The sequence below is a fragment of the Bacillus sp. MSP13 genome, from assembly GCF_000815295.1.
GTDB classification, from domain to species: Bacteria; Bacillota; Bacilli; order Bacillales; family Bacillaceae; genus Bacillus; species Bacillus vallismortis.
Genome location: NZ_JXAQ01000017.1, coordinates 1 through 55157 on the forward strand (window position 1 = coordinate 1; position 55157 = coordinate 55157).

At 42.8% G+C, this 55157-nt stretch carries 59 protein-coding genes and 2 tRNA genes; 1 reads left to right on the forward strand and 60 read right to left on the reverse strand.

Annotation, left to right across the window (positions count from 1 at the left end; translation table 11 throughout):
• Positions 1-314 precede the first annotated feature (314 nt).
• From lysS to metG, 47 genes are all read right to left on the reverse strand, one after another.
• Complete coding sequence (gene lysS / locus SC79_RS19045) at positions 315-1814, reverse strand: lysine--tRNA ligase (RefSeq protein ID WP_039076419.1); 1500 nt, start codon at positions 1812-1814, stop codon at positions 315-317.
• A 91-nt stretch (positions 1815-1905) separates the two neighbouring features.
• Positions 1906-2907 (reverse strand): tRNA dihydrouridine synthase DusB, encoded by a 1002-nt coding sequence (dusB, locus tag SC79_RS19050; protein WP_039076420.1) that lies wholly within the window; start codon positions 2905-2907, stop codon positions 1906-1908.
• 16 nt (positions 2908-2923) lie between these two features.
• Positions 2924-3142, reverse strand: a complete 219-nt coding sequence (locus tag SC79_RS19055) for a helix-turn-helix domain-containing protein (protein ID WP_039076421.1) — start codon at positions 3140-3142, stop codon at positions 2924-2926.
• The gene (gene folK / locus SC79_RS19060) at positions 3094-3597 is read right to left on the reverse strand and encodes a 2-amino-4-hydroxy-6-hydroxymethyldihydropteridine diphosphokinase (RefSeq protein ID WP_039076422.1); all 504 of its coding nucleotides are present in this window, start codon (positions 3595-3597) and stop codon (positions 3094-3096) included. Before folK ends, SC79_RS19055 begins: the two co-directional genes overlap by 49 nt.
• Complete coding sequence (gene folB, locus SC79_RS19065) at positions 3594-3956, reverse strand: dihydroneopterin aldolase (protein WP_039076423.1); 363 nt, start codon at positions 3954-3956, stop codon at positions 3594-3596. Before folB ends, folK begins: the two co-directional genes overlap by 4 nt.
• Entirely contained in the window at positions 3949-4806 is an 858-nt protein-coding gene (gene folP / locus SC79_RS19070; protein WP_039076424.1) for a dihydropteroate synthase, read from the reverse strand. The genes folB and folP overlap by 8 nt, the downstream gene beginning before the upstream one ends.
• Entirely contained in the window at positions 4788-5669 is an 882-nt protein-coding gene (gene pabC / locus SC79_RS19075) for an aminodeoxychorismate lyase (RefSeq protein ID WP_039076425.1), read from the reverse strand. The genes folP and pabC overlap by 19 nt, the downstream gene beginning before the upstream one ends.
• Positions 5669-6253, reverse strand: coding sequence for an aminodeoxychorismate/anthranilate synthase component II (pabA, locus tag SC79_RS19080; protein WP_039076426.1), 585 nt, complete (start codon positions 6251-6253; stop codon positions 5669-5671). Before pabA ends, pabC begins: the two co-directional genes overlap by 1 nt.
• The gene (locus SC79_RS19085; RefSeq protein ID WP_039076427.1) at positions 6250-7680 is read right to left on the reverse strand and encodes an anthranilate synthase component I family protein; all 1431 of its coding nucleotides are present in this window, start codon (positions 7678-7680) and stop codon (positions 6250-6252) included. Before SC79_RS19085 ends, pabA begins: the two co-directional genes overlap by 4 nt.
• 162 nt (positions 7681-7842) lie before the next feature.
• Complete coding sequence (gene cysK, locus SC79_RS19090) at positions 7843-8769, reverse strand: cysteine synthase A (RefSeq protein WP_039076428.1); 927 nt, start codon at positions 8767-8769, stop codon at positions 7843-7845.
• 75 nt (positions 8770-8844) lie between these two features.
• Complete coding sequence (locus SC79_RS19095) at positions 8845-9738, reverse strand: peptidyl-prolyl cis-trans isomerase (protein ID WP_039076429.1); 894 nt, start codon at positions 9736-9738, stop codon at positions 8845-8847.
• A gap of 48 nt (positions 9739-9786) precedes the next feature.
• Entirely contained in the window at positions 9787-10662 is an 876-nt protein-coding gene (gene hslO / locus SC79_RS19100; RefSeq protein ID WP_039076430.1) for a redox-regulated molecular chaperone HslO, read from the reverse strand.
• A gap of 11 nt (positions 10663-10673) precedes the next feature.
• Entirely contained in the window at positions 10674-11450 is a 777-nt protein-coding gene (locus tag SC79_RS19105) for a type III pantothenate kinase (RefSeq protein WP_039076431.1), read from the reverse strand.
• Between the two features lie 192 nt (positions 11451-11642).
• Positions 11643-13556 carry an ATP-dependent zinc metalloprotease FtsH gene (ftsH, locus tag SC79_RS19110; protein WP_039076432.1) on the reverse strand — a complete coding sequence of 638 codons (1914 nt, stop codon included), beginning with the start codon at positions 13554-13556 and terminating at the stop codon, positions 11643-11645.
• 97 nt (positions 13557-13653) lie between these two features.
• Positions 13654-14196 (reverse strand): hypoxanthine phosphoribosyltransferase, encoded by a 543-nt coding sequence (hpt, locus tag SC79_RS19115; protein WP_019713025.1) that lies wholly within the window; start codon positions 14194-14196, stop codon positions 13654-13656.
• Positions 14193-15611, reverse strand: coding sequence for a tRNA lysidine(34) synthetase TilS (gene tilS / locus SC79_RS19120; RefSeq protein WP_039076433.1), 1419 nt, complete (start codon positions 15609-15611; stop codon positions 14193-14195). Before tilS ends, hpt begins: the two co-directional genes overlap by 4 nt.
• 103 nt (positions 15612-15714) lie before the next feature.
• Positions 15715-16731 (reverse strand): protein kinase domain-containing protein, encoded by a 1017-nt coding sequence (locus SC79_RS19125; protein ID WP_039076434.1) that lies wholly within the window; start codon positions 16729-16731, stop codon positions 15715-15717.
• Positions 16697-17434, reverse strand: coding sequence for a VWA domain-containing protein (locus tag SC79_RS19130; protein ID WP_082022849.1), 738 nt, complete (start codon positions 17432-17434; stop codon positions 16697-16699). The genes SC79_RS19125 and SC79_RS19130 overlap by 35 nt, the downstream gene beginning before the upstream one ends.
• Positions 17435-17518: 84 nt before the next feature.
• On the reverse strand, positions 17519-20002 hold the full coding sequence (spoIIE, locus tag SC79_RS19135; RefSeq protein WP_039076436.1) for a stage II sporulation protein E: 2484 nt from the start codon (positions 20000-20002) through the stop codon (positions 17519-17521).
• A 200-nt stretch (positions 20003-20202) separates the two neighbouring features.
• Positions 20203-20274 (reverse strand) — tRNA-Glu (locus SC79_RS19140).
• Positions 20275-20283: 9 nt separating this feature from the next.
• Positions 20284-20360 (reverse strand) — tRNA-Met (locus SC79_RS19145).
• 167 nt (positions 20361-20527) lie between these two features.
• Positions 20528-20914 carry a S1 domain-containing RNA-binding protein gene (locus SC79_RS19150; protein WP_003218379.1) on the reverse strand — a complete coding sequence of 129 codons (387 nt, stop codon included), beginning with the start codon at positions 20912-20914 and terminating at the stop codon, positions 20528-20530.
• Between the two features lie 80 nt (positions 20915-20994).
• The gene (gene divIC / locus SC79_RS19155; protein ID WP_082022851.1) at positions 20995-21372 is read right to left on the reverse strand and encodes a cell division protein DivIC; all 378 of its coding nucleotides are present in this window, start codon (positions 21370-21372) and stop codon (positions 20995-20997) included.
• Between the two features lie 17 nt (positions 21373-21389).
• Positions 21390-22025 (reverse strand): spore cortex biosynthesis protein YabQ, encoded by a 636-nt coding sequence (yabQ, locus tag SC79_RS19160; RefSeq protein ID WP_039076438.1) that lies wholly within the window; start codon positions 22023-22025, stop codon positions 21390-21392.
• Positions 22022-22324, reverse strand: coding sequence for a sporulation protein YabP (yabP, locus tag SC79_RS19165; protein WP_039076439.1), 303 nt, complete (start codon positions 22322-22324; stop codon positions 22022-22024). Before yabP ends, yabQ begins: the two co-directional genes overlap by 4 nt.
• 78 nt (positions 22325-22402) lie before the next feature.
• A complete protein-coding gene (locus SC79_RS19170) occupies positions 22403-22663 on the reverse strand; it encodes an RNA-binding S4 domain-containing protein (protein WP_039076440.1) in 261 nt (86 codons plus the stop codon).
• A 2-nt stretch (positions 22664-22665) separates the two neighbouring features.
• Complete coding sequence (gene mazG / locus SC79_RS19175) at positions 22666-24135, reverse strand: nucleoside triphosphate pyrophosphohydrolase (RefSeq protein WP_039076441.1); 1470 nt, start codon at positions 24133-24135, stop codon at positions 22666-22668.
• On the reverse strand, positions 24125-25723 hold the full coding sequence (locus SC79_RS19180) for a putative polysaccharide biosynthesis protein (RefSeq protein WP_039076442.1): 1599 nt from the start codon (positions 25721-25723) through the stop codon (positions 24125-24127). The genes mazG and SC79_RS19180 overlap by 11 nt, the downstream gene beginning before the upstream one ends.
• A 183-nt stretch (positions 25724-25906) precedes the next feature.
• Positions 25907-26443: a stage V sporulation protein T gene (gene spoVT, locus SC79_RS19185; RefSeq protein ID WP_039076443.1), complete on the reverse strand. Its 537-nt coding sequence runs from the start codon at positions 26441-26443 to the stop codon at positions 25907-25909.
• Positions 26444-26578: 135 nt separating this feature from the next.
• Entirely contained in the window at positions 26579-30112 is a 3534-nt protein-coding gene (mfd, locus tag SC79_RS19190) for a transcription-repair coupling factor (RefSeq protein WP_039076444.1), read from the reverse strand.
• A gap of 69 nt (positions 30113-30181) precedes the next feature.
• Positions 30182-30412 carry an anti-sigma-F factor Fin gene (gene fin, locus SC79_RS19195; protein ID WP_039076445.1) on the reverse strand — a complete coding sequence of 77 codons (231 nt, stop codon included), beginning with the start codon at positions 30410-30412 and terminating at the stop codon, positions 30182-30184.
• A 59-nt stretch (positions 30413-30471) separates the two neighbouring features.
• Positions 30472-31038: an aminoacyl-tRNA hydrolase gene (pth, locus tag SC79_RS19200; RefSeq protein WP_039076446.1), complete on the reverse strand. Its 567-nt coding sequence runs from the start codon at positions 31036-31038 to the stop codon at positions 30472-30474.
• Between the two features lie 107 nt (positions 31039-31145).
• Positions 31146-31763 (reverse strand): 50S ribosomal protein L25/general stress protein Ctc, encoded by a 618-nt coding sequence (locus SC79_RS19205; RefSeq protein ID WP_039076447.1) that lies wholly within the window; start codon positions 31761-31763, stop codon positions 31146-31148.
• An 84-nt stretch (positions 31764-31847) separates the two neighbouring features.
• Positions 31848-32801, reverse strand: coding sequence for a ribose-phosphate diphosphokinase (locus SC79_RS19210; RefSeq protein ID WP_039076448.1), 954 nt, complete (start codon positions 32799-32801; stop codon positions 31848-31850).
• 21 nt (positions 32802-32822) lie between these two features.
• Positions 32823-34193: a bifunctional UDP-N-acetylglucosamine diphosphorylase/glucosamine-1-phosphate N-acetyltransferase GlmU gene (gene glmU / locus SC79_RS19215; protein WP_039076449.1), complete on the reverse strand. Its 1371-nt coding sequence runs from the start codon at positions 34191-34193 to the stop codon at positions 32823-32825.
• A gap of 191 nt (positions 34194-34384) precedes the next feature.
• The gene (gene spoVG, locus SC79_RS19220) at positions 34385-34678 is read right to left on the reverse strand and encodes a septation regulator SpoVG (protein ID WP_003218346.1); all 294 of its coding nucleotides are present in this window, start codon (positions 34676-34678) and stop codon (positions 34385-34387) included.
• A 196-nt stretch (positions 34679-34874) separates the two neighbouring features.
• On the reverse strand, positions 34875-35252 hold the full coding sequence (gene ridA, locus SC79_RS19225) for a 2-iminobutanoate/2-iminopropanoate deaminase (protein ID WP_039076450.1): 378 nt from the start codon (positions 35250-35252) through the stop codon (positions 34875-34877).
• Complete coding sequence (purR, locus tag SC79_RS19230; RefSeq protein WP_039076451.1) at positions 35249-36106, reverse strand: pur operon repressor; 858 nt, start codon at positions 36104-36106, stop codon at positions 35249-35251. Before purR ends, ridA begins: the two co-directional genes overlap by 4 nt.
• A gap of 55 nt (positions 36107-36161) precedes the next feature.
• On the reverse strand, positions 36162-37031 hold the full coding sequence (ispE, locus tag SC79_RS19235) for a 4-(cytidine 5'-diphospho)-2-C-methyl-D-erythritol kinase (protein WP_039076452.1): 870 nt from the start codon (positions 37029-37031) through the stop codon (positions 36162-36164).
• Positions 37032-37177: 146 nt separating this feature from the next.
• Positions 37178-37363, reverse strand: a complete 186-nt coding sequence (locus SC79_RS19240) for a small, acid-soluble spore protein, alpha/beta type (RefSeq protein WP_003218333.1) — start codon at positions 37361-37363, stop codon at positions 37178-37180.
• A gap of 160 nt (positions 37364-37523) precedes the next feature.
• Positions 37524-37784, reverse strand: coding sequence for a biofilm formation stimulator Veg (gene veg / locus SC79_RS19245; protein WP_003218330.1), 261 nt, complete (start codon positions 37782-37784; stop codon positions 37524-37526).
• A 209-nt stretch (positions 37785-37993) separates the two neighbouring features.
• A complete protein-coding gene (prtG, locus tag SC79_RS19250; protein WP_039076453.1) occupies positions 37994-38866 on the reverse strand; it encodes a sporulation-specific protease PrtG in 873 nt (290 codons plus the stop codon).
• Between the two features lie 160 nt (positions 38867-39026).
• On the reverse strand, positions 39027-39905 hold the full coding sequence (gene rsmA, locus SC79_RS19255) for a 16S rRNA (adenine(1518)-N(6)/adenine(1519)-N(6))-dimethyltransferase RsmA (protein WP_039076454.1): 879 nt from the start codon (positions 39903-39905) through the stop codon (positions 39027-39029).
• Positions 39898-40458: a ribonuclease M5 gene (gene rnmV / locus SC79_RS19260; protein ID WP_039076455.1), complete on the reverse strand. Its 561-nt coding sequence runs from the start codon at positions 40456-40458 to the stop codon at positions 39898-39900. The genes rsmA and rnmV overlap by 8 nt, the downstream gene beginning before the upstream one ends.
• Positions 40459-40602: 144 nt before the next feature.
• Positions 40603-41916, reverse strand: coding sequence for a ubiquitin-like domain-containing protein (locus SC79_RS19265; protein WP_039076456.1), 1314 nt, complete (start codon positions 41914-41916; stop codon positions 40603-40605).
• A 155-nt stretch (positions 41917-42071) separates the two neighbouring features.
• Positions 42072-42839, reverse strand: a complete 768-nt coding sequence (locus tag SC79_RS19270) for a TatD family hydrolase (protein WP_039076457.1) — start codon at positions 42837-42839, stop codon at positions 42072-42074.
• 78 nt (positions 42840-42917) lie between these two features.
• Positions 42918-44912 carry a methionine--tRNA ligase gene (gene metG, locus SC79_RS19275; RefSeq protein WP_039076458.1) on the reverse strand — a complete coding sequence of 665 codons (1995 nt, stop codon included), beginning with the start codon at positions 44910-44912 and terminating at the stop codon, positions 42918-42920.
• Between the two features lie 501 nt (positions 44913-45413).
• Between metG and abrB the strand changes: the two genes are divergently transcribed.
• Entirely contained in the window at positions 45414-45698 is a 285-nt protein-coding gene (gene abrB, locus SC79_RS19280; RefSeq protein ID WP_039076459.1) for a transition state genes transcriptional regulator AbrB, read from the forward strand.
• A gap of 48 nt (positions 45699-45746) precedes the next feature.
• Here abrB and rsmI read toward each other — a convergent pair whose 3' ends face one another.
• From rsmI to csfB, 13 genes are all read right to left on the reverse strand, one after another.
• Positions 45747-46625, reverse strand: coding sequence for a 16S rRNA (cytidine(1402)-2'-O)-methyltransferase (rsmI, locus tag SC79_RS19285; protein ID WP_039076460.1), 879 nt, complete (start codon positions 46623-46625; stop codon positions 45747-45749).
• Positions 46600-46899 (reverse strand): GIY-YIG nuclease family protein, encoded by a 300-nt coding sequence (locus SC79_RS19290; RefSeq protein ID WP_039076461.1) that lies wholly within the window; start codon positions 46897-46899, stop codon positions 46600-46602. The genes rsmI and SC79_RS19290 overlap by 26 nt, the downstream gene beginning before the upstream one ends.
• Positions 46886-47629, reverse strand: coding sequence for a tRNA1(Val) (adenine(37)-N6)-methyltransferase (locus tag SC79_RS19295; protein WP_039076462.1), 744 nt, complete (start codon positions 47627-47629; stop codon positions 46886-46888). The genes SC79_RS19290 and SC79_RS19295 overlap by 14 nt, the downstream gene beginning before the upstream one ends.
• A 58-nt stretch (positions 47630-47687) precedes the next feature.
• Positions 47688-48047, reverse strand: a complete 360-nt coding sequence (gene yabA / locus SC79_RS19300) for a replication initiation-control protein YabA (RefSeq protein WP_039076463.1) — start codon at positions 48045-48047, stop codon at positions 47688-47690.
• 14 nt (positions 48048-48061) lie between these two features.
• Entirely contained in the window at positions 48062-48889 is an 828-nt protein-coding gene (gene ricT, locus SC79_RS19305) for a competence/sporulation regulator complex protein RicT (protein WP_003242158.1), read from the reverse strand.
• Between the two features lie 2 nt (positions 48890-48891).
• On the reverse strand, positions 48892-49881 hold the full coding sequence (gene holB, locus SC79_RS19310) for a DNA polymerase III subunit delta' (protein WP_039076464.1): 990 nt from the start codon (positions 49879-49881) through the stop codon (positions 48892-48894).
• A gap of 11 nt (positions 49882-49892) precedes the next feature.
• Positions 49893-50333 (reverse strand): YaaR family protein, encoded by a 441-nt coding sequence (locus tag SC79_RS19315; RefSeq protein WP_039076465.1) that lies wholly within the window; start codon positions 50331-50333, stop codon positions 49893-49895.
• Between the two features lie 12 nt (positions 50334-50345).
• Positions 50346-50675, reverse strand: coding sequence for a cyclic di-AMP receptor DarA (darA, locus tag SC79_RS19320; RefSeq protein WP_003218295.1), 330 nt, complete (start codon positions 50673-50675; stop codon positions 50346-50348).
• A 74-nt stretch (positions 50676-50749) separates the two neighbouring features.
• On the reverse strand, positions 50750-51388 hold the full coding sequence (tmk, locus tag SC79_RS19325; protein ID WP_039076466.1) for a dTMP kinase: 639 nt from the start codon (positions 51386-51388) through the stop codon (positions 50750-50752).
• Complete coding sequence (locus SC79_RS19330; RefSeq protein WP_039076467.1) at positions 51385-52824, reverse strand: aminotransferase class I/II-fold pyridoxal phosphate-dependent enzyme; 1440 nt, start codon at positions 52822-52824, stop codon at positions 51385-51387. Before SC79_RS19330 ends, tmk begins: the two co-directional genes overlap by 4 nt.
• A gap of 81 nt (positions 52825-52905) precedes the next feature.
• Positions 52906-54054: a toxic anion resistance protein gene (locus SC79_RS19335; protein WP_039076468.1), complete on the reverse strand. Its 1149-nt coding sequence runs from the start codon at positions 54052-54054 to the stop codon at positions 52906-52908.
• Between the two features lie 18 nt (positions 54055-54072).
• Positions 54073-54687 carry a 5-bromo-4-chloroindolyl phosphate hydrolysis family protein gene (locus tag SC79_RS19340; RefSeq protein ID WP_039076469.1) on the reverse strand — a complete coding sequence of 205 codons (615 nt, stop codon included), beginning with the start codon at positions 54685-54687 and terminating at the stop codon, positions 54073-54075.
• Positions 54688-54819: 132 nt separating this feature from the next.
• Complete coding sequence (gene csfB, locus SC79_RS19345) at positions 54820-55014, reverse strand: anti-sigma-G factor (protein ID WP_039076470.1); 195 nt, start codon at positions 55012-55014, stop codon at positions 54820-54822.
• Between the last annotated feature and the right edge of the window lie 143 nt (positions 55015-55157).

Genomic DNA, 55157 nt, shown 5'->3' on the forward strand with positions numbered 1-55157 from the left:
TTGCGCAGGCCCCTGACTACGCACATCACTGTGCGATTTATAAAAATTGAATTAACAGGTACGTTTTGTCTTGTTTAGTTTTCAAAGATCATTTTGTTTGTCGACTTCGTTTAAGCGACTTTATTATTGTAACTCACTGAATCAGTGAAGTCAATAACTTTTTTGAATTTCTTTTTTTCGTCATTGCCTTGTTTAGCGGCAACGAATAATAATATACCACCTTGTAAATAATAGTGCAATAGTTTTTTTGAAGAAATACTTAAGAATTTAAAAAGAGCGGCATCCTTCCACTTGAAGGATGCCGCTCTTTTTTATTAGCGCTGTCTCATTTGCGGGAATAACAGCACATCGCGAATAGAAGGTGCATTCGTCAGCAGCATAACCAGACGGTCGATACCAATTCCTAAGCCTCCTGTTGGCGGCATGCCGTATTCTAAAGCTTCAACAAAGTCTTCATCCATTAAATGAGCTTCATCGTTACCAGCTTCACGTTCTTTTAATTGCTCTTCAAAACGTTCTCTTTGATCAATAGGATCATTCAGCTCTGTAAACGCATTTGCATGTTCACGGCCAACAATAAACAATTCAAAACGGTCTGTAAAACGCGGGTCCTCTGGATTTTTCTTGGCTAGAGGAGAGATTTCTACAGGATGTCCGTAAATAAACGTTGGCTGAATCAGCGCTTCTTCGATTTTTTGTTCGAAGAATTCGTTGATGATATGGCCTACTGTCATAGAATCTTTTATCTCTACACCATGTTCTTTTGCGTATTCACGCGCTTGTTGAACAGTAACCTCTTCCCAGAAATCAACACCAGTCGCTTCTTTGACTGCGTCAACCATATGGATTCTTTTCCATTCAGGTTTTAGGTCGATTTGTTCTTCGCCGTATTGGATCGTAGTCGTGCCAAGCACTTCTTGGGCAATATGAGCAACGAGGTTTTCAGTTAAACTCATGATATCTTTATAGTCCGCATAAGCTTCATATAACTCAATCATCGTGAACTCAGGGTTGTGGCGTGTAGAGACACCTTCATTACGGAAAACACGGCCGATTTCATAAACTTTTTCTAATCCGCCGACAATCAGACGTTTTAGGTGCAGTTCAATTGCAATACGCATGTAGAGCGGAATATCCAATGCATTGTGATGGGTGATAAACGGGCGTGCAGAAGCGCCCCCAGGAATGCTGTGCATTGTCGGTGTTTCTACTTCTAAGTATCCGTGATCATCAAGGTATCTTCTCATAGCTTGAATGATCTTGCTTCGTGCGATGAACGTATGTTTGCTGTCTGGATTTACGATAAGATCCAGATAGCGCTGACGGTAGCGCTGCTCAACGTCTTTTAAACCATGGTATTTGTCAGGAAGCGGACGAAGCGCTTTTGTCAGCAACTCAAAAGAAGTTGCTTTAACAGACAATTCGCCTACATTTGTTTTGAAGACTTTTCCGGTTACACCGATAAGATCCCCGAGGTCAGAAGACTTGAAGATTTCGTATTGGTCGTCACCGACACTGTCTTTTCGTACATAGATTTGAATTTGGCCTTCTAAGTCCTGAAGATGGGCAAAACCGGCTTTTCCTTTACCTCGTTTTGTCATCATGCGGCCTGCGATTGTGACTTCAATCGCTTTTTCTTCTAACTCTTCTTTGGTTAGTTCTTGATATGCTGAAATAACTTCCTGAGATTGATGAGTTCTTTCAAAACGTGCGCCGAACGGATCAATGCCGTTATCTCTCATCTGGTTCATTTTATCGCGTCTGACTTGCAGCTGGTCATTCAATTCTTCATGGTTTTGCTCTTCTTGACTCATTGTTATCACTCCATTACAGATATTGTTTCATGAAAAAAGCAGAAAAACTGCCAGCATAAAACTGGCAGTGAGCAGCAAATAGAGGTGAGTATTATCCTACTTTTGCGTTTTGAAGCTCTTTTGCCTCAACTTCAACAGTAAATGCATCTAAAAGCTGCACAACCTCTTCTCTTGTCTCGCAATGATTGATGTCATTACGAACATTCGCATTGCCTCTTACGCCTTTCAGATACCATGCAGCGTGCTTTCTCATTTCTCTTACCGCTACGTTTTCACCTTTTAAGTCAATCAGGCGGTCAAGGTGCAGTTTGCATACAGCCATCTTTTCGCGTACTTGCGGCTCTTCTTTCAATTCACCTGTTTCAAGGTACTGAACCGTACGGTAAATCATCCACGGATTGCCCAATGCAGCGCGTCCAATCATGACACCGTCTACTCCTGTTTCATCGAGCATACGCTTAGCATCCTGCGGCGTCTTCACATCGCCGTTTCCGATAACCGGAATTGATACTGATTGTTTTACTTCTTTAATGATGTCCCAGTTTGCGGTTCCTTCGTACATCTGGACTCTTGTACGGCCGTGGAGCGCAACTGCTTTTCCGCCGGCACGTTCTACAGCCTGTGCGTTTTTCACTGCGAAAATGTGGTCTTCATCCCAGCCCATTCTCATTTTTACTGTAACTGGTTTATCAACGGCATCCACTACTGCAGAAACCATTTCGTGAATCTTATCAGGATCGAGAAGCCATTTCGCTCCCGCGTCACATTTTGTAATCTTCGGTACAGGGCATCCCATATTAATATCAATAATATCAGCAGTTGTGTTTTGGTCTACAAATTTCGCCGCTTCCACAAGGGTTTCCTTTTTTCCTCCAAAAATTTGAAGGCTGAGCGGTTTTTCGCGTTCATCAATGTAAAGCATACCCATGGTTCTTGCATTGTTGTAAAGGATCGCTTTGTCACTGACCATTTCAGCGCATACCAATCCAGCACCGAATTCCTTTACAGTCAACCTGAATGCCGAGTTGCAGACACCAGCCATCGGGGCAAGGACAACCCGGTTTTTCAATTGAATATCTCCGATTTTAAACATATTTGACCTCCCTTCATCATTTGTTATCTTTTTCTGAAGGCGCTAATTCGTCCACGCTTATATTTAAAACATCTGCTGCACCTTGAATGATGTCAGCTGACGGCAATCGGTTTCCGCGTTCAATTTCGCCGAGAATAGAAACTGATATACCTAATGCTTTTGCAAATCCTTCTTGAGTATAACCTTTCAGCTTTCTGAATGCACGAATTCGTCTACCCCAGATATCTGCTTCCATACTCTTACACCTTCTTGGTCTGTTTCCGCGCTTATTGCCTCTTTTTCAACCTGCTGGGAAATCTCCGCGAGCGGCACAAGGACAAACAAACGCTCATACATTCTCGGATGTGGAACAATTAGTTGCTCTGTTTCAATATTTTCACGATTAAACAGCAAAATGTCAAGGTCTGCCGTCCGCGGTCCCCATCTTACTTCCCTTGTTCTGCCTAACTCATATTCTATATGCTGTGTCAGTTCTAGAAGTTCAAAAGGGTTCATCGATGTCGTGATTTCAACAGCCATATTCAAGAATTCAGCTTGGTCTTCGTATCCGACTGGATCAGTTTCGTAAATAGAGGATACTTTAGTAACTGTCACCTCATCATGTTGATGCAGCAATGTCACCGCTCGCCTTAAATACGTTTCTTTATCTCCAATGTTCGACCCAAGCGCAATATAAGCTATATTGTTCATGATTTTTTTCTCGTGATTTCAATCGCTACTGATTTATAGTGTCCGGGAATTGGCGGATCGGGCTTAATGACTTTCACAGTACATTGCTTTACTGGCTTAAATTTGTTAAGGACAGATTCAGCAATACGTTCCGCCAGTGTTTCCACCAATTTCACAGGTTCCCCTTCTACGATATCTTTACATACGTGATAGAGCTCAGCGTAGTTGATCGTTTCCTCAAGGTCGTCTGTTTGTCCGGCTTTGCTTAAATCCAGCTCAGCGGTTAGATCAACTTTAAACCGCTGACCAAGCTTGTTTTCCTCTTTGAACACACCGTGATATCCGTAAAACTCCATTCCTTCTACATAGACTTTATCCATGGTGCTTCCCTCCCTTATTCAGCATTGCGTCCATCATTTTCGCCATTCTGGCAATTTGTTTTACATCATGGACCCTGACGATGTCGCAGCCTTTTTGAATCCCGAGACACACAGTTGCACCTGTGCCCTCAGCCCGCTCCTCAGGCGGAAGATCCAACACACGTCCGATGAATCTTTTTCGGGAGGTTGCCAAAAGAACCGGATACCCCAGTCCGCTGAAAATCTCAAGTTTGTTCATCACTGCCAAATTATCGTGATAGGTTTTCGCGAAACCGATTCCGGGATCAAGAATAATGTTCTTCTCCTCCACACCGGCCTCAACAGCGATTTTCACACTTTCCAATAAGTCCGATAACATATCCGGCAATAAGTCATTGTAATTTCTCTCTGGACGGTTATGCATAAGAACAATAGGAACGTTGTGTTCAGCTGCAACAGACGCCATCTTTGGGTCATGTTTCGCTCCCCAAATATCATTGATGATGGATGCGCCGGCTTTAACAGCTTCATCTGCGACAGAAGCCTTGTACGTATCTACAGAAATCGGCACGCCCAGTTCTTTTGTGATACGCTCAATCACAGGAATCACTCTGGACATTTCCTCATCCTCTGACACATACTCGGCGCCGGGTCTTGTGGATTCTCCTCCGATGTCAATGATATGGACACCGTCATCGATCATCTCTTTCGCATGCAGCAACGCCTTGTCCAAGCTGTCATATTTTCCGCCGTCGGAGAAAGAGTCAGGCGTTACGTTTAAAATCCCCATCACCAGTGTCTTCTCGTTATATGATAAAGCGCTGGGCTTGGTGTGGATTACTTGTGTTTGGTCTATTGTTTGCTGCGCCATTCTCTTCCCCTCTTTTCATGAATCATGTTCTTTATTTCTTTTTTGTAAAGCATTTGAAGTGCAGAGAACGCTTCTCCGCTTTGGCCCGCATAGTTTGCATTTTCTATTTTAGTAAATGGGATGATTTCCAGAACCGAGTTTGTCATCCACGCTTCATCAGCTGTCAAAAGAGCTTCCAGCGCGTATCGGCCCGTTTTGAGCTCCAGTCCTAATTTCTTTGCATTTTCAATGACAAAACGTCTCGTGACGCCGTCCAGAATACCTGTATCAATCGACGGAGTGTAAATGCAGCTGCCTTTTCTCCAGAACACATTTGATATGATGCCTTCTGCAACAGCCCCATCGTCCGTCAAGAAAATCCCTTCTATACGCGGATCATTTCCGATTTCCCTTTTCGCATACATATTATTTAAGTAATGATGAGATTTTAATCGAAACGGGCCCTCTGGTGTGTTTCTCCTTATTGATAAAACCTTACCTTCTTTTTGCATAGGAAGGCTTTCTGGGTTCAGCTGGTTCACAATGCATAAAACAGTGGGGCTATCGTAAGTCTGGGCAACAAAGCCTTTATCGCTGATGCCGGCTGATATGTTCAATCTGACGCGGGCATCGCCATCCCTGATATCATTCAGCCAAAGCAGTTTGTCCAGCATCTCAAGAACCTCATGCTTTGAAACAGTATATTCGATTTGCAGATCTAAGAGCGCACGCTCAAGCCTTTCTATATGCCAATCAAGTAAAAACGGACACCCTTCGTAGAGCCTGAAGGTTTCGAAAACACCGATCCCATATAAAAAACCATGGTCAAAAGGAGAAAGAACTGCATCTTTCTCCTCTATATACCGGCCGTTAACATATATCATCACGCAATAACTTCCTTGCGGTATGTCTCAATGAAATTTCTAAGCATTTCTTTCCCAAATGAGGTCATAATGGATTCCGGGTGAAATTGCACGCCCTCAATCGGGAGGTCGTTGTGGCGAATGGCCATGATTTCTCCTTCTTTCGTTTGTGCTGTTACTGTGAAACAGCTTGGCAGTGTCTCAGGTTTTACGATTAGCGAGTGATAACGAGTCGCAACAAGGGGATTTTTCAAACCTTCAAAGATTGTCTTGCCGTCATGCTCGATATTCGAGGTTTTTCCGTGCATAAGCCGCTCTGCTCTCACCACGTCACCGCCAAACACTTGTGCGATGGACTGATGTCCGAGACAAACACCGAAAATGGGGATTCTTCCTGCAAAATGTTTAATTGCTTCTAGGCTGATCCCTGCCTCGTCGGGGCTGCATGGTCCCGGCGAAATCATCAGAAAATCCGGAGACAGTTCTTCAATTTCTTCGATCGTGATGTCATCATTTCGTTTCACAATCAGTTCTTCCCCAAGCTCACCTAAATACTGCACCAAGTTGTACGTGAATGAATCGTAGTTATCAATCATTAAAATCATGTCTCAGCTCTCCTCATCTCATTTTTGGTCTCTTCTTTGCTCAGCTCTAACGCCTTTTGCATCGCAAAAGCTTTTTTGAATGATTCCCTGTATTCGTGCTTTGGAACAGAATCAATCACAACTCCTGCGCCGGACTGCATGAATGTCTGCCCTCCGGTTGCATAAATGGTTCGGATGACGATATTAAAATGAAGATCGTTGTTATATCCAAACCACCCTATAGATCCAGTATAAAGCCCGCGGCGTGTCGGCTCAAGTTCTTCTATAATTTCCATCGTTCTTACTTTGGGAGCACCTGTAATGGTTCCTCCGGGAAATACAGCATGAATAATATCAACAGCATCGTACCCATCCTGCAGTTCCCCTTGAACGTTAGATACGATGTGCATCACATGCGAGTATTTTTCGATGGCCATAAATTCGTTCACGTTCACAGACCCGTACCTTGATACTCTCCCTAAATCATTTCGCTCAAGATCAACCAACATGACATGTTCAGCGCGTTCTTTTTCATTGTGGATCAATTCGTTTGCGAGCGCCTTATCTTCTTCATCGTTTTTCCCTCTTGAACGGGTGCCTGCAATCGGTCTCGTCTCTAATCGTTTCCCCTTTTTGCTGACAAGAAGTTCAGGCGATCCGCAAATGATCTGGAAATCAGGTGTCTCTAAATAGGCCATATAAGGAGAAGGATTTACTTCTCTCAGGGTTTTGTAAACTTGATATGGGTGGGCAGAGAGTGACTGTGACTGCCTTACTGATAGATTAACCTGAAACACATCTCCGCTGGCGATGTATTGTTTGATTTTCTCTACAGCCTGCGAGAATCCATCCTCAGTAAATGGCGCCGCGAAGGAACCGTCCGTTTCATGCTTTATCTCTCGCGAAGGAATAGCCGGAAGCTCAGTCAGCCACATCTGTTCCAGCCCAGATAACTTCGCGTCTGCGGATGCGTGATCAGAATCATTAACATGAGTAATCAGCCACAGAGACTCTTCTTGATGGTCATAAACTGCTATATCATCAAATACAAGAAAATAAATATCTGGCGTTTCCAAATCATCTAGTGAAAGTATTTTAAAATTTTCAATGTAACGTGCGTAATCATAGCTGAGGAAACCGATTGCCCCGCCTTGAAAATCCGGAAGCTCGTGATTTGTTTCTGTTTCCAGCGTTTTAAACCAGCTGTGGAAGGCGCGTAATGGGTCACCTTCTTTAAACAGTATCTCATCACCATGCTTAATAGTCGTCATCCCGTCTTTCCCTTTTACAGTCGCAATTGGATCAAGACCGGCTATACTGTATCTGCCGCCTCTCGCGCTTTCAAGCAGTACATGATGTTTTTTGGTTTGCGCAAGTTTCTCAAATTGTTGTAAGAATGAGTCTTTTGGAAAAAGTACTTTTTTGCCTGCCGGTCTGCGTTGTGCCATTTATATCATTCCTCTATTTTCTTTTTTGCTTGATTTTCATTGTAAAGCAATCTTGTTTGTGAAAAAAGTGAATTTCTCTTCCAAGAATATCATTCGAAACAGATACGGCATATTTGATGCAGAAATACAAAAAAACTCCCGGCGGGCCGGGAGTTTGGCTTTTTAATCAAATTGATACAGCGGCGTGCTCAGATAACGTTCGCCGTTACTTGGAATGACGGCCAATACTTTTTTGCCTTTCCCAAGCTTTTTCGCTACTTGAAGAGCAGCATAAATTGCCGCGCCTGATGAGATGCCTCCGAGAATTCCTTCTTCACGTGCAGCTCTGCGTGCATATTCGAATGCCTCTTCATTCTTTACAGGGAAGATTTCATCGTATACTTCTGTGTTTAAGATGTCCGGCACAAATCCAGCTCCGATTCCCTGAATTTTGTGGGGGCCTGGTTTTCCTCCTGAAAGAACAGGAGAGTCTGACGGTTCAACAGCGTAAATTTTGATGGAAGGGTATGCTTCCTTCAGAACCTCGCCCGCTCCTGTAATTGTTCCGCCTGTGCCAATACCGGCTACAAATGCATCAAGCTGGTCATCGCCAAATTGCTCAACGATTTCTTTACCCGTTGTTTGGCGGTGAATTTCTGGATTAGAAGGGTTATTAAACTGTTGCGGCACAAAGTATCCGTGCTTTTCAGCAAGCTCTTCGGCTTTCTTAATGGCACCTTTCATTCCTTCCGCGCCCGGAGTCAACACAAGCTCAGCACCATATGCGCGAAGAAGGTTGCGGCGCTCCATGCTCATTGTATCAGGCATAACCAATATGGCTTTTAATCCTTTAGCAGCAGCAACCATCGCAAGCCCGATTCCGGTATTTCCGCTTGTCGGTTCAATGATTGTGTCACCAGCTTTTAACTTCCCTTCTTTTTCAGCGGCTTCAATCATGGCTAATCCGATACGGTCTTTTACGCTGCTTCCAGGGTTCATGTATTCAAGCTTCAGATATACATCTGCGCTGTTCTCATCTGCAAGGCGATTTAATTTAACAATTGGCGTATTCCCTATTAATTCAGTAATGGAGTTTGCTACACGTACCATTTTCGACACCTCAATTTCCGACTATTTGTATTGGTATTATGTATATAATCTATCAATTTCAAAATTTTTTGTCAATCACTTAGTACTTTTTTCCCCATAAAACCAAGATACATCGGCTTCTTTCCAAAGCGTTTTGACTGTCGCTTTATCACCTAACTGATCCATTGCGATTTGCCGTCTGATCTGATCCTTCACTTCATCATATGAGAATGTTCTCGCCTTTAGTTTTTCTTTCAGCTGAATAACGGCGTATCCATTACTTACCTTAATCGGTTCGTCAGACCATTCATCCTCTTTGAGTGTTTTTGCTTCTTCAATATATGCTGACGGAATGTTGTCTGATGCTTCTGTGACAAAGCCTAAATCTCCGCCGTATGGTGATGTGTATCTGTCTGCAGACCTTTCTGCCGCTACAGCTTCAAAGCTTGAGCCGCCTTTCAGCTCTTTCAGGACTTCTCTCGCTTCTTCTTCATCTTTTACCACAATGTGACGAATTCGATATGAATCATCAAACTGATACAGCTCTTTATTTTTATTATAGAATGTTTTCATTTCTTTATTTGAAATATCAATATCCTTTGTTAACAGTTCCTCAAGGAGAATATTATAACGAATTTGGTCTTTCCACTCTTTTTCTGTTGTACGTTCGTCTTCGTAAAAGGAATTGTTAACCGCCTTAATCAACAAAAACTCACGATCAATTTCGTTTTTAGACACTTTGAGATTGTTCTTTTTGGCGAGCTGCTCAACGACTCGGGCATTGATCATATCTTCAAGTGTCGACTTTCCATATTGATCTTCCATTTCTTTCAGCCACTCTTGTCTCGTCACGCTTTTGCTTCCGACAGTCGCAATAGACTCCCCGGATGGCGATGCGCCGGCTTGGGATTTCGTCAGCGTATATGCAACGGCAATACAGCAAACCAGCAGCGCCCCTAAAATAACGGTCCACATTGTTCTTGATTTCAAACCTGCTTTCAGCTCCTTTATTGAAATGTAAAAAACCCGCTATAGAGCTTAGCGGGTAGTTTGGTCACGAAGCCCTTCCAGCTCTTCTTTTGTAAATAAGTACTTTTCATTACAAAAATGGCATACTGCTTCGGCTTGTCCATCTTCTTCTATCATATCTTGTATTTCTTTTTTGCCTAGCCCTAAAATGGCTGTTTCAAAACGTTCTTTTGAACAAGAACAATGAAATTTAACAGGCATCGTTTCCAAAATCTCAGGCTTCTCGCCTAGAACTTCTTCTAAAATTTCTTCTGGTGTCAGTCCTTTTTGGATGAGCTTTGAAATCGGCTCTACTTGGGATAGACGTTCTTCAATTTTTGTGATGGTTTCATCATCTGTTCCCGGCATAAGCTGAATAATAAAGCCGCCCGCCGCAAGAATGGTATTATCAGGATTCACGAGCACACCGACGCCCACAGATGAAGGAACCTGCTCAGATGACACAAGATAGTAGGTGAAATCATCTCCCAATTCTCCGGAAACAATTTCTGTTTGTCCTGTGAAGAACTCGCGCAATCCTAAATCTTTTACGACACTTAACGTTCCGCTTGTTCCAACCGCACGTCTGACATCCAGCTTGCCTTGTTCATTTAAATCAAAATGAACTTGCGGGTTAGAGACGTATGCTCTGACTTCTCCTTTTGCGTTAGCATCAGCTACAATAGCACCGATCGGGCCTCCGCCCTCGATTTTCACTGTCAGCTTATCATCGCCCTTCAGCATAGCGCCGAGCATAAGCGAAGCTGTCATTGTACGGCCCAGTGCAGCGGATGCTGTCGGCCACGTGCCATGTCGTCTTTGTCCTTCGTTTACCATATCAGTTGTTCTCGCTGCATAAGCGCGCACTTTTCCGTCATACGCAAGTGCTTTTATTAAATAATCCATTCCAAAACCTCCTATACACTTCCTACGCGGTTTCGTTCATAAATCAATTCCAGCCCTTTTAAAGTCAAGAATGGATCTACGATATCTATGCAATCTGATTCATTTGCAATGAGCGACGCAAGGCCTCCGGTCGCAATGACCTTTGGTTCCTGTTTTGCCTGCCATTTCATTCGCTTTACAATTCCTTCTACTTGACCGACATAGCCAAATAAAATTCCAGATTGCATCGCGCTAACCGTGTTTTTTCCAATAATATTGTCAGGCCGGGTGATTTCGATACGAGGAAGCTTTGCCGCACGCGAATAAAGCGCCTCTGTTGAAATCGTAATCCCAGGAGCAATTGCTCCGCCCATGTATTGTTTGTTTTCATCAATATAGCAATACGTTGTGGCAGTTCCAAAATCAACGACAATTAACGGGTTGCCGTATAGGTGTATCGCAGCAACTGCATTTACGATTCTGTCTGCTCCCACTTCTTTCGGATTGTCATATTTTATATTCAAACCTGTTTTCATACCCGGTCCGACAATTTGCGGCTCGATATGAAAGTATTTTGTGCACATTCTTTCTAACGCAAACATAATTGGCGGCACAACAGATGAAATAATAATGCCATCTATCTGTTCAAACATAAGCCCGGAATGCTCAAATAAAGAGCGTAAAATCATTCCAAACTCATCTTCTGTTTTATGCCTGCTTGTCTCTATACGCCAGTGATATTCTAATTTCCCATCATGATATACACCAAGTACAGTATTGGTGTTCCCCACATCGATAACCAGTAACAACCTCTATCACCACTTTTGAATAGTTTCTCTACTTTACTTTTTACAAACATTCTACAATACCATACACGATCAGCGGCTTATTTGTAAACAAAACGATACCAGAACTGGATGATTGTAAAAGCCGCGACCTAACTGATGATTTACATAAAAAAACTGCCAGCGTCAGCCGGCAGTTTTTAGAAAGAAAGCGAATTACTCTGTTGTATCGTCTTTCTTTTCTTCTGTTTTTGTCAGAATGTTTACTTTCACGTCATCGTTCTTCTCTTCATCAGAGAAATTGCGTTCAGGTAACGATCCATGATCGACAAGGTGTTTGATTTGTTCAGCATCCAGTGTTTCAACTTTCAGAAGCGTTTGAGCAATCAATTCAAGCTTGTCACGATTTTCAGTCAGGATTTGTTTCGCGCGCTCATAACATTCTTTAATGATACGCTGAATTTCCTGGTCAATTTCGTAAGCGATTTGATCACTGTAGTTTTGTTCGTTGTTGAAATCACGACCTAAAAATACTTGGCCGCCCTGAGACTGTCCAAATTGCAACGGACCCAGTTTTTCTGACATACCGAATTCTGTAACCATTCGTCTTGCAATACTCGTCGCACGCTGGAAGTCATTGTGCGCCCCAGTGCTGACTTCACCGAAGATGATTTCTTCAGCGACACGTCCGCCCAAGAGGCCGACAATTTTATCAAGCAGCTCCGGCTTTGTCTGGAAGTAACGGTCTTCTCTCGGAAGCATAACAGCATAACCGCCAGCCTGACCCCGAGGAACAATCGTTACTTTATGAACCATATCAGCCTCATCTAAAACGAGTCCGATCACGGTGTGTCCGCCTTCGTGATAAGCCACAATATTGCGTTCTTTTTTGGAGATGACGCGGCTTTTCTTAGCAGGTCCGGCAATGACACGGTCCGTCGCTTCGTCAATATCACGCGCATCGATTTTTTTCTTGTTTTGACGAGCTGCCACAAGAGCAGCTTCATTCAAGAGATTTTCTAAGTCAGCGCCTGAGAAGCCAGGTGTTCTCATGGCGATTGATTTCAAGTTAACCGTTTCGTCCAGCGGTTTATTTCTCGCATGGACTTTCAATACAGCTTCACGGCCAATGACATCTGGGCGGTCCACTGTGATTTGACGGTCAAAACGTCCCGGACGAAGTAAGGCTGGGTCCAAGATGTCCGCACGGTTCGTCGCAGCAATGATGATAATTCCTTCATTGGCGCTGAATCCGTCCATTTCAACAAGCAATTGGTTTAGCGTCTGTTCACGTTCATCGTGTCCGCCGCCGAGACCCGCTCCACGCTGGCGTCCGACTGCGTCAATTTCATCAATAAAAATCAAACAAGGCGCATTCTTTTTCGCATTTTCAAACAAGTCACGCACACGGGAAGCACCGACACCTACAAACATTTCAACGAAATCAGATCCGCTGATGCTGAAGAAAGGTACGCCAGCTTCACCCGCACAAGCTTTGGCAAGCAATGTTTTACCGGTACCCGGAGGTCCGACTAACAGCACGCCTTTTGGTATTCTTGCACCAAGTTCGGCAAACTTGCGGGGATCTTTCAGAAAGTCAACAACTTCAACGAGTTCTTGTTTTTCTTCGTCAGCCCCTGCAACGTCTTTAAATTTGACGCGTTTCTTTTCCTCTGTATACAACTTCGCCTTGCTCTTCCCAAAATTCATGACACGGCTGCCGCCGCCTTGGGCCTGATTGAGCAGGAAGAAAAACAGAATAAAGATAATGACAAACGGGATAATGGTCGTCAGGAACGTCACCCATCCGCTTGTTTCTTGAGCGGGCTCAACCTTTACGTCTGTCTTTTTCAAAGCATTAAATATCTGGTCTGCTCCCTTACCTTCAGGAACATGAGTCAAGAAGTATTGATCTTTGTCGTAGTTTTTCAGCTGCCCTTTTACTTCATAAACACCTCTGACAGGCTGAACCGAAACGCTATCAACTTTCCCGTCATCCAGGTTTTTGACAAACGTACTGTACGACATATTTTCTGTTTTCGGATTTGAGGTCTGGAAGTAGCTCACAACCCCGATTACTACTAATAAAATAAGTAAATAAAAAATGGTATTACGGAAGACCCGATTCATTCCTTACCTCCTCCCACAGTAAGCACAACTATGTTCAATAGTACCATAGAAAATCATTCCAATACAAACAATAACCATCTCGGAAGCAGGCTGCCGATCAGCTTTCATAAACTGCCGGTTTTAACACTCCGATATAAGGCAGATTGCGATAGCGCTCAGCATAATCAAGTCCGTAACCCACTACAAACGCGTCAGGAACTTCAAAGCCTACAAAGTCTGCTTTAATGTCCGCTTTTCTTCCGCTCGGTTTATCCAAAAGGGTAACAATCTTAATTGATTTTGCTTTACGGTATCGGAAGAGCTCTACTAGATAACTTAAGGTTAACCCACTGTCGATGATATCTTCAATAATTAAGATGTCCCGGCCCTCTACAGATGTATCCAAATCTTTGATGATTTTTACTTCTCCAGAAGAAACCGTGGAGTTTCCGTAGCTTGATACATCCATGAAATCCATTTCCAAATATGTATCAATATGTTTGATAAGATCCGCCATAAAAGGAAGCGCTCCTTTTAACACGCCGATTGCCAACGGAAATGTATCTTGATACTCGCTTGTTAGTTCTGCGCCTAACTCTTTTACTTTCTCTTGTATCTCTTCCTCAGAGATCAGTACTTTCTCGATATCATGTTTCATCATGATTTTGCTTGCCCCCTACACTTTTCATGCTGTCTATATTGTAATACAATGCGGTTGCTATTTGGAATCACAAGATCTTCAAAAATTGATTTTTTCAAGCCCGGTATCCAGATAATTTCACCGCTTGCGTCTGTCACAATCGGCCAGTTGTCTCTTTCCCTGAGAGGCAATTTCTTATCAATAAATATATCCTTTACCTTTTTCGAGCCGTTCATCCCTTTTAGTTTGATCCGGTCTCCAGCTTTTCTTGTCCGAATCGTCAAGGGAAAACTCACCATTTTTTCACTTGTAATAAAAACAGCATTCCCATGTTCTTCAGGCGATTCCGCATATCGCTTTGCCTCTATTAGAAATCCATTGGGGAGCATTGCCGTTTCATCAGCAGCTCCGCTTATTTGGTATTCAAAGGGAACATTTTTGCACTGCCATTGTTCAAATGTAAACAAACATGTCTGATATGATTTGACCACCTTCAGCCCTTTCGGAAAGTTCAATACTCCTGAAGGACCGCCCTTTTCCGCCCATTCGAGAAACTGCTGAATGTGATGAGCTGAAAAGGAGGATGGAACGTTTTCATAAAGATAGTTTAATATTAGTTGAACTCCTCTTCTTTGTAAAGGCATCGGGAGGGCAAGCAATTGAGAGGAATTGATTTCAACTGATGTATTAGACTGGCTTGTGATTACTTTATTCATTTCTTCTTTCGTTAATGACTGTAAGAAATGCTCATCTTCCGTCAGTGCTTCACTTACTTTCTGAAACCTTTTATGCACATCCGGCGACTCCTGTTTCAGAAATGGGAGCACTGTTTTTCTAAATCTGTTTCTTGTGTAATCATCTTTGGCGTTGCTTTCATCCGTCCGGTAGCTCAAGCCGTTTTGATGGCAGTAGTGAAGGATCTCTTCCTTTGTAATGGGTAAGAACGGCCTAATGATCCGTCCCGTCCCAAAACGTCTGACGGGCTGAATTCCTGCAAGTCCCGCTCCAAGTGTGCCCTTAGCCAGTCTCATAAGCATCGTTTCAACCTGGTCATCACCATGATGCGCAAGCGCCAGATAGTCCGCTTGATGCTTCGACATGACGTCCTCAAAGAACTGGTAGCGGCAATCACGTGCGGCAGCCTGCTTATTGAGACCTTTTTCCTGCGCATATGCAGTTACATGAATCTGAGCCGTTTCGCACGCGAGCTGTTCAGCCTTGCAATAAGCTTGGACAAAACGCATGTCCTCCTCGGATTCCGGGCCCCTGAACCGATGGTCGACATGAGCCGCAATGATATTTGCTGAACGTCCGCATAACGTATGCAACGCGTGAAGAAGAGCTATTGAATCCGGACCGCCGGAAACGCCTACAATGATTGTCGCCCCTTTTAACGCAAGATTGTGTTTATGAAAAAAATCTTTGACACTTTTCACAATGTCCTCCTCGCAATGAGCAGGTTTTTTAAAGATATTCATATCCTATCACTTTCAATCCTTCCAAGCAAAGAAGAAGCATAGGCTTAGCAGATTGTGCCATTCAGATTAAGAAAAAGATAATGTAGGCGAAATAAAGTGCTAAAACACTGATCACGATAAGCGTTGTTTCAAATAATCCCCCCGACTTAGCGGCCTTTTGTTTGGGGGTGTATCGTGTCTTCGTTACTTTCCCTTGGCGCGGTTTTTGCTGGCTTTGTCTTATGACAGGCTGCGCCGGTGCTTTAGCAGCTTGTTTTCCCTGCACTGCCCTTTGCCCAGTGTCGAGCATGTCTTTCTTCATTTCATCTGCGGATTGATAAGCCCCGTTCAATGCTGAAATAAGCACGTTTTTATACTTTTTCAGCAGCGAGTGTCCTTCGACTAGAGATCTAAGCTGTTCCTTAGGCTGATTTGACTTCTTGAATTCTTTTTTATGCACGCTGTTGACCATGATCATGGCAACAGCAAACAGATCGTAGGATGGCTCTGCTTTTCTCGTTCCATACCCCCAATAGCCTCTGTCGTAAAACTCGGTATACTCTTTTATTGCCCGTCCTGCCTTTGTCGTGCCGCCTACGTCAATGCAGCGGATTCTTGCTGGCGGACCGGTTACGATCAAATTGTCAGGTTTAAGATCGCCGAATATCCATCCTTGTTGGTGAAGCACCGATAAGCTGGATAAAAGCTGAATGATCAATACCGGTATCCATTCTGCTCCTTTATCACTGACATAATTCAGAAGCAGCGGGCCTTTTATGTATTCCATTGCATAAAATGAAACCTTCGTATTTGCACTGGGGATATAGGCATCATCTGTATCAAAAAAAGAAGGCCCCATTGTAACGGACTGGGCCTTTGAGAAAGATTTCAAGACATTCACTTCAGAAGTAATAGACAAGCTGTCATCACTCACCTTTAAGGCAACATGTCCATCTGATGCTTCTGCCAAATACACAATTCCATTGGCCCCTTTTCCAAGCTGTTTACGCAGCGTATAAGTGTTTCCGTTCCACTTGCCTTTGATTGTCGTACCCGGCTTAAGGCTACATGCCAAACTCGTTAAAGCGTCGTTCATCATCTGCCAGCATGCTCCTTCTTGAGCGGATTTTTTCAAACTGCATTGTCGCTTCGCGTATCGCTGGGCCTGTAGGCGTGATGCCGCCTGTCGACAACTTTGCAAAGAGAGTGGAAAGAGATTGCAGCTTCGGTGTCCAGTTCAGCACAAGCTCGACCTCTTGTTTTTTCCCGGGAAATATACACATCGCAAATTCGTTATTCCCGATTCGGGAATTGAGACTGACAGACAAATCTATCAATGCCTCTTTTACAGTTGGAAGCTTAGGCGCCATACTCGCGCTTGTATCGACAAGAACCAACACCTGAAGATGCACCGTTTCTCCAAGCTCGTCTACCACTTCCATCACTTCGCCGCGTTTTTCCGGTGAAAGCTCCTCCATCTCCACATTCTTTCCAAGGATTTGTTTCAGCTCTTGATTGACTACACCTTGCAAGGTTTGCGTCATCGCTTTTTTTGTCACCATTTGCACGGTTTGTGAAAGCTGGGACGCATAAACGACTTGATGCACGCCGCCCCCGGCAAGCGCAATTCCTTCAACTTCCTTCATTGCCTCTGGGTCAATTTGATTTTCTTCCATTATACCTATCACATTTACCGTAATCCCCTGCTCCTTAGCATAAGCAGCCATTGCTAGCGGGTCTTCCCCATGATTCGAGCAGCCATCCGTTATCAGCAAAATTTGATTTAAATGTCCGTTGTTCACATTCATTCCTCCTGGAGAATACGAGGATTCTCAGATTCATATATTCTCATCATCGCCAGAAGAAATTTGATTTATACGGAAGCATTATGAAATTTCTTGTTTGTTTTGAAAGATGGCCGGAACAGGAATCGATGCCCACTTTGGTGTATTGTGGTCAATCCGGACGACAACCACCGTCATATCGTCCTCGATCTGGCCGGATCTCGTGCGAATGACTTCCTCCATTAGCAAATCAGCAATCTCCTGCGGGTCATCTGTTTTTAAATCCTTCATTTTGCGTTTCATCCATAAATCATGATTTTCTACATGTTTTGGCCCCTCAAAAATACCGTCACTCATCATGATCAAGAGGTCACCCGCTTTCAGCTGCTCACTCACAACCTCCACATCGAATTCATTAATAATGCCGATTGGCAGATTGCTCGCTTGAACTTTCATGACCTGATCACCCCTTTTGATAAAACTAGGCGTCGATCCGACCTTCAAAAATTTACAGGTGGCATCCTGAAGATCGATAATAGATAGGTCAAGCGTGGAATAAATCTCGTCAGTTGTCCTCAGGGACAATATGCTGTTGATTGTTTTAATTGCTATTTTTTCATCAATGCCGGATTCAAGGATTTTTTCAAGAAGCTTGATCGTTTCATTGCTTTCGAAATGCGCCCTTGCACCATTACCCATCCCATCACTGATGGCCGCTGCATATTTTCTGGCCCCAAGCTCTATCATGCTGTAGCTGTCGCCGGAGACAAGGCCGCCGCCTTTCGCAGCGTGAGCGGCACCGGTAGATACCCTATATGATTTTGTTGATCCAAAGGCAACATGGCTGTATCCATTCGGGTGCGGGGAGTGCTGTTCGGCTTTCACAAGAATTTGTTCTTCCAAAATGTCGGAAAGCATAGGGGCAATGATTTTTTCACTTTCTCCATGGCCGCTGAATGGTATCGTCATTTCGATATCGATATTTCCTTGTTCAAGACTATAGATTTCCACATGTTGAATCTCGATTCCGAAATGCTGAAGCGCTTCTATGATTTGCTCTTCCTGCAGAAAGTGCTGTTCCCGCTCTCTTTTTATTTCCCGAGAAAAGTCTGCCATGACCTCAGAAACACCTAAAAGCTGTTCAGCAACAAGACGCCTGCTGTCCTGTACCTTTTTCTTCAGCGTCAAATGGGCATGATGATGTGCGAGTTCATCCTCAATCAGCTCTTCAACCTGCTTTGATTTAGAGCAATGCTGATGAAACTCTTTTTTCAGCCTTCGGTTAGATGCATATTCTTTTTCTTCTGTTTCAAGCATAACTTGTTTCATTAAGTCATATGTTTTATCAAAGTTCTGTACCCAGCACCTGTTTTTCTTGTAGCACGTCTGACAGGAGTGCTCTGTGATCTTGCTTAAAAACAAATCAACTTCGCTGTCATCTGTCTGTTCTTCTGATGTTTGGTAAAAGGTTGCAAAGCTTTCAGACAGCGCGTGGAATACATTGGAGAACTGGTCTACCTTTTGAGCCGTGACATCTCTGATTTTCCTGGCATATTGCTGCTGCTCTTGAAGATGCTCCACCGTTCCCGGAATATATCTCGCCACTTTCTTTGTAATCGATTGAGGTGTAAGCAAAAACAGGCCGACTGCGATTAATGACTCATAAAGCGTCGTCATTAGACCAGCGGAGCCTTCACCATATAAAGAAATAAGAAGAGATCCAACGATCAGACCGATTGCTGCGCCCGCTTTTTTTCCTTCCTTCAGCAAACCGCCTAATAAACCGGAAAAAGCAAGCAGGCTCATTTGATAAAGATTTCCGATATTCGCCAAACCAAGGATCAGGCCGGTCACGACACCAACGGTACAGCCAATGCTTGCACCGCCAATAAAGGAAAAACTCAATACAACATAACGGGCCAATATATGTTCTGCCTGCATCCCTTGATAGGACAAGCCGGCCAGCCCCGTCAAAACAGAAGCGATAAGGATCATAAAACAAATAATTTCTTCTATCTTCAATGACTGTTTCACTTTTTTTACGGTAAAAACCGGAAGGCTTTGAAGGAAAATCAGCGTCAAAATAAAGGATAGTCCAGCTTCAACGACAGCCATTACATAATCATAAGTTGTAAACACGCCACTTTGGGCGTAAACAAACCCGGCTCTTGCTATAGCCATGGAGAAAAACACAACAATCGGAAGTGCTTTCACACGATCATCGGTGATGAAGGCGGCCACTTTAGAACATACGAAGAATGCCAGTAATGCCGCTAATATGAGCAATGAGTGCTTTGGAGAAATGGTTAGCGCACCCGCAAGTACAGCCAGCACTGCATAAAGCGCCTTATCTCTTCTGATCAGAAGCATTGCTCCAAAGAAAGGAAGTGCGAAAGGAAGCACCTCGGATAATATGAAAGCCCGTCCAAGCAAAAATCCGATGACGACATAAATGAATCCTTTGTAGAAAAACAGTGAATGCAAATGATGAGTCACCAGCTTCGCGCCCCTGTTACAAAACGATTGGAGTTTTTCCAAAGCTTGTCCCGCCATTGGCCCGTTCACTCTTCTTTCTGCTTTTTCCATTCCTCTCATCTCCCACCTGTTATATTCGTTGCCTGTCATTATAGCGAAAGCACAGATAGGATTTTGTCAAAAGAAGGGAACAATATTAAAGAAGTCTTCGACGGTTTCTGCCTAGATATTCATTTATCAAAAGAATATCCGGAATGTTGTCTAAAAATGAAAAAAACCGGTTTCTACAAGAGAAACCGGTTTTCTTAGGATGACCCGTACGGGATTCGAACCCGTGTTACCGCCGTGAAAGGGCGGTGTCTTAACCGCTTGACCAACGGGCCAAACAAATATGGTAGCGGCGGAGGGGATCGAACCCCCGACCTCACGGGTATGAACCGTACGCTCTAGCCAGCTGAGCTACACCGCCATATTGTTTTGTGCGTTTGAGCACAAGTTATATATTACAAAGGTTTGTCCTTTTCGTCAACAGAAACTTTAATGTTGTAATTTTCTGATTTTAAAAGCGGGAGAGGATAATAAAAAAGCATCCGTCGGGATGAACGGATGCTTCATTTATTTATAGAAAGCAGCAAGTTATCCTCTTCTTGCTCCGCGCCCTCCACGTTTTGATTCCGTATTACGCTTTAAAGATGACAAGCGATCTTCGCTGTCTTTTAAAAACTTATTCATTTTCTGTTCAAAAGATTCTTTCGGACGGAAATCATTTCTAGGTCTGGCTTGCGGACGGTCTTTAGCTTTTTTAATAGATAAACCAATTTTCCCGTCTTTTTCAACGTTGATGACTTTCACTTCAACTTGGTCGCCGACTTTTAAGTGGTCGTTAATGTCTTTGACATAGTTATCAGCTACCTCACTGATGTGAACGAGACCGGTTGAGCCTCCAGGCAATTCAACAAATGCTCCAAAATTTGTAATACCTGTAATTTTCCCTTGCAACTTGCTGCCAACTTCAATCGACATAAAAAAAGTGCTCCTCCTTAGGCTTATAAAAAGATCGTTTGCTTAATTATACCTAAATAAAAATTTAAGTGTCAACAAGGCTACTTGCTCTTCTTCTCCACATTGAAGATAATTTCTCCGTCTCCGGACATGAATAAGTCCCGTCTGGCAAGCTCTGTAACGTAATCCTCATCCTTCAATTTGGATATTTCTTCTTTTAAATCCGCTTGTTTTGTCTTTAAACTTTTTAGTTCTTTCTCAAGCTGTTCTTTCTTTTCTTCTTTTGCGCTAAGGGAAGATGTTTGAGACCATACAGAGCTCGCCAGCACGATTGCCGTCAGAAATACGAGGGCGCCGAATACAGTCAACCGCCTGTACAGCCCTTTACGCCTTCTTTTCTTCAGCTGATTCTGCCGCTCTACTTGTTCTTTATAGTCGTTTTGTATTTCAGTTATCGTTCGTTCACTGGAAAATTTCAAACCAGACGGTCCTCCTTTCATCTCTTCAAAAAACGTGTGATGGCCGTTCTTATGGTTACCAATAGTTTCTTCTTCTTTTGGAGAAATCCTGCACCTTTTTCAAAATAACGTCTCATAGTTAGACGTATTTTTTCAGGAAGAAGTTTCAAACATTGTTTTGCGATAAAACGGATCGGAAAACACAGAACCATGGCTATTTTATATAGACACAACAAGAGAAAAACGATCAGGCGGTATGTTTTCTTTAATAAAAACGACGCCAGCCAAATGATCGCTCCGCATGTCCATAAAACAGGACGAAATAACACATGCTGAATGAGTTTTTTGAAGAATTGATAAACAGAAACAACAAGGTGAATGACGAATTTCAGTATTTTTATATAGATTCGCTTGCAAAGGCTCTGATACGTCGCAATGCCCAGCAGAACCGCTAAAAAGATGTACAGCCTGAATTCTCCCTCATTTACATGAAGCAAAACATAAAAGAAAAGCAGCCCCTGCACAATCCAGAAAAGAAGATCATGAATAAATAATAGCCATCTGGCAGTTTTGGCACGAATGACAAAGAGCCGGTATGTATCAAGCGATGCGCCGAACCAGAGCCCCATACCGGACATCGCCAGCATTGTATAGAATTGTGTCGTCAGCGTCATTTAAACAACTTGCTAAAAAACCCTTTAGCTTTATCCCCTTGTTGTTCGTCTAAGTACACTAAATCAAATACCCTGCCTTTAATAGATACAATCCCTTTTTCCACATCTAAATTTTTCATCTGCAAGTTTTGGCCTCTGACTGAGAGCATCCCCATCACCGTTTCCAGAAGGAACTCTTCATTATCAAAGCTCTCCACATGCTTAACCCCAGAAATATCTAAATGCTTCCGGCCTTTCATTGTCACATCATGCTCTTCCGGAACAGACGAAGAACCTTTTTGATCGTAATATGAATTCATCTATTCAGCCCCCATATCCTCGATACTTTTAGCATTATTACTGCATTGTATGAGGCGGGGGATGTTTTTAGAACAAGCCTATTCGCCGAGTTTTTCTTCCTTTAGGATTGTATACATGTTTGCAGCTTCTTCTTTTTTCGTCGTGTCTTTCAACTCATTTATTTGAACTGTTACAAGCTTTTGGCCGAAGCGGACCGTTAGTTCATCTCCGGGTTTCACGTCAGAGCTTGCTTTAGCCTGGTTTCCGTTAATAGAGATTCGTCCTTGGTCAGCTACTTCCTTTGCTAATGTACGTCGCTTAATCAGCCGTGATACTTTCAAAAATTTATCTAATCTCATATTTATGATCTCCTCTCAGTTTCTTTTGCTTCATTCCACAGTTTGTCCATGTCTTCAAGAGACATATCAGCCAGCTCAATTTCCTGTTCCTTCGCAGTTTTCTCAATATAAGAGAAGCGTCTCCGGAATTTGTCATTGGTCATCACCAGTGCTTCCTCAGGCTCTATTTTGTAGAAGCGGGCTACATTCACCAGTGCGAACAATACGTCGCCAAACTCAGCCTTGAGATTGTGTTCATGAGGATCTTCAGAAACCTCAGAAGAAAATTCTTTCATTTCCTCGCTTACCTTTTCCCAAATATCGCTGACGTCTTCCCAATCAAAACCGACCTTCGCTGCTTTTTTCTGGAGTTTAGCGGCTTTTGAAAGAGCTGGAAGTGTTTTCGGCACGCTGTCTAATAAGGATGCTTCTGGAGTGCTTTTTTCGGCTTTTTTTATGTCTTCCCAATTTGCCAAAACATCGTTTTCATCCTGAACCTTAGCATCTTTAAACACATGGGGATGTCTTCGGACCATTTTTTCACTAATCCCTTTTATGACATCATCAATAGTGAAATAACCTTCATCTTCACCTATTTGTGCGTGGAGTAAAACCTGAAGCAAAACGTCGCCGAGCTCTTCGATCATGTGGTCTGTGTCTTCTTCATCAATTGCTTCGAGAAGTTCATAACATTCTTCAATCATGTATTGTTTTAATGACTGATGAGTCTGCTTTTTATCCCACGGACATCCATTAGGCCCGCGAAGCTCTCTGATGATGCTTCGGAACGCGGAAAATTCGTGATAAAGCAGCTTCTCTTCTTTAATCGGCGGAATATACACACTTGTTAAGTTATTCAAGGCGACATTGCGGTCCAGCTCAAATAAAGGCACTGGGTGGATTTCCTCGTCACGGCTCCCCGCCGCAGTCACGATTACAACCTCATAATCGTCTGGAAGCTTCTCCATCAATGTCAGTTTGACTTCAGAAGCCGTCATTTTGTCGTAAACCTGACATATGATCAGGTGATGTCTGAGCTCAAGCTCATCCGCGGACAACGTGCCGGCATCCACAAATTGAAAACCTTCAATCGGGTCGATTTGCAAGGCATTGAATGTGGCATCAAGAAAACTTTGTCCTCCCGCGACGTTTACTTGAACATGTTCCTCTTCCTGCCGCTCCGTCAGCAGCTGTACTGTTTTTTCCGCTACAAAGGGGTGTCCCGGCACAGCATAAACCACGTCCTCATGTTGCGCCGCTTCAAACAGGATCTCAGCAATTTCTTCGTATACGGCATCGAACTGGTCGTGTTTCTCATATATATCGTCAAAAAAACGGATAGTCTTCGTATCTTTTTCAAGCTCCTGAATTAAGGGATGATCCTTGGTTCTGACATAAAGCGTATCTGCCTTCGTCAGCAGCTTATGTATCCCAATTGTCAATTGGTCCATGTCTCCGGCACCAAGTCCGACGACTGTAATATTACCCGCCATTTTGTTCTCTCCTTCTGATGATTTTGCTTAACTTGCTGCCAAAAGGCACACTGTTTAGCTCTTCATCTGTAAATATTCCCAATTTCATCATACAATAAATGAACACCGCGCCACCAATGGCAACAGCAGAAAAACTTTCAATCGCAGATGCTCCTCTTCCTGCTGCAGGAAGCAAAAAAGCCCAGAGTCGCAAATATGTAAACAAGACTGCCGCCATTAAAAGGGCAGATCCAATCATCGGAATCAAAATGCCTTTGAGCTTGCCCAGCCATTCTTTTTGCCGAAGCTGATACAAGTTAAGGCCGGCGACAGCCGCAAAGGAAGCAGCCGTTGCAATTGATGCCCCTTCAATCCCATAGTGCGGCACCAAAAGAGTGTTTAACACCCATTTTAATGCAAGACCGGCGCCCACCGCTATCGCAGGAAAAACAGTGTAGCCCGCTCCCTGCAAAACTGCGGCTGCCGTGACCGCCAAGGATGCAAACAAGATGGAGCTGCTGAATACTTGTAACGCGGCTGTCCCTTCACTATTTTGAAACAGCATGATGTTGACCGGCTCAAGAATGCAAATCAACCCAGCCGACGCCCCTGTACCCAGTACAAGACATAATTTTAAAGATGACGTGACTTTTTCTTTCATGATCTTCAGCTCTTTGTCCTTTACGGCCTTTGAAATATACGGAACGAGTGATGTCGCGATGCTCACCGCGAAAACTGAACCGAGCTGCAGCAAGGGCTGCCCCCGATCATAAATTCCCTTTAGGCGTTTCGCTTCTTCGCTTGCCTCACCGCCCGAAAGCAAAGCATATAAATTCAACGCATCGACAAGCTGGATCAGCAAAAGCAGCAAACTGCTTACACAAATTGTAACCGAATACAAGAGCAGTTTTTTTATCAGTTCTTTTGTTGTAATGACATTTTCATTGTGGCTATTCGTTTGGTTGTCTCTTTTCACTTTGAACCAAAGAAAACCAAGGATGATTAACCCAACGAAACTTCCGGCAAGAGAGCCTGAAGCCGCTGCCGCTCCCGCAGTATAGAGCGAAGCCCCCTGTTTGACGAGCCAATATGATAAGCCCAGGAGCACCGCAACACGCAGAAACTGCTCTGTCATCTGCGATAAAGCTGACGGGAACATATCTTGCCGCCCTTGAAAAGCGCCTCTAAGCAGCGCGACAAACGGGAAGAGCAGAAACGCAAACGCAGTCACTTGAATTAACACGGCGAGATGTGAATCTCCCATAAAACGTGCGATTGGAACAGCACCCATATATAAGCAAAGAAATAATAAAATGCCGATTAACGACAAAAACAACGCTGATATTTTTAATATGTTGCGATGGCTTTTTTCACTATAATCATTCATCAGTTTCGAGATAATGACCGGAAATCCTGATGTGGACAGCATGACCGCAATACCGAGAAAGGGGTATACCTGCTGATATATATAAAATCCAACATCGCCGACAATGTTTTGAAACGGGACTCTGTAAACGGCGCTTAATATTTTTGAGATGACGCCTGCCAGAATTAAAACAAATGCCCCCTGCCAAATCCAATGCCGTTTGACGCCTATTGAATCGTCCATCCAAAAGCTCCTTCCCAACGTCAGGGGCAATACGGTTCACGTATTGCCGCGGCATAAATAAAAACGAGGTTATTATACCATATCCCAACCCTTGGAATCCTTTATCGGCATGCACGTAAAAAAGAACAGCGTCCCAAGGAGAGCTGTTCTTTTCATACCTATTTTTGATAAAAGGAATAAGACCTACTGTTCCATTTGACGAGCCAAGAATCCAGCTGCTGTCTCAACGGCTTTATGCTCTACTTCTCCCATTGTCTGATCCTTTGAAAAAATAACCACGGCGCCTATCGGATCACCATTCGCCACAATTGGGCAGACAGTATAAGAATTCATGTCCTCATCTATGCCATTAACAAGCTGTACTGATTTCGTGTCACTCTCAAGCACGGAACTGCGCTGATCCATTGTTTTTTCCAGCATTTCGCTGATTGGCTTGTTTAAATAGTCTTTTTTCGAGCTGCCGGACACGGCAATATATACATCGCGGTCACAAATCAGCACTGAATGGCCGAGACTATCGTAAAGCGCGTCCGCATACTCCTTTGCAAAGTCTCCAAGCTCACTGATCGGAGAGTACTTTTTCAAAATAACTTCTCCGTCACGATCTACAAAAATCTCAAGCGGATCGCCTTCCCTGATTCTCAGAGTTCTGCGAATTTCTTTAGGGATCACGACCCGACCTAAGTCATCAATACGACGTACGATACCGGTTGCTTTCATCTCTGGTGCCTCTCTTTCATTTGATGGTATATACATGTGGGAAAGACCTAAAGCAGTTACTTTATGTACCTTCCGCCTCGCTTGAAATTAGTATCCGTCACATCAAATGTAATATACACCAGAGAGTAACAAATTTTACGTTGATGAAATGGTTTGCTTTTTCACATCTTTTAAGCCTTTCAGCATGCCCAGCACTGTTTCGAGCCATTCATCGGCACTCCGGCCTTTCGTCTGTATGGAGATTTTGAGCTTTTTGCCTTCCATTCCCAATCCGATTTGCCTGCCATATTTATTGCCCAGCTCAAACAGCTTCTGGCCGTCAATATCAGCACTTGCTTCTTCAGAAATCGTCAATCTGACCGCATCTTTATCCCGCTTAATCAGCTCAACACCTTCATGTCTCGCATAAACCTTCATTTCAGCAACAGTAAACAAGTACTCGACTTCTTTAGGGTAGTTTCCAAACCGGTCGATCATTTCGTCTTGAAGTTCATTCTTTTCTTCGAGTGTAGCCACAGACCTAAAGCGTTTATACATATCAATTTTCTGTTTGCCGTCTTGAATATAGGTTTCAGGAATATAGGCATCAAGCTCGACATCAATTTCTGTTTCAAACTTCTCCGTTTTCGCTGTGTCTCCTTTACGCTCCTCAATGGCCTCCTTCAGCATTTGTGAATAGAGATCAAATCCGACTGAGTCGATAAATCCGTGCTGCTGGGCGCCGAGAAGGTTCCCTGCTCCGCGAATTGTTAAGTCACGCATTGCAATTTTAAAACCGGAACCAAGCTCTGTGAATTCTTTAATGGCCTGCAGCCTTTTCTCAGCCACTTCTGTCAGCACTTTATCCCGACGGTACGTAAAGTAAGCATACGCCACACGATTAGAACGGCCGACACGCCCCCGCAGCTGATAAAGCTGAGAAAGCCCCATCTTGTCTGCGTCAAATACAATGAGCGTATTGACGTTCGGGATGTCTACGCCGGTTTCGATAATGGTTGTGCTGACGAGAACGTCTGATTCTCCTTCAAGAAAATTCAGCATAACGGTTTCTAGTTCGTTTTCTGTCATTTTCCCATGCGCATACGCCACCTTCGCGTCAGGGACAAGCATAGAGATCTCATCCGCTTTCCGTTCAATATCCTCTACCCGGTTGTACAAGAAATAGACCTGGCCTCCGCGCGCTAGCTCACGTTCAATCGCCTCTCTGACAAGGGCGCCGTTGTATTCCACAACATACGTCTGCACGGGGAATCGGTTTTCCGGCGGAGTCTCGATGACTGAAAGATCCCTTACGCCAAGCATAGACATATGCAGCGTACGCGGAATAGGCGTGGCAGTTAATGTTAATACATCCACATTGGCTTTGATTTGCTTGATCTTCTCTTTATGGGTTACACCGAAACGCTGCTCTTCATCAATGATAAGGAGCCCTAAATCTTTATAAACGACATCTTTGGATAACAGCCGGTGCGTCCCAATGACGATATCAACAGTACCGTTTTTTAATCCTTTGAGCGTTTCGTTCGCTTCTTTCCTCGTTCTGAATCTGCTGAGCAGGCCGATGTTAATCGGGTAGTCCTGAAAGCGCTCAGTAATGGTTTCATAGTGCTGCTGTGCCAAAATGGTTGTCGGAACAAGCAACGCTACCTGTTTCCCGTCACCTATCGCCTTAAATGCAGCACGTATGGCAACCTCTGTTTTGCCATAGCCCACATCTCCGCATAGCAAGCGGTCCATCGGACGTTCTCGTTCCATGTCCTTTTTGATTTCGTGAATGGAACGAAGCTGATCCTCAGTCTCTTGATAAGGAAACGCCGACTCAAATTCACGCTGCATCTCATGATCAGGCGTAAACGCATAGCCCTTGCTCGCTTCCCTTTCGGCATATAGCTTAATTAAGTCATCAGCAATATCCTGAACCGATGTCTCTACTTTTTTCTTGACCCGCTTCCATTCGCTTCCACCTAATTTATACAGCTTTGGCTCTTTCCCTTCAGAGCCAACATATTTTTGCACCTGATCAATTTGTTCGACAGGGACGTAAAGCTTGTCGCTTCCCTGATAATGAATGTTTAAATAGTCTTTGTGAATCCCGTTGATTTCTAAGGTTTCAATCCCTAAATATTTCCCGATCCCGTGATTAATATGAACGACATAATCACCGATTTGCAGCTCGGAATAGCTCTTGATGCGCTCTGCATTTGTAAGCTTCTGTTTACGCGGCTTCTTTTTTACGCGGTTTTTGAATAGTTCTTCTTCTGTAATAACGGCAAGCTTCATTAACGGCAGCTCAAAGCCCGATTGGAGCTCGCCTTCCATGATATAAACCTGTCCCTGAACAAGCGCTTTTTTGCTGTCCGTCACGGCGGCTTCGATTTCGTAATCAGCCAGAACAGAAGATAACCGCTGCGTACGTTCCTTATTTGCACCTAAGAATACAACGGTGAAGTTGGATTTTTTAAAGCGCTCCATTTCTCCCGCAAGCACATTCATTTGGCCATGGAAGCTTTGCATTTGCCTGCTTGACACATTGACGATATTTTGCGGACTCGTATGGTGTACATGCCGCAAAAATAAAGAATAGTACAGCAGAGAGCGTTTTTGTTCAGCTACTATTTTTTGGAAGCTGAATGACAAACTGATGTCATGCAAAATCTTACCTTCCTCAAGAAGGTTTGTTATGAACTCGGCTTCTTCTTTTTGAAGCTGTTCTTCCATCTCATGAATCCGGCTGACTTCATCCAAAATCAGAAGTGTATTATCAGGTGTATAATCTAGTAAACTAGCAGGCTTTTCATAGAAATACGAGAGATACTTCACCAGCTCCTGATCTGTCTGGCCTTCAGACAAACGTTCTTTGTCATGCGAAATATTTGTATGAAGAATTTCTTTTTGCTTGTCTTGCTTTAATTTTTTCAGGCTTGCGGCAAGACCTTTATCCATTTTCTCTATGGCCCGAACCTTTTCTTCAGGCCTGATAATCAATTCCTTCGCAGGACCGATATTGATCGAGGAAAGGGTCTCAATTGACCGCTGATCATCCGAGTTAAAGCTGCGAATTGAATCCACCTCGGTGTCAAAAAGCTCAATTCTCACCGGATGCTCTGAAGTCAGCGGGTATATGTCGATGATTCCTCCGCGAATGCTGAATTCCCCGGGTGAAGCAACCATATCAGAGCGCTCATAACCGATCTCTACAAGCTGTGATGCAAGCTGATCAGGTTCGATATCATGGCCCGTTTGAATGCGCATTTGACTGTTTTTCCACACCTCTACAGGCGGCAGCATTCTTCTGATCGCAGCTACAGGCGCAACAACAATTGGCGCTTCTCCATTCGTTAATCTATTAATGACATCTAATCGCTGCGCTCTCAATTCAGGGCTTGCGACTGCGATTTCTGATGAAATGAGTTCATTGACGGGGTACAAAAGAACAGACTGATCCTCTATAAGTGCAGTCAGATCATCCGTTACTTTCTGGGCTTGATACAAATTATGAGTGATGAGAAAGATAGGCTTTTTCGTTTCATTAGCCAGGGCAGAAGTGAAAACAGAACGCGCGGAACCCGAAAGACCCGCGAGCAGCTGTTCCTTCAGCCCCTCGTGTAAACCGTTGATGATGGATTTAAAGTCATCGCTTTCTTTTATAAAGGTTTGAATATTGTCCATATGGCCCCTCCTCTCTGTTTCCTGTGAGAACAGAAAAACGCTTTGGTCTAGTGTCTACACCAAAGCTTTTTATTGAATAAATGTGTGATGTTCGTGGTAATGCGGATTTCGGTCAAGCGCCTCTTGGCAATCTTCACATATCGTCGATACATGGACATCTCCATTTTCTTTATAAGAAATCATATCGTTTCTTTCTTCGTTTGTTAAGTGCTGAAATCCAAGTGAGTCAGTCGATACCGCGGAAGATTCGAGACTGCCTACTTTCACTCCGCAATGACGACAATAATAATGCAAAGCCATACAAGGGACCTCCTGATGAAAATGTCATTTTGGTGTAGTATGGGCTTTGTTGATTCATTTTATACCTTTGCGTTAAATTCGTTCATGACTTCCAAAAATGGTTTACTCAGAGAAGCTTCACAAGCCTTCACAGATTTTGCGATCGCTTCACCAATATCAGGTGCCTCCTCCTTGGTGAAAGAGCCTAACACATAGTCAACGACCTTCATACCGTTTACAGGCCGGCCGATTCCAATGCGGATACGGTCAAACTCGGATGTTCCAAGATGCTGGATCAGTGATTTGATGCCATTGTGCCCTCCGGCGCTTCCTTTTGTTCTTAAACGGATCTTGCCAGTCGGAAGATCGAGGTCGTCGTAAATGACTGTTACTTCGTCATTTTCGACATCATAATAGTCCATTAAAGGCCGCAAACATTCTCCTGATAAATTCATATATGTAAGCGGTTTAACGAGTAGAACCTTTTTGCCGCAAACAAATCCGGTTCCGTATAATCCATTCCATTTATTTTGATTCAGCTCAATATTCCATTCCTTTGCAAGCTGATCTATCACCATAAATCCGACATTATGCCGTGTGTTTTCATAGTTCTTCCCCGGGTTTCCGAGACCGGCGATCACAAGCATGGCGAATCCTCCCTTAGTCACATAAACTCCCGTCTGCATAAGCGGGCCATAATTCTTCTCATTCTAGCACAAAAGACGTAACCGCGGGAGGGTTACGCCTTAAGCTGCTATTTTTCTTTGTTTTCACCTTCAGGCCGAGCATCGGCAGATTCCTCTTCATCTATCTCAGCTGTTTCCTGCTGCTGCGGAGGAAGGATAGAAGCCAAGACCTCATCTGATTCATGATGAAAGGAGTAGTCATCGCCAGCATGCAAATCCGCAATTGTCAGTACTTCATTTACATCGAGGTTTGAAATATCAGCCTCTATCGTTTGCGGAATGGCTTTTGGCTTAGCCTTTACAGTAAGTGCGTACAGCGGCTGCTGCAATACGCCTCCGTTTTTCACTCCAATGGCTTCTCCGGTCAGATGGATCGGAACTTCCACCTCAATGTCTTCACTCATATTGACCACTTGAAAGTCTGCGTGCGTGATTTCATTTTTCAGTGGGTCCGTTTGCAGGTCTGTTACCATGACAGAATGTTTTTCTCCGCTGACATCAAGCGTGAGGACTGTATTTTTCCCTTCGTCCCTCAGCGTTTTGATCAGCTCCACACTGTCTAATGATACAGGTTTGTTTCCCGTGTCTTTCCCATATATGATACCTGGAACATGTCCTGAAGTACGGATATTCCGAAGAGACGAACGAGTAAAGTCCGTTCTTTCTTTTGCCGTTAAAGTTGCCATATTCAGCACCATCCTATTATCGTTTTATTGTCCTATTACAAACAATACCCATAACGACAAGGATCTAAACCTTTAAAAATCGATTTAGCTGAAGAGATAGCTGACTGATTGCTGCTCATGAACGCGAATAATGGCTTCAGCCAGAAGCGGTCCGACTGAAAGCTGCTTAAACCGTTCAATTTTATTTTCTTCAGGAAGCTTGATGCTGTTTGTCACAACAAGCTCTTTGATTGTTGAGTTATTAATCCGTTCAATAGCAGGGCCTGAAAGCACAGGGTGTGTACAGCAGGCATATACTTCTTTCGCCCCGTTTTCAACGAGCGCATTAGCAGCAAGTGTAATGGTGCCTGCAGTATCAATAATGTCATCGATCAGGATAGCGGTCTTCCCTTCGATATTACCTACAATATTCATGACTTCCGCCACGTTTGGACGAGGACGGCGTTTATCGATAATTGCAATCGGCGCTTTTAGTCGGTCAGCCAGTTTACGGGCGCGTGTCACACCGCCGTGGTCTGGTGAAACAATGACGATATCTTCAAGGTTTTTGCCCTCAAAATATTCTCCTAAAATCGGAACACCCATTAAGTGGTCAATCGGTATATCAAAGAATCCTTGGATTTGCGGCGCATGCAGATCAAGTGCAATTACGCGAGTAGCACCGGCTGTTTCAAGCAGGTTTGCGAAAAGTTTTGCTGTAATTGGCTCACGGGATCTCGCTTTTCTGTCTTGGCGCGCATAACCGTAATAAGGAATCACGATGTTAATCGTTTTTGCAGAGGCGCGTTTTAACGCGTCTACCATAATCAGCAGCTCCATAATATGCTCGTTAACGGGGGCACTTGTAGACTGGATGATATAACAGTCGCATCCGCGAATACTTTCTTCGATATTAATTTGGACTTCCCCGTCACTAAACCTTGTGACAGAACATTTTCCCAACTGAACTCCAACTTTATCTGCGATTTCTTTTGCAAGCTCTGGATTCGAATTCAAAGAAAAAATCTTTAAATTCTTATCTCCGTATTGATTAGACATGGTAAACCTCCGAATTTAGGATTAATTTTTATGAATTTTTTTCACATAATCGTCTTTATTTACTTGTCTCGCTCTGGCAATAGCAAGCGCTTTTCCAGGTACATTTTCCGTAACAGTTGAACCTGCCGCCACATAAGCGCCTTCTCCGACTGTGACAGGGGCAACCAAGTTGGAGTTGCAGCCGATAAACGCGCCGTCTTCAATTTTTGTCAAATATTTATTCTTTCCATCATAATTGACAGTTATTGAACCGCAGCCCAGGTTTACATCTGTGCCTACCTCAGCATCTCCGACATAGCTTAAATGAGAAGCCTTGCTTCGGTCTCCGAATTGAGTCTTTTTGATTTCAACAAAATTCCCGATCTTCACTTCATTCCCGATGACAGAATCAGGTCTGATGTGAGCAAAAGGTCCTATGTTTACATCATTCCCCACTTTACTGTGATTGACTACCGATTGTTTGATAACCGTACGGCTGCCTATAGAACTATTCATGATCTCCGTATGAGGTCCGATAATCGTATCTTCTCCGATTTGCACCTCACCTTTCAACACAGTCCCAGGATAAATCACAGTATCGCTTCCGATGACAGCGTCAGGAGAAATATACGTGTTCAACGGATCAATCAGCGTTACGCCATTTTGCATATGCCGTTTATTAATACGCTCTTTCATAAAATGTTCTGCCTGAGAAAGAGCGACTCTATCATTAACTCCGAGTGTTTCTTGGAAATTACCAGTCTGGTAAGCGGCAACAGTTTCGCCTTCGTTTTTAAGAATTTCTATGACATCGGGCAAATAATACTCACCTTGAGCATTGTCATTAGACACCTGATCAATGGCCCGGAATAACGCTTCATTGTCAAAACAATACGTACCGGTATTGATCTCGGTTACAAGACGTTCTTCTTCAGAGGCGTCCTTGTGCTCAACGATTTTTTGAACCGCTCCGTTTTCGCCGCGAATAATACGGCCGTATCCGGTTGGGTCTTCTGCAACCGCAGTTAAAATCGTCGCTTTCGCTTCTCTTTGTGTATGTTCTTTCACCATCTGTTCCATTGTCTCTGCTGTTAAAAGAGGCGTATCTCCGCAAATGACAATTGTGACGCCTTTTTCGTCAGCAAGAAATGGCTGTGCCTGTTTTACAGCATGAGCAGTGCCAAGCTGTTCTGCTTGAAGCGCGTACTCGCTTTTATCACCAAGCTGCTTTTTCACTTCTTCCGCACCATGTCCGACAATCGTGACAAGCTTCGATAAAGATAACTTTAAGGCTTCGTCCACGACGTGTTCTACCATAGGCTTACCGCAAACTGGATGAAGGACTTTATAAAGCTTTGATTTCATTCTCGTTCCTTGTCCAGCCGCTAAAACAACTGCATACCGCTTATCCATTTATTGGCCTCCAATATCCCTTTTATCCATAGAAAAATATATCCTAAATATCTTCTGATTTCAAGGAGACTTGATGATGTACAAGAATTTTCTATGGCGTACAATTGAGTTTGAAAAATCAGAATTAAAAAAGGACCGCCAGCAAAAGGCTTATGTCAGCCCTTTCAGCAGTCCTTGCTTTTGGTTATTTTTTAAGAAGCTCCAGCTTCTTCGAATTCTAATGCTTCAGTGTCACCCAGACGATGATACTCATTTAACACGGCATCTTGAATCTTACCTCGCGTGCTTGAATTAATAGGATGAGCGATATCGCGGAACTCTCCATCAGGGGTGCGTTTACTCGGCATCGCAACGAAAAGACCATTGTTTCCATCAATCACACGAATGTCATGAACAACAAATTCGTGATCCAGCGTGATGGATGCAATCGCTCTCATGCGACCATCGGTATTCACGCGGCGTAATCTTACGTCAGTAACTTCCACAGTAGTTCACCACCTTTTCCCTATATAAAAGCATTAGTGTATCAATTCCACGATTCTTTCTGAAATCCTTCTCGTTTTTAAAATATTTTTTGAAAAAATAGGATATAGTTACACAATTAGGTCATAACGCTCTTATTTCGGGCATAAGGTAAATAAAAAAGTGATTCCGAGGTTCACCCAGAATCACTTTTGATTATTATTTCACCAATGCAATAACTTCGATTTCAACTAGCGCATCCTTCGGCAATCTCGCAACTTCCACACAAGATCTTGCCGGTTTGTGCGTGTCAAAATATTGCCCGTACACTTCGTTTACTTCCGCAAACTGTTCCATGTCCGCGATAAATACAGTTGCTTTTACAACTGTTTCTAAAGAAGCACCTGCTTCTTCCAGCACCGCTTTTAAGTTACTGAATACTTGATGTGTCTGCTCCTTAATATCTCCGTTCACCATTTCTCCTGAAGGAGTCAAAGGGATTTGGCCTGAGCTGTAAAACATATTATTTACAATCATCCCTTGTGAGTAAGGCCCGATTGCCGCTGGGGCATGCTTTGTATGGACTGCTTTTGTCATGATTCTGTCTCTCCATTCTTTAAAAGATTCTCTTTAAAAAAACGCAGAAAATTGCCATTCTGAATTTCAATGGACTTCTCTTTCATGTTAATGGTTGAAAGAGTGAGAAGTGACATATATTCATCAACAAGACGTTCATTTACTCCTTCGGCTTCAACCAAGACGCCGATTCCTGCCACATTTGCGTTAAACTCATCCAACAGGCTAATCATGCCATTAATGGTGCCGCCCGCTTTCATAAAGTCATCAATAATGAGCACGTTTGAGCCTGTTTTCATGCTTCTTTTCGCAAGTGACATTGTTTGAATGCGGTTTGAGGAGCCTGAGACGTAATTAATGCTGACTGTGGAGCCTTCTGTTACCTTGTTGTCTTTGCGAACGATGACGACAGGCACATTCAGATAGCTCGCAGCTGCGTATGCCAGAGGGATGCCTTTGGTGGCAACGGTCATGACAACATCAATTTCGCGGTCTGCAAACACAGAAGCAAACAGCTTCCCTACCTTGGAGAGTACAGATGGTTTTCCTAAGATATCCGTTAAATATACATAACCGCCCGGAAGGATACGCTCAGGATTTGCCAGCGACTGTCCAAGTGTCTGCATAAACTCTTCAGCTTCAGCCTGCTTCATTTTCGGTATATATTTGACGCCCCCGGCAGCACCGGGAACAGTAAGCAAAGTACCAATTCCCTGCTGCTCAAAGGTTTGCTTAATAATTGTTAAATCTTCACTGATCGATGATTTTGCAGATTCATACCGCTCTGAAAAAAAGGTTAGCGGTATTAACTCGTGCGGATGGGTTAACAAGTAATTTGTTAAGTCCACCAATCTGCCGCTGCGACGAAACTTCATGAACTTACCCCCAAAATCCGAATATTTTAAGATCAATATAACTTAACATACGGATTTAATCAAGAGCGTTCTGTTCGCCGATCATTCTCACCGCATAAACCTGATCACAGAAGCCTCTTAACCCGTTATAAATTCTCTGCACCTTCGACTCATACTGAACCAGTCCAAACACTGTCGGGCCGCTCCCGCTCATTAGCACGGCATCTGCCCCAAAGCGTTTCATCTGGTTTTTGATCATGGCAACTTCAGGATGCATATCAAGCGTAACTGATTCAAGCACATTGCCTAAACGGCTGCACATCTTTTGAAAATTCTTTTCCTCTATAGCCTCAATCATGCCATGCACATCGGGATGCTCTACATCATTCAGCTTCAGCTGTCTGTACACTTCAGCAGTTGAAACACCGATTGTCGGCTTCGCTAAAATGACCCAGCAGTGGGGTGGCGTGCTGATATGTTTAATTTTCTCGCCGCGGCCTGTTGCCAGTGCCGTTCCGCCATAAACACAAAATGAAACGTCGGAGCCAATTTCCGCTCCAAGCTCAGCAAGCGTTTCTGCAGAAAGATTTAAATTCCACAGTCTGTTCAGCCCTCTAAGCGTCGCTGCCGCATCACTGCTTCCGCCGGCAAGACCGGCAGCCACCGGAATCACCTTCGTAATCATGATGGAAACTCCCTTTTTTACGTTGTATCTGTCCTTGATCAGCTTGGCAGCCTGATAAGCTAAGTTTCTTTGATCGTCGGGCACAAAACGGTTATGGGAAGAGACCCTCACTTCATCCTCTGCCAGCTCCGTCAATTCAATCCGATCCGCTAAATCAATCGTCGTCATGATCATTTCGACTTCGTGATAGCCATCCGGGCGTTTTCGGGTAACATCAAGTGACAAATTGATCTTCGCTGGCGCTTTTTCTAAAATACGCATAGCTTTCACCTACTTCTCCATCTAAACATAAGTATGAACATTGTATCACATTTGAAGTGCAGGATGAACATATCCATATTGCAGCCCATTACGTATTTATGCCCAAAATAAAAACCGGGAAACAGCACGTCCCCCGGGTCACATCCTTATCGGTTATTCTGATTCTGAGCCATTTGCTGTTCAGCGATTTCAATGGCGCGCTTTACCATGTTACCGGCATCGCGGGCGCGAATTTCGCCCCAGCCGCCATTTTTCACTGTGTCATAAAAACCAAGGTCTTTAGCCAGCTCATATTTAAACTCATCTGACATAACTCCACGACGTCTGCCCAAACGAAACAACCCCTTTTTTTAGAAGTGATAGCCATTCGTGCACGCCACGATAAATATGTGACTGTTTTATCTTTTGTTATATCAGGCGGAACTTTCGTCATAATTACTGGAAACCAAAAAAGGCAAAACAAAAAGCAGTAAACAAAAGGTTCACTGCCCGTTAAAATGCCACTGAGCTTGCGGCGTCATCATTAAATGTCAACTCAACAGTCTCAGTTAAAATATCAGCATAACTGTATGAAACTCTTTCAAACGAATTCTCGTCTTGATCTAGTTGTATCACAAAAACAGAAGGGTACGTCTCAGCTAAAATGCCCGAACGCTCAATTGTTTTTCGGCGGCCACCGTTTGCTTTTAACGTCAGCCTTTTACCTAAATTCCCATCAAGCGATCTTTTAATATCGGACAACGTCTTCGCCATTGCATCCACCTCACTACATTTATTGTACAACACGAGCCCATTTTTGTCAAATAAAATTTAAATTATATCAACGTTAATAAGACGTTGTCAACAAAATTATTTTGACAAAATTCTATGATTCCTCAATTATTTTCCGCAAGTTTCGGTAAAATATGTATCATTATGTAAAATAAAAAACCCGCATAGTTTCCTATGCAGGTATTCATCTGTTAATTGGACTTATAAGGCATTCCAATTCTCAGCACTCCTCGTGTTTCTATACCTCCAAGACCTTTCTCTCTTGTCAGCGTATTACGGAGCACTTCCCATACATTGATTCGTTCCATAAACGGCGTAAAACTGATTTTCGCGACGATATACACAGGATCAAGCGCATGAATGTTAACTCTTGATGGTGAACTCGCGAAATTCGCCCCCGCCCTTATCAGCGATTCAAAGTGAGATTGGCAGGCCCCAGCAAAAATAACAAGCTGATCTAAGTGAGGGACTTTTTTTCGTGCATTTTGAACCGTTTCAACAAAATGCTTTGAATGTCTGTACGCGTTCAAATCATCAATGTCGCCCTTTTGCTTTGAGTACGCATCATGACCTGTTATCACCAAGATATCAGGTCGATATTTGTCGAGTAATTCTTCAATAGAAACAGACATTTTCTTTTCATGACAATGGATGCCATAGACCGGCACTCCAATTTTCTTATAGACACTCAGGCATTTTTTCAGATATGCTTCATCTCCGTCCAAATGAAGCACTTTGCCCGGCATATGAAAATAATGCTCCTCATGCTGATACTGGCTTGTCGCATAGTACTCCTGCTTTTCTCTGAGCAGCTTATAATCCTGGCGGAGCAATTCGAGCGATTCATTCATTCTGCTCTCATCTTTCTTTTTCCGCATCATTTGCTCATCTTTTTTTACTGCTACAAGATCAGAAATATCCGCATCAGCAATCAGCCTGACTTCATCACCATGCAAAATAGCGATTGAATTTCCTTTGCTTGTTTGCTCTATTCCTATAATGCGAAACAAAACATCCATTTGATAGGATTTTCTGGCTACCATATCTCCTATTTGAAATTGCAAGTTCCTCACTCCACACATAGACTAAGCCTCATCATGAAAGAAAGAGCCTTGAGAAAGCGCCTTTTTTCGCTGAGTCCAAGTTTTTCTTCTCATTGAATGAAAGGTCCTTCTCTAGCCTATGTAGCGGCAGTCCAAGTGGTGCGCAAAACAAAAAGCCCTTTTAGAAAAGGGCTTTATACAATCCATTAGACAGCGCTGCAAACTCCTCAATAGACAGGGATTCTCCACGGCGCTTACCGTCAATATTTGTCTCTTCCAGCACTTGTTCAATCGCTGGCTTTTGCGCTTTTCCTTCAGGCAGGTTATTGACTAAGTTATTGAGCAGCGTTTTCCGGCGCTGAGCAAAGCTTGCCTTGATTAACTGAAAGAAAAAGGCCTCGTTTTCCACGTCCACTGCCGGGCCGTCGCGGAGAATCAGCCGAATGACTGCGGAATCAACGTTAGGCTGAGGAACAAACACAGTTTTCGGAACGGTCATCACCGTTTTGGCTTCAGTATAAAATTGCACCGCGATTGAAAGCGAGCCGTATTCCTTAGATGAAGGATCTGCCGCCATGCGCTCTGCCACTTCTTTTTGCAGCATGACCACAATACCTTTCAGCGGAAGATGTTCTTCAAGCAATTTCATGATAATCGGCGTTGTCACATAATAAGGAAGATTGGCTACAACCATGATCTCATCACAGCCTTGAAATTGTTCTTCAATAACTGATTTGACATCAGCCTTTAATACGTCCTGATGAATGATGGTGACATTGTCGTAAGGAGACAGCGTATCCTTTAAAATGGGCAATAATCGCTGGTCAATTTCAAATGCCGCGACCTTTTTTGCCCGCTTGGCGAGCTGCTCGGTCAAAGCCCCGATTCCCGGGCCGATTTCAATGACCCCTGTTTTCTCCGTCACTTCCGCGTGATCGACAATTCTGTCTAAAATGTTCGTATCAATTAAGAAATTCTGTCCTAAGCTCTTTTTAAAAGAAAAACCGTATTTTTTCAGTATCTCTTTGGTTCTTATCGGTGTCGCAATATCTTTATTCATTCTGTTCCTCCCGCATAACGGTATCAAGCGCACTCATAAAATCACTTTTTTTAATTTGAAACATTTGCAGCCGTTTTTGAAGCTGTTTGCCATTTGTATAGCCGATTTTCAACAGATCGCCCAGACGTTCGCGGCGGCGTTTGGCCGCAGATCCGCCAATCAGCCCTGCATGGATCAGATCCTCAGCTGAGATGTCACTCGGCTGAGCTTCCATTTCTTCGTGCACGTTTTCTAAACATGCCCTAATGCTTTCAATCGATGCGTGCTCCACACCGATTCCCCGCTTGTTTTTAGGTTTGGCAAGATGCTTTGGCAAAAATGCATGCTTGCAGCCGGATACAGCCTCTGAAATGGTTTTGCGAATCTTCTCTCCCGGAAAGTCCGGGTCCGTTAAAATAATGACGCCTCTGGTCTTCTGGGCCAACCTGATTTGGTCAATCACATGAGCATCGATGGCTGAACCATTTGTTTCAATTGTGTCTGCATCAACAGCCAATTTGATGCGAGCCGTATCGTCACGTCCCTCGACCACAATAATCTCTTTAATTTTCATTATTGCCTCCAAAACAAAATAAAAACTTTTGTATATTTATGAAACTTTTTCTTATCTCGAGCGTCTAATAAACAGAAAATACACTTTGTTTATTATAACGAAAAAAACAGAGGGCGCAAAACCCTCTGAATACATAAGTATATATTAATTTAAAATTTTAATTTTGACTGTTTTATTTCCCCATCGGTACGCTGATGATTTTTCTGGGAAAAAGACGTCTATTTTGTTCCCTTTAATCGCTGAACCAGTATCTGCAGCAATCGCATATCCATAGCCTTCAACGTGGACTTTGGTGCCTAGCGGAATGACATTGGGATCGACAGCGATGACTTTCGCATTCGGATTATTTTTTAAATTAACGCCTGTAGCTGTATGTCCTGAACAACCGCTGCAGCTTGCCGTATAAGCCGTAGATGAAACAGTCATGACTTTGCCAGTTGATTCATTGCTGCGGGACACAACTGTTTTTGAATCACCAGAAGCACTGACCTTTTCAACTTTTGGACTGCTTTGCTTCGTGCCGACAGCAATCACTTTATCCTTGCTTTGTTCAGCCGTTTCTTCTTTTACAAGCTCTCTGGACACTTCTTTGCCGTTTTCTTTAACGACTTCGAAATGTTTTTTAAGCTTGCCTTCTTTTCCTTTTTGGACGACTTTTTCTTCCCCTTTTTCAAGAGAAGCGTCTTCTTGCTTTTTCACATCGAACGCGATTTTCTCTTCAACTACATCGGTGACCTTTTCGATACGAGTAATTGTAATATCAGCCTTTCCTTTCGTCAGCTTTGCATCTAACGCAGGCTTGATTTTATCTTCGTCTTTTATGTTCATCTTTTGCTGTTTTAAAAAGTCAGCGACGGTAGTCGAAGTCGTCCAGATCTTCTTTTGTTTTCCTGCATCATTCACAGTCACCTGGAATGCTGGCTCTATGTTAATCAGCATGTCTTTCGAAATATCTGTATCTATTGCGGGATCAATTTGATCGTGTTCTTTCACATCAACATCTTGTTCGTCCAGTAATGCACCGACCGTTTTTGCTGTTGACCATAATGTCTTCTCTTTCCCGTTTATTGTAAGCTTGACAGGTTTTGCAGCCTCATACACAACGTCCATATCTGCTGTGATCTTTGTCTGTTTAGCAGGTGTGATCTTGTCTTCGTCTCTTGTCTCTATATCAAGCGTCTCCAAAAGATCACCGACTGTTTTTGCATGTGTGCGTATATGTTTCTTTTTGCCATTGATAGAAACTGAGACTGATTGTTTCGTCAGCTCATGAGCCGCGTACGCAGTCCCGCTTCCTGCCAAAAGCAAACAAGCAGCAACCAGAATGACTTTGCTTTTGCTAAGCTTTACGGAAAACAGCTTTTTCATTTTTTGTGTGATGAAAAACGCCTCCTTCTCCTCGGAGAGATTATATAGAGTATCTAAAAGGCTGTCAACCCTCCTCTCTCTTTCTCCCAAAAGCCCAGTGTCTTCTTCATTATCCTGAAATACACTGAGAAACGGAAGAAAGACTTGTCGACAAACCTATCCTATGAAGAGAAGAAAGCATGTAGAACTTTTATGAATAAGCGCTGAAAAGGACAAGCTCTTACAAAACCCGCTAGCGTTTTTTGTCAGTTTATACGGAAAAGTCTTTTTGCATTTTCGGTCGTAATTGATGCAACCTCTTCATAAGTCATTCCTTTTAATTCAGCAATTTGCTCAGCCACATATTTTACATAGCTTGGCTCATTTCTTTTCCCGCGGAAAGGATGAGGTGTAAGAAATGGGCAGTCCGTTTCAATCAGCAAACGGTCATTCGGAATTTCCTTCACAACTTCCTTCGGCTTTTTCGCATTTTTGAATGTCACCGGTCCCCCGAATGATAAATAAAAATTCATTTTCATGCATTCTCTCGCCACTTCCACACTTCCTGTAAAGCAGTGCATGATTCCGCCAACAGTTTCTGCGCCTTCCTCTTTCAAAATGGACACGACATCCTCCGTTGCATCACGGTTATGAATGATAATAGGTAAATTGACCTCTTTCGCTAAGGCGATTTGTTTTCTGAATACCTCTTTTTGAATGTCTTTAGGAGATTTGTCCCAATGATAATCCAACCCCATTTCACCGATCGCCACCACTTTTTCATGAGCAGAGAGCTCTTTGATCCATGCTAAATCTTCTTCTGTCATGTCAATCGCGTCAACAGGGTGCCAGCCGATGGCCGCATAAATAAATTCATATTCCTCAATCATTTCCATTGCACGGGTAATGGTCTGACGATCAAAACCAACTACGACAATTCGTTCTACTTGTTCAGCTTTTGCCCGTTCAATCACCTCTTCTAAATCAGTATCATATTGTTCTGCATTTAAATGTGCATGTGTGTCAAATAACATAAGTAAAAAACTCCTTTCTTGTCGAAACACAAAAGGTGTTCGACGAATTGTTACACGTGAAACACCTTTTGTTTGTCATTATTTAATTCTTGTGCCTGTCGGTAATGACTGATCGATGGATACGACTTTTAATACGCCGTCTGCTTCCCCTGCAAGGATCATACCTTGAGAAAGCTCTCCTCTCAGCTTAACCGGCTTTAGATTTGTTACACATACGAGTTTCTTGCCAATAAGCTCTTCAGGTGTATAATGCTTCGCGATACCTGAAACAACTTGGCGTTTTTCAAAACCTAGATCCAGCTGCAACTTCAATAAACGGTCTGCTTTTTTCACAGGCTCAGCCTCGATGACCTCTGCCACACGAAGCTCTACATCCATGAATTGATCAATCGTAATTTCCGGTAAGCGATCAACCTCTTGCGGCTCTTCTTCTTTTGTTTCTTCTTTAGCTGGCGCCGTTCCTTGCATCTTGCCTTTGATGTAAGCAATTTCTTCTTCTGCCTCTAAACGTGGGAATAACGGCTCGCCTTTTTGCACTTTTGCATCTTTCAGTTGGCCGAAAGTTGTAATGCTGTCCCATGATTTCAACGTTTCATCAGTAATGCCCAGCTGCTCAAACATTTTTTTCGGTGTTTTTGTGAGGAACGGCTGAAGCAGTATTGCTGAAATACGCAATGATTCTGACAAATGATACATGACTGAATGAAGTTCTTCTTCTTTATCCGGATCCTTCGCAAGCACCCATGGAGCTGTCTCATCAATGTATTTATTTGTGCGGCTGATCAGCTGCCATAATGTTGAAAGAGCTACCGAGAACTCCATGTTTTCCATTGCCTTCTCGTAATTCTTTACTGTTTCTTCAGCGACTGAAGCGAGCGTTTGGTCAAATTCTGTTACAGCACCTTTGTAAGAACCGATTTGTCCGTCGAAATACTTATTGATCATCGCAACAGTACGATTCAATAGGTTTCCTAAATCATTTGCTAGATCATAGTTAATCCGCTCAACAAATCCTTCCGGCGTGAATACGCCGTCAGATCCGAATGGCACTTCGCGAAGCAGGTAATAACGTAGTTCATCTAAACCGTACCGTTCAATTAATGTAACCGGATCTACAACGTTCCCTTTTGATTTCGACATTTTTCCGTCCTTCATCAAAAGCCAGCCATGCGCAAATACTTGCTTCGGCAGCGGCAAATCGAGTGCCATCAACATAATTGGCCAATAAATGGTGTGGAATCGTACAATCTCCTTACCGACTAAATGAACATCGGCAGGCCAATATTTTTGATAAAGCTCATCATTTTCTGTATCATAACCGAGTGCTGTTAAATAGTTAAATAGTGCGTCGATCCAAACATATACAACATGTTTTGGATTTTCCGGCACCTTCACGCCCCAATCAAACGTAGTACGTGATACAGCTAAATCCTCAAGTCCAGGCTTGATGAAGTTGTTAATCATTTCATTTTTACGTGATTCCGGCTGGATGAATGTTGGATTTTCTTCATAGAACTTCAGAAGGCGATCGGCATATTTTCCCATACGGAAGAAATAAGATTCCTCTTTGATTAATTCAACTGGATGTCCGCTGTCAGGACTTTTTCCGCCAATGACCTCTCCCTTTTCATTCCGTTCGATATCAACGAGCTGAGTTTCCGTGTAGAATGTTTCATCAGGGATACTGTACCAGCCTTCATATTGATCAAGATAGATGTCCCCATTACCAAGAAGTTTTTGAAAGACCTTTTCAATGACAACTTTATGCCGTTTTTCTGTCGTACGGATAAAATCGTCGTTTGAGATTTCAAGTTGTTTCCAAAGTTTTTGAATATCTGCCGCTGCGCGATCCACATACTCCTGAGGTGTAATGTTTTCCTGCTCAGCTTTTTGTTGGATCTTTTGTCCATGCTCGTCCGTTCCCGTTAAATAACGAACATCAAACCCTTTTAATCTTTTGTAACGCGCCATTGCATCTCCCGCGACTGTCGTATACGCATGGCCGATATGTAATTTTCCGCTCGGATAATAAATCGGTGTTGTAATGTAAAAAGTATTGTTTTCTTGCGGCATCTTGAAACCTCCCAATTAGAATGTCAAAAAGCTCCCGCCCAAAGGACGAGAGCGGCGATAAGTGCAAATCATAAAATGATGATTATTTATATTTATCCTTTATCTATGATACCATCTTAGCCTTTAAGATCAAGAATATATACGTGTGCCAAGGAAAAGAATAATGAATTTGAAAAATCTTTTATGAAAGTAAAAAAAGTCTGTTCGTGTCGAATTTTGTCGTATATAATCAAATAAAATAAACAACCTTAGTTCAAAAGTCTTGATTTAAAAGGATTTTTAGTAGGATAATAGCTTTATTAAAAGTTTATAAAAAGCTGTTATTTCAGTAGTTTCTGATACATTACTGACTTTAAGAACTAATTCTTACAATCAATAGCAAACAAAATGATTGACGATTATTGGAAACCTTGTTATGCTATGAAGGTAAGGATTTTGTCGAATAATGACGAAGAAAAATATAATTCAACCAAATAATCATCTCTTGGGAGGAGAAAGTTTATGAAATCTACTGGTATTGTACGTAAAGTTGATGAATTAGGACGTGTAGTTATTCCTATCGAGTTGCGTCGTACTCTAGGAATCGCAGAAAAAGATGCTCTTGAAATTTATGTTGATGATGAAAAAATCATCCTTAAAAAATATAAACCAAACATGACTTGCCAAGTAACAGGTGAAGTTTCTGATGATAACCTTAAACTTGCAAACGGTAAATTGGTTCTTAGTAAAGAAGGCGCTGAGCAAATCATCAGCGAAATCCAAAACCAGCTTCAAAACCTTAAATAATCATTTCTTTTACAAAAAACGTTCTTGTTATGACACAAGAACGTTTTTTTATTGCTGAATATGATAAGCATCGTACACTTCACGCTTTGGAACATTGCGATCAACTGCTGCTTTTTTTATAGCCTCTTTAGATGTAGCGCCTTTCGCGATGTAGTGCTCGACATGTGCTTTAGGCGTGAGGGGCTCCCACCATTGGTCTTCCTCATCTGATTCTTCATTTTTATTGCCTTCTACGACGAGGCAAAACTCACCGCGTATCTGATCCTCGTTTGCCCATTCGATAACCTCAGATATCGTGCCTCTGATGAACTCTTCATATTTCTTGGTAAGCTCACGCGTCACAGCAATTTCTCGATCTCCTAATACCTCTGCCATCGCTGACAAGGTTTCCTTAAGTCTGTGAGGCGCTTCATAAAAGATGATCGTTTCCTGCCGTTTTTTCAGACTTTCAAGCTCTTTCTTCTTTTCCTTTTTCTGCCTGTTCAAGAAACCGTAAAAGAAGAAAGGCTGCGGGACAATACCTGAAGCGATTAGAGCCGTTAATGCAGCATTTGCTCCCGGCAGCGGCACAACATAACCGCCTATCTCCGTAAAATCCTTCACGATTTCCGCTCCCGGATCAGAGATGGTCGGCAGCCCAGCATCACTGACAAGGGCAATGTTTTTTCCGGTTTTCAGCCATTCAATGATTTTGTGCCCACTGCTTTCTTTATTATGTTCGTGATAACTAACGAGCGGTGTTTCAATTTCGTATACATGACAAAGCTTTTTCGTTTGTCTCGTATCTTCCGCAGCAATTGCATCCACTGATTTCAGGGTGTCTATCGCCCGGAATGTCATATCCTCTAAATTTCCGATTGGTGTTGGGACCAAATATAGAATTCCCATGTCTGACTTTCCATTAAAGCTCATTTGGCGCCTTAACATATACAGCCTCCTTGCTGTTCCGCTTTTCTTCTATATAAAGCTCTTTTTTCTTCCGAGTCATTTTTTTGAAATAATATTCCGCCTGCATCGCTTCCCGCTTCGTTGAGAAAGCTTCGGCAAAAATCAATTCAACTGGACGTCTTACTTTTGTATACTTTGCGCCCTTCCCATCATTATGTGTTTTTACTCGTTTCTGTAGATCGTTGGTATACCCGGCATACCAACTATTGTCTTTACATTTCACAACGTAGAAAAAATGGTTATTTGTCTCCATATAAAATGGTCCTGATTTCTTTTGTGTATTCATTTTGTTCATCATAAACGAACAAAGGGGGAAGTATTTTTAAATCCGGACGTCCGCCTTTAATGCCTTCAACCAAAATGGTATTGGCTTCTTTCCCTTGCTTCGGATAGACAAATTGCACACGCTTCGGCTCGATTTGGTAAGCCTTCATCAGTTCAAAAATCTCTAATAGCCGTCCCGGCCGGTGAACAAGGACTGCCTTTCCCCCTTGCTTGAGCAGCTTGCTGCTGACTGAAATGACATCCTCCAATGTGCAGTGAATTTCATGTCTAGCGATTCTAAGATGCTCATTCATATTTTGTTCTGTTTGCTTCGGCGTTTTAAAATACGGCGGATTGCAGGTGACAACATCATATCGATTATGTCCCAGCTTCTCCGGCATGTTTTTCAAATCCTCATGTATCATTTGAATCTGATCCTGCAGCTGATTATACTCCACACTGCGAACAGCCATATCATGGAGTCTTTCTTGAATTTCAACTCCAAGAATGTCCGCTTTTGATCTTGTGCTGAGCAGCAGCGGCACAATGCCATTGCCTGAGCATAGATCAACGATTTTTCCTTTTTGAATCGGAACATAGGCAAACTTGGACAGCAGCACAGCGTCCAATGAAAATGCAAACACCGTTGGACTTTGTATGATTTTCATGTCCTCTGCCAGCAAATAATCTAATCTTTCATCATCACGTAATGAAACCATCTTCTTATCCTTTCAGTACCTTTGAAAAAGGCTCCCGTCTTATGCGGAAGCCTTTTCCTTATTTTTTATTTAAGAATGACAGACAGAACAGACAATCTTCTTTTCGAACACTTCCATAGTGAACATTGCAGATATGAAATCCTTCTTGATACAGACGTGCCAGATTATCATATCCTTCCCCTATATCAGTTTGCTCTGTCTTCTGTGTTTTTGATTCTTTTTTATCAGCTTTGAACTTTTCAATCTGCTGCGTCGTATCGTCCAGCCGTTTGCGCAAATTCTTGTTTTCAAGCTGTAAATGATGATTTTCTTCAATCATCTCACCGATATGCTGCTTCAAATCCCCCAGCTGTCGGTACAGTGAGCCAATTTGTTCTTCTAAGTTAATGACGGTATCAAATAACTCTTTTTTATCCAAGGTTCCACACCTCGTTAATCTGTGGTTTGTGCGGATACGACGCCCTCTTCCAAGAGCTCTTCCCAAGTATATTCTATCACTTTTTCACGGTTTATCAGTTCCACCTGAAGCACCCGTTCCAGAATATTAAGTCCGACGACCTTTGCAGGGCCGTTGGCTGTCGTAATCATTTCTCCTATATCCGGAAGCTGTTCTTTGGCCGTCTCATACTCATCATTCTCATATTTTAAACAGCACATCAGACGTCCGCAAAGACCTGAAATCTTCGTAGGATTTAAAGACAAGTTCTGGTCCTTGGCCATTTTAATGGAAACAGGTTCAAAATCTCCAAGGAACGTTGAACAGCAAAGCATTCTTCCGCAAGGACCGATTCCTCCGAGCATTTTCGCCTCATCCCTTACTCCGATTTGACGCAGCTCAATTCTTGTTTTAAAGATAGAGGCCAAATCTTTTACAAGCTCTCTAAAGTCTACCCGACCGTCAGCAGTGAAGTAAAAAATAACTTTATTGCGGTCAAACGTAAATTCAACATCGACCAGCTTCATATCCAAGCCATGTTCAGCCACTTTCTTTTGACAGATGTCAAATGCTGATAAAGCTTCCTGTTTGTTTTCTTCTACGATGAGAAGGTCACGCTCGTCAGCCACACGTATCACTTTTCGAAGGGGCAGCACGACGTCGTGCTCATCCACCTGTTTATTCGCAATCACGACCTGGCCGTACTCAACGCCTCTGACAGTTTCTACAATAACACAGCTGTCATGTTCTATATGAAATCCATTTGGATCAAAATAATATATTTTACCCGCTTTCTTAAAGCGGACTCCAATTACATTGTACAAGCTTATCCCTCCTGCAACATTAACACCAAGTGCTCCATTAATCCTTGTACATTCACATTGGAATGAAGCCGTTTCTTTGCTTCTAAAACAGCAAGAATCTGATTCGTAACGCGTTGTTGTGTCGATTGTAACGCATGCTGTTTTATTGATTGGAATAAGTCTTGATAAATCAATTTATCTTCATTTCCTATTTGGATGGACAACACATCGCGATATATCAATAAGAGCATATCAAGACCCATTTCTTGATGGGTTTTTTCTTTGAAAAAGGGCATCCATTGATCTTGAATAAAGAAAAAAGCATGTCCTTTCCGCTGATGTAGGACTTCATACAATTTTATCACTTTCGCTCTAGACTCTGCAAACTCATCATTTCGACTCAATTCGACTGCTTCTGCTACATTATTGGTCATGTTGGCCAGAAGCCTTGCCATATGAGGCGAGACCTCTTGTTCGATGAGTCTATCTTCAATTGCTTTGGGCTGCAAAGGCTGAAAAGGAAGGGTTTGGCATCTTGAAATGATGGTATCCAATAACCGTTGGGGCTGCTCCGTGATGAGGATGGCCATTGTATCTTTATTCGGTTCTTCTAAAAATTTCAGCAGACTGTTCGCCGCATTCGCTGTCATTTGATCTGCGTGAGAAATAATATACAGCTTTTTATGCGATTCAAGCCCTGTCTTAGAAAACTCCTCTTGTAGCGCTTGAATTTGCGCCTTTTTGATCGATAAACCATCAGGCTGGACAAGATGGAGATCAGGATGGTTCCCTGACTCAATCCGTTTACAGTTTCGGCAGCTCTCACAAGGCTCCGCGCCATCCTCCAGGCAAAAAAAGCTTTTCGCCAGAAGCAGCGCGGCATCAAGCTTGCCTGTTCCTTTTTTCCCCTCAAACAAATAAGCGTGTGATAGTCTGTCCTTCTCAATACTATTATATAAAAGCTTCATCACTCTGGGCTGAAGCTCGTTCATTTCATTCCAAGATATTGCCATTATATCACTCTCTATGTGTAAAGGTTAATCAATAAACCTTTTATTTCGCCAATACGCTCCAGCAAATCAATTGCCGGTTTTTCCTGATCCATCATCTCTTCCGTAAGCTGTATCAATTTGTCGTCGATTTCTTTTACAAGTCCCAGCGTTCTGCTGTTGCCATATAGGTCAAAGCTTTTCGATGTTTCATGTGAAAGCCCGCTGTCTACGGCCTCTTTGACAAAACGCTTCACCTGTCCTTTGAACCTCGCCAAGTCTTTAAAATTGCGGGATTTCGTCAACCTTTTTCCAAATGCCTCGATATCTGATAACAGCCGAGTGAGCTGATCAAATTTCAATTTGCTGCTTTGGTTTTCCATCGATGTTTTAAACGACGCTGTCATCTCAGATGTTTTCACAGAAGGAAGCTGTTTATTATCTATAAATGTACGTATATCTTTATTAATTTTCACAGTTTCAAATCCTTAAAATTGATGAAATTCATCGACTGGAAGGACAAATACTGTCGCTCCGCCAACTTCCACTTCGACTGGATAAGGGACATATGAATCAGCATTTCCACCCATTGGAGATACAGGCGCAATCATCTGATCACGTTTCTGTCCGTTTTCTTTAATGAGGCTCAATGCTTTATCGACGCGTATATCTTCGACACCAATCATAAACGTTGTATTACCTGATTTTAGAAATCCTCCCGTCGTCGCAAGCTTTGTCACTCTAAAGTTGTGATCCGTTAAGGTTTTCAAAAGCCGGTTGCTGTCCTGATCTTGTACAACTGCCACTATCAATTTCATCTGTGAAGGCCTCCTTTAGATTGGAAACAACAATGATCTCGTTTACATTATTATATCAACTATTGGTAAACAGGTCACAATTGAATTTTTTTCAACGCTTCATTGATCACCTTCATAACGTCCTGAACAACGAGGTCTTTGGATTGGCTGGCATCAACAGAGTGAAATCTTTCCGGGAATCGTTTCATCAGCTCTTGATAACCTTCCTGTACCTTTGTATGGAAGCTTAATTTTTCTAAATCGAGCCTGTTTTTCTCCCGCGAGCCGTTTGCGTAAATGCGCTTCAGTCCTTCTTCCGGACTAATTGAAAAATAAACCGTTACATGGGGCATCATATCGCCGATAGCAAACTCATTAATTGACAGAACCTCATCAATCCCAAGTCCTCTGGCATATCCTTGGTATGCAAGCGAGCTGTCTATGAATCTGTCACAAAGAACGACGTGCCCCTGTTCCAATGCTGGTTTTACTTTTTCAACTAAATGCTGGCGTCTTGCAGCCGCATATAAGAGAGCTTCTGTTTTTGGGTCCATTAATGTGTTGTTCTCATTCAGAATGACCTCTCGAATTTGTTCTGCAATATCTATGCCGCCTGGCTCTCGAGTTGCTGTAACCTGAAGGCCCTCTGCTGTCAGTATGTTGTTGATTTCCTGCAGAACAGTCGTTTTCCCCGCACCTTCTGGACCTTCGAATGTAATAAATAAACCGCTCATGATTTCTCCTCTTCTATATAAACAAGTAGTTGTTTCTCTTTGATTTTCGTATTCCCTTGAACATGCATTTTCATGCTGATCAAGCGGCTGAGCTTTTGCACACTTTCTTTTGTCATTCTTTCTCCCGCCATAATCATCGGAATACCCGGAGGATAAGGAATGACATCCTCTGCGTTCAGCCGGCCTGCCGCTTCATCAAAGTCCACATATTCTTTTTTGAACGTTTGCAGCTCTTTTTTTTGATAAGGCAAGACAGTAACAGGCCGCGTTGCCCATTCTCCAGAAACAAACACCTGATCGGGAGGCGTTTTTTCAATCTCTTCATCAATGAATTTTATCGTTTCAGCGCTTATTCTGCGATTTCCTCCCAATGGAAGAACGAGCAAGACTTGATTTTCATCCGCAAGCTCAGTGAATATGTTGGCACGTTCTAATATGTTTTGCAGCGTATACCCTGAATGCCCACGTTTTGAACGTAATGTAAGCTTGAGGGGATCCGTAATCATCCGTGGATCGGCCGGCTTGACAGCTTCTGCATTTCTAAGTGAATCAAACGTTTGTTTAAGTAATTGTATTCGCTGCAGAATGTCAGAAAGCTTTTGTTCTTCTATTATATGCTGTACATAAGCGCGGGCAATGTCTAACGAAGCCATAATCGGATAAGAAGGGCTGCTGCTTTGTAATCGATTTAAATACTCTGCCACCCGATTCCGGTCAACTCTGCTGCTGTTAAGGTGCAAATAAGAACCCATCGTCATGGCAGGCAGCGTTTTATGAGCCGACTGAACAACGATATCTGCCCCCATCGTTAAAGCTGAGGACGGAAAAGGCTCCCCTAAAATAAAATGTGCGCCATGCGCTTCATCGACTAAAACAGGAATCCCGTAATGATGGGCCTCTGAAATGATTTCGGTCAAATCAGCACTATGCCCGTAATATGTCGGATGGGTCAGCACCAAGCCTTTCGCATCTGGATATGCTGCCAAGGCTTCTTTAACTGTTTTTAACGGAACATGAGTAGGCACATGCATCGCTGAATCAATGTCGGGTGCAAGATAAACTGGCTCAGCACCAGCCATATCAACAGCATGAAACACAGATTTATGACAGTTTCTTTGAACCAGAATTATATCACCCGGTTCACAAACAGATAAGATCATCGCTAGGTTCCCGACAGTTGTTCCATTCACCAGAAAAAAACTTTCCGTTGATCTATATAATTGACTGACAAGCTCCTGTGCTTCCTTAATTACCCCAGAAGGATGATGGAGGTCATCCAGTCCTGTCAGTTCAGTTACATCAATGGTAAGAAGCGGACCGAATAACGACTTAGCGTCATCAAAAAAGACATCTCCATTGTGATGTCCCGGAACATGAAATGAATGAGAATCTCTTCTCGCATGATGAATCAGTGCTTTATATAAAGGTGTGTTCATTAAAACAATCCTTTGAATGTGTTTTCTTATCCTTATTATATCGTGCCTCTGACAGAACTTAAAGATAAGACTTACTGGTAACTACCTTTCCTTCATCGTAAGCAGCTTATGCTTCAGATCGTCTTCCATCACCATGAGTTCTTCTTCTGCCCGACGGCGTTTGATTCGTCCTTCTTCTTGTATGGTCAGCGTTTCTTCAAGCGTGCTGATTAAGCTTTCCTGCACCTTTTTTAACGTATCGATATCTACAAGGCCTCGTTCATTCGCCCTCGCAGTTTCAATTGTATTGGTCTTCAAAAGCTCCGCATTTTTCAGCAAGAGCTCGTTGGTTGTATCTGATACTTTTTGTTGGGCATCTACTGCATTGCGCTGCCTTAAAAGCGTCAGCGCAATCGCTACTTGGTTTTTCCAAAGCGGAATCGCTGTCACAATGGATGACTGAATTTTTTCAGCTAACGCTTGATTTGTATTCTGAATCAGCCTGATTTGCGGGGCACTTTGGATTGTGATTTGCCTGCTGAGCAGCAAATCATGCACCCTTTTATCTAAACGGTCAGCAAATTGAACCAAATCGTTTACTTCTTGAACTGCCATTTGATTGTGCTCGCTTGATTCAGCCTTTTGCTTTAGTTGAGGGATTGTTTTTGTTTTTAATTCCTCCAGCTTCAGTTCTCCCGCAGCAATATATACATTCAACGCCGTGAAATACTCTTTATTTTTTTCGTATAGCTGCTCTAACAGCTTATTGTCACTGATTAAAGCATTTCTAGAGTGTTCCAGCTTCAAGCTGATTCTGTCTATCTGTACGCTGGTCTTTTGATATTTAGACAGCACCTCCTGAAGAGAATTCGACACTCTTCCAAACACGCGCGAAAAAAATCCTTTTTTCCTAGACTGAAGATCATCGGGATTTACTTGCTCCAGCTTTTTCATCAGCTCTCCAAGTATTTCGCCAATCTCCCCGACATCCTTCTTTTGAACATGATCAATCATAGTATGAGAAAAATTCAGCAGTTTGGACTGAGCTTGTGAACCGTATAAGACAATACTTTGCATATTTTTATGATCGATCTGCCCAGCAAGCTGAATTGCTTTTTCCTTGTTTTCCTCGGGAAGAACATCAATAAGGCGCACTTGCTGCTTCTCCGCTTTTACTGCCTCCGCCTCTATTTCTCCAAAAGGGTCCGCCAATAACTCATCGATATGAAGGTCGCTTTGATCTCGGTCCATCGCTCTTACCCTCTTCCATTATTTCTTTAATGAATGCTTCGCTGCATCTAATTCAAATTGCAGTTCGTCAAGATCATCACCCATTAATTGAGTTAAATCTTCCTCTAAACGCTTTGTCAGTTCAGCGAGTGTGATGCGTGCCTCACTCAGTGACGTCGACAGCTCTTTGCTTTTTTTCGGATGTGATGATAAAAAGGCATACTTCTCTGTCAGTTCAACAACTGAATCGAGCGTTTGGTAAAAAAATTGCTCAGCCTGGTAAAACCGCTTCGGTTCTTTTTTTGTAAGAATATAAATCCTTCTGACAAGTCTCAGCATTTCTGCATTTTGTTTAAACATTTGTATGCTTTTCGCTTGAAATAAAGCTTTTCGAAGGCGTATGATTTTATGCCTTGCTTCCTCTAGGTTTTTCTTTATATAGGCATATTCTCTTCCTGTCAGTCCATGCTTCTTGAGAAACAACCGCCTTGAATTCCAAACACCAGTTGTATATACGACTAGTCCTGAAGCGAGCCCATATACAAATGATAAAAAAAGAGGCTGATTCAGACCGAAAAAGCACAGTATTCCTATGAAAACAAAAGTCGCACTGCTCGTGAAACTCCATATTAAAAAGTGAAGAAATCTCTGCATCAGATCATCGACTCCTGTGTATATTCTCAGTTTTAATATTATTATCTACTACGATCAATCCCTAAACAAGTTTCATTACTTTTTATTAACTCATTTCTTTTAAAAGAATACAAAAAAAGACCTCTTCAGGTCTTAAGAATATAATGGCGGTGTATGAATGCTTTTAAGCTTATTTACATAAAAGGCATAGTCAGGATCTGAAGTTGATGTAGAAATTACTTTTCTCTCACAATCTAAGCATATGAATTTCGTATAAAGATGAATGCCTCTATCCTTCTCTTGATCACAAATGACACATGTATGATTTAGTTTACCTGTTTCGTCCATGGTCCCCACCTCCGTACAATTAGCCTTTCCTTAAATCATCTATTGTATACACTATTTAGATCTTTTTGAAACTTGAAATCAGTATATGGGCTATATAAGCTGTCGGTGTTTGTATTTATTGATTTTACCAATTGTGAACAAAC

What these genes read in the sequence shown, in the direction of transcription:
- lysS (WP_039076419.1), bottom strand. Translation starts at nt 1,814, where the DNA reads ATGAGTCAAGAAGAGCAAAACCATGAAGAATTGAATGACCAGCTGCAA.
- dusB (WP_039076420.1), bottom strand. Translation starts at nt 2,907, where the DNA reads ATGTTTAAAATCGGAGATATTCAATTGAAAAACCGGGTTGTCCTTGCC.
- SC79_RS19055 (WP_039076421.1), bottom strand. Translation starts at nt 3,142, where the DNA reads ATGGAAGCAGATATCTGGGGTAGACGAATTCGTGCATTCAGAAAGCTG.
- folK (WP_039076422.1), bottom strand. Translation starts at nt 3,597, where the DNA reads ATGAACAATATAGCTTATATTGCGCTTGGGTCGAACATTGGAGATAAA.
- folB (WP_039076423.1), bottom strand. Translation starts at nt 3,956, where the DNA reads ATGGATAAAGTCTATGTAGAAGGAATGGAGTTTTACGGATATCACGGT.
- folP (WP_039076424.1), bottom strand. Translation starts at nt 4,806, where the DNA reads ATGGCGCAGCAAACAATAGACCAAACACAAGTAATCCACACCAAGCCC.
- pabC (WP_039076425.1), bottom strand. Translation starts at nt 5,669, where the DNA reads ATGATATATGTTAACGGCCGGTATATAGAGGAGAAAGATGCAGTTCTT.
- pabA (WP_039076426.1), bottom strand. Translation starts at nt 6,253, where the DNA reads ATGATTTTAATGATTGATAACTACGATTCATTCACGTACAACTTGGTG.
- SC79_RS19085 (WP_039076427.1), bottom strand. Translation starts at nt 7,680, where the DNA reads ATGGCACAACGCAGACCGGCAGGCAAAAAAGTACTTTTTCCAAAAGAC.
- cysK (WP_039076428.1), bottom strand. Translation starts at nt 8,769, where the DNA reads ATGGTACGTGTAGCAAACTCCATTACTGAATTAATAGGGAATACGCCA.
- hslO (WP_039076430.1), bottom strand. Translation starts at nt 10,662, where the DNA reads ATGGATTATTTAATAAAAGCACTTGCGTATGACGGAAAAGTGCGCGCT.
- ftsH (WP_039076432.1), bottom strand. Translation starts at nt 13,556, where the DNA reads ATGAATCGGGTCTTCCGTAATACCATTTTTTATTTACTTATTTTATTA.
- hpt (WP_019713025.1), bottom strand. Translation starts at nt 14,196, where the DNA reads ATGATGAAACATGATATCGAGAAAGTACTGATCTCTGAGGAAGAGATA.
- SC79_RS19125 (WP_039076434.1), bottom strand. Translation starts at nt 16,731, where the DNA reads ATGATGAACGACGCTTTAACGAGTTTGGCATGTAGCCTTAAGCCGGGT.
- spoIIE (WP_039076436.1), bottom strand. Translation starts at nt 20,002, where the DNA reads ATGGAAAAAGCAGAAAGAAGAGTGAACGGGCCAATGGCGGGACAAGCT.
- SC79_RS19150 (WP_003218379.1), bottom strand. Translation starts at nt 20,914, where the DNA reads ATGTCGATTGAAGTTGGCAGCAAGTTGCAAGGGAAAATTACAGGTATT.
- yabQ (WP_039076438.1), bottom strand. Translation starts at nt 22,025, where the DNA reads ATGACGCTGACGACACAATTCTATACAATGCTGGCGATGTCCGGTATG.
- yabP (WP_039076439.1), bottom strand. Translation starts at nt 22,324, where the DNA reads ATGAATTCATATTACGATCAAAAAGGTTCTTCGTCTGTTCCGGAAGAG.
- SC79_RS19170 (WP_039076440.1), bottom strand. Translation starts at nt 22,663, where the DNA reads ATGAGATTAGATAAATTTTTGAAAGTATCACGGCTGATTAAGCGACGT.
- mazG (WP_039076441.1), bottom strand. Translation starts at nt 24,135, where the DNA reads ATGGCGGGTAATATTACAGTCGTCGGACTTGGTGCCGGAGACATGGAC.
- SC79_RS19180 (WP_039076442.1), bottom strand. Translation starts at nt 25,723, where the DNA reads ATGGACGATTCAATAGGCGTCAAACGGCATTGGATTTGGCAGGGGGCA.
- spoVT (WP_039076443.1), bottom strand. Translation starts at nt 26,443, where the DNA reads ATGAAAGCAACCGGTATCGTACGTCGTATTGATGACTTAGGTCGGGTC.
- mfd (WP_039076444.1), bottom strand. Translation starts at nt 30,112, where the DNA reads ATGGACAATATTCAAACCTTTATAAAAGAAAGCGATGACTTTAAATCC.
- fin (WP_039076445.1), bottom strand. Translation starts at nt 30,412, where the DNA reads ATGGCTTTGCATTATTATTGTCGTCATTGCGGAGTGAAAGTAGGCAGT.
- pth (WP_039076446.1), bottom strand. Translation starts at nt 31,038, where the DNA reads ATGCTTGTGATCGCCGGTCTCGGAAACCCGGGGAAGAACTATGAAAAC.
- SC79_RS19205 (WP_039076447.1), bottom strand. Translation starts at nt 31,763, where the DNA reads ATGGCAACTTTAACGGCAAAAGAAAGAACGGACTTTACTCGTTCGTCT.
- SC79_RS19210 (WP_039076448.1), bottom strand. Translation starts at nt 32,801, where the DNA reads ATGTCTAATCAATACGGAGATAAGAATTTAAAGATTTTTTCTTTGAAT.
- glmU (WP_039076449.1), bottom strand. Translation starts at nt 34,193, where the DNA reads ATGGATAAGCGGTATGCAGTTGTTTTAGCGGCTGGACAAGGAACGAGA.
- ridA (WP_039076450.1), bottom strand. Translation starts at nt 35,252, where the DNA reads ATGACAAAAGCAGTCCATACAAAGCATGCCCCAGCGGCAATCGGGCCT.
- purR (WP_039076451.1), bottom strand. Translation starts at nt 36,106, where the DNA reads ATGAAGTTTCGTCGCAGCGGCAGATTGGTGGACTTAACAAATTACTTG.
- ispE (WP_039076452.1), bottom strand. Translation starts at nt 37,031, where the DNA reads ATGCGTATTTTAGAAAAAGCGCCAGCGAAGATCAATTTGTCACTTGAT.
- veg (WP_003218330.1), bottom strand. Translation starts at nt 37,784, where the DNA reads ATGGCGAAGACGTTGTCCGATATTAAAAGATCGCTTGATGGGAATTTA.
- rsmA (WP_039076454.1), bottom strand. Translation starts at nt 39,905, where the DNA reads ATGAATAAAGATATTGCGACACCGATAAGAACCAAAGAGATACTGAAA.
- rnmV (WP_039076455.1), bottom strand. Translation starts at nt 40,458, where the DNA reads ATGAAAATTAAAGAGATTATTGTGGTCGAGGGACGTGACGATACGGCT.
- SC79_RS19270 (WP_039076457.1), bottom strand. Translation starts at nt 42,839, where the DNA reads ATGTTATTTGACACACATGCACATTTAAATGCAGAACAATATGATACT.
- metG (WP_039076458.1), bottom strand. Translation starts at nt 44,912, where the DNA reads ATGCCGCAAGAAAACAATACTTTTTACATTACAACACCGATTTATTAT.
- abrB (WP_039076459.1), top strand. Translation starts at nt 45,414, where the DNA reads ATGAAATCTACTGGTATTGTACGTAAAGTTGATGAATTAGGACGTGTA.
- rsmI (WP_039076460.1), bottom strand. Translation starts at nt 46,625, where the DNA reads ATGTTAAGGCGCCAAATGAGCTTTAATGGAAAGTCAGACATGGGAATT.
- SC79_RS19290 (WP_039076461.1), bottom strand. Translation starts at nt 46,899, where the DNA reads ATGGAGACAAATAACCATTTTTTCTACGTTGTGAAATGTAAAGACAAT.
- SC79_RS19295 (WP_039076462.1), bottom strand. Translation starts at nt 47,629, where the DNA reads ATGGTTTCATTACGTGATGATGAAAGATTAGATTATTTGCTGGCAGAG.
- holB (WP_039076464.1), bottom strand. Translation starts at nt 49,881, where the DNA reads ATGGCAATATCTTGGAATGAAATGAACGAGCTTCAGCCCAGAGTGATG.
- darA (WP_003218295.1), bottom strand. Translation starts at nt 50,675, where the DNA reads ATGAAATTGATAGTGGCAGTTGTACAAGATCAGGACAGCAACCGGCTT.
- tmk (WP_039076466.1), bottom strand. Translation starts at nt 51,388, where the DNA reads ATGAGCGGTTTATTTATTACATTCGAAGGTCCAGAAGGTGCGGGGAAA.
- SC79_RS19330 (WP_039076467.1), bottom strand. Translation starts at nt 52,824, where the DNA reads ATGAACACACCTTTATATAAAGCACTGATTCATCATGCGAGAAGAGAT.
- SC79_RS19335 (WP_039076468.1), bottom strand. Translation starts at nt 54,054, where the DNA reads ATGGACCGAGATCAAAGCGACCTTCATATCGATGAGTTATTGGCGGAC.
- SC79_RS19340 (WP_039076469.1), bottom strand. Translation starts at nt 54,687, where the DNA reads ATGCAGAGATTTCTTCACTTTTTAATATGGAGTTTCACGAGCAGTGCG.
- csfB (WP_039076470.1), bottom strand. Translation starts at nt 55,014, where the DNA reads ATGGACGAAACAGGTAAACTAAATCATACATGTGTCATTTGTGATCAA.